At 70.3% G+C, this 57671-nt stretch carries 49 protein-coding genes (1 of these 49 cut by a window edge); 36 read left to right on the top strand and 13 right to left on the bottom strand.

From position 1 onward, the window contains the following. Positions 1-33: 33 nt before the first annotated feature. Entirely contained in the window at positions 34-663 is a 630-nt protein-coding gene (locus tag ACWCP8_RS19540; protein ID WP_451117117.1) for a TetR family transcriptional regulator, read from the bottom strand. Between the two features lie 144 nt (positions 664-807). Between ACWCP8_RS19540 and ACWCP8_RS19535 the strand changes: the two genes are divergently transcribed. The 3 genes from ACWCP8_RS19535 (at position 808) to ACWCP8_RS19525 (ending at position 2683) form a co-directional block, all read left to right on the top strand. Further along, complete coding sequence (locus ACWCP8_RS19535; RefSeq protein ID WP_352262982.1) at positions 808-969, top strand: hypothetical protein; 162 nt, start codon at positions 808-810, stop codon at positions 967-969. A 57-nt stretch (positions 970-1026) separates the two neighbouring features. Continuing rightward, the gene (locus ACWCP8_RS19530; protein WP_451117115.1) at positions 1027-1359 is read left to right on the top strand and encodes a DUF4190 domain-containing protein; all 333 of its coding nucleotides are present in this window, start codon (positions 1027-1029) and stop codon (positions 1357-1359) included. A 154-nt stretch (positions 1360-1513) separates the two neighbouring features. Continuing rightward, entirely contained in the window at positions 1514-2683 is a 1170-nt protein-coding gene (locus ACWCP8_RS19525) for a cysteine desulfurase family protein (protein WP_451117113.1), read from the top strand. Positions 2684-2704: 21 nt separating this feature from the next. On the opposite strand, the gene ACWCP8_RS19520 is transcribed toward ACWCP8_RS19525, so the two are convergent. Further along, positions 2705-3385: an N-acetylmuramoyl-L-alanine amidase gene (locus ACWCP8_RS19520; protein ID WP_352262988.1), complete on the bottom strand. Its 681-nt coding sequence runs from the start codon at positions 3383-3385 to the stop codon at positions 2705-2707. A gap of 61 nt (positions 3386-3446) precedes the next feature. On the opposite strand from ACWCP8_RS19520, the gene mnmA reads away from it, so the two are divergent. Continuing rightward, positions 3447-4583 carry a tRNA 2-thiouridine(34) synthase MnmA gene (gene mnmA / locus ACWCP8_RS19515; RefSeq protein ID WP_352262990.1) on the top strand — a complete coding sequence of 379 codons (1137 nt, stop codon included), beginning with the start codon at positions 3447-3449 and terminating at the stop codon, positions 4581-4583. A gap of 60 nt (positions 4584-4643) precedes the next feature. Here mnmA and ACWCP8_RS19510 read toward each other — a convergent pair whose 3' ends face one another. Together ACWCP8_RS19510 and ACWCP8_RS19505 are read right to left on the bottom strand one after the other, a co-directional pair. Next, positions 4644-5444, bottom strand: a complete 801-nt coding sequence (locus tag ACWCP8_RS19510) for an alpha/beta fold hydrolase (protein ID WP_352262992.1) — start codon at positions 5442-5444, stop codon at positions 4644-4646. A 96-nt stretch (positions 5445-5540) separates the two neighbouring features. Next, complete coding sequence (locus ACWCP8_RS19505; RefSeq protein WP_352262994.1) at positions 5541-5876, bottom strand: DUF427 domain-containing protein; 336 nt, start codon at positions 5874-5876, stop codon at positions 5541-5543. A gap of 88 nt (positions 5877-5964) precedes the next feature. Here ACWCP8_RS19505 and ACWCP8_RS19500 point away from each other — a divergent pair, with 88 nt between their 5' ends. The 16 genes from ACWCP8_RS19500 to ACWCP8_RS19425 all read left to right on the top strand — a co-directional run bounded on the left by ACWCP8_RS19500 (position 5965) and on the right by ACWCP8_RS19425 (position 27855). Continuing rightward, positions 5965-6504 carry an LOG family protein gene (locus tag ACWCP8_RS19500; protein WP_352262996.1) on the top strand — a complete coding sequence of 180 codons (540 nt, stop codon included), beginning with the start codon at positions 5965-5967 and terminating at the stop codon, positions 6502-6504. Positions 6505-6532: 28 nt separating this feature from the next. Then, on the top strand, positions 6533-7222 hold the full coding sequence (locus tag ACWCP8_RS19495; RefSeq protein ID WP_352262998.1) for an SDR family oxidoreductase: 690 nt from the start codon (positions 6533-6535) through the stop codon (positions 7220-7222). A 127-nt stretch (positions 7223-7349) separates the two neighbouring features. Further along, on the top strand, positions 7350-8375 hold the full coding sequence (locus ACWCP8_RS19490) for a methionine synthase (RefSeq protein ID WP_451117109.1): 1026 nt from the start codon (positions 7350-7352) through the stop codon (positions 8373-8375). A gap of 30 nt (positions 8376-8405) precedes the next feature. Next, positions 8406-10601 carry an NAD-dependent DNA ligase LigA gene (ligA, locus tag ACWCP8_RS19485; protein WP_451117107.1) on the top strand — a complete coding sequence of 732 codons (2196 nt, stop codon included), beginning with the start codon at positions 8406-8408 and terminating at the stop codon, positions 10599-10601. A gap of 278 nt (positions 10602-10879) precedes the next feature. Continuing rightward, positions 10880-13069, top strand: a complete 2190-nt coding sequence (locus tag ACWCP8_RS19480) for a putative bifunctional diguanylate cyclase/phosphodiesterase (RefSeq protein WP_451117105.1) — start codon at positions 10880-10882, stop codon at positions 13067-13069. A 169-nt stretch (positions 13070-13238) separates the two neighbouring features. Next, on the top strand, positions 13239-13535 hold the full coding sequence (gene gatC / locus ACWCP8_RS19475; protein WP_352263004.1) for an Asp-tRNA(Asn)/Glu-tRNA(Gln) amidotransferase subunit GatC: 297 nt from the start codon (positions 13239-13241) through the stop codon (positions 13533-13535). A 5-nt stretch (positions 13536-13540) separates the two neighbouring features. Beyond that, positions 13541-15043 (top strand): Asp-tRNA(Asn)/Glu-tRNA(Gln) amidotransferase subunit GatA, encoded by a 1503-nt coding sequence (gene gatA, locus ACWCP8_RS19470; protein WP_352263006.1) that lies wholly within the window; start codon positions 13541-13543, stop codon positions 15041-15043. After that, positions 15040-15279: a hypothetical protein gene (locus ACWCP8_RS19465; protein ID WP_352263008.1), complete on the top strand. Its 240-nt coding sequence runs from the start codon at positions 15040-15042 to the stop codon at positions 15277-15279. The genes gatA and ACWCP8_RS19465 overlap by 4 nt, the downstream gene beginning before the upstream one ends. Before the next feature lie 16 nt (positions 15280-15295). After that, positions 15296-16804, top strand: coding sequence for an Asp-tRNA(Asn)/Glu-tRNA(Gln) amidotransferase subunit GatB (gene gatB / locus ACWCP8_RS19460; protein WP_451117102.1), 1509 nt, complete (start codon positions 15296-15298; stop codon positions 16802-16804). Positions 16805-16882: 78 nt separating this feature from the next. Continuing rightward, positions 16883-18172: an SLC13 family permease gene (locus ACWCP8_RS19455; protein ID WP_451117100.1), complete on the top strand. Its 1290-nt coding sequence runs from the start codon at positions 16883-16885 to the stop codon at positions 18170-18172. Between the two features lie 146 nt (positions 18173-18318). Continuing rightward, a complete protein-coding gene (locus tag ACWCP8_RS19450; protein ID WP_352263013.1) occupies positions 18319-20427 on the top strand; it encodes a phosphocholine-specific phospholipase C in 2109 nt (702 codons plus the stop codon). 230 nt (positions 20428-20657) lie between these two features. After that, on the top strand, positions 20658-22877 hold the full coding sequence (locus tag ACWCP8_RS19445; RefSeq protein WP_451117098.1) for an MMPL family transporter: 2220 nt from the start codon (positions 20658-20660) through the stop codon (positions 22875-22877). A gap of 80 nt (positions 22878-22957) precedes the next feature. Continuing rightward, complete coding sequence (locus ACWCP8_RS19440; protein ID WP_352263264.1) at positions 22958-23512, top strand: GNAT family N-acetyltransferase; 555 nt, start codon at positions 22958-22960, stop codon at positions 23510-23512. Positions 23513-23598: 86 nt separating this feature from the next. Then, entirely contained in the window at positions 23599-24231 is a 633-nt protein-coding gene (locus ACWCP8_RS19435) for a hypothetical protein (protein ID WP_352263016.1), read from the top strand. A 257-nt stretch (positions 24232-24488) separates the two neighbouring features. After that, the gene (locus ACWCP8_RS19430) at positions 24489-24662 is read left to right on the top strand and encodes a hypothetical protein (RefSeq protein ID WP_352263017.1); all 174 of its coding nucleotides are present in this window, start codon (positions 24489-24491) and stop codon (positions 24660-24662) included. Positions 24663-24720: 58 nt separating this feature from the next. Next, complete coding sequence (locus ACWCP8_RS19425) at positions 24721-27855, top strand: helix-turn-helix transcriptional regulator (RefSeq protein ID WP_451117169.1); 3135 nt, start codon at positions 24721-24723, stop codon at positions 27853-27855. A 64-nt stretch (positions 27856-27919) separates the two neighbouring features. On the opposite strand, the gene ACWCP8_RS19420 is transcribed toward ACWCP8_RS19425, so the two are convergent. From ACWCP8_RS19420 to ACWCP8_RS19410, 3 genes are all read right to left on the bottom strand, one after another. After that, a complete protein-coding gene (locus ACWCP8_RS19420; RefSeq protein ID WP_451117095.1) occupies positions 27920-28174 on the bottom strand; it encodes a DUF6191 domain-containing protein in 255 nt (84 codons plus the stop codon). A 12-nt stretch (positions 28175-28186) separates the two neighbouring features. After that, on the bottom strand, positions 28187-29362 hold the full coding sequence (locus tag ACWCP8_RS19415; RefSeq protein ID WP_352263020.1) for a PQQ-dependent sugar dehydrogenase: 1176 nt from the start codon (positions 29360-29362) through the stop codon (positions 28187-28189). A 159-nt stretch (positions 29363-29521) separates the two neighbouring features. Further along, positions 29522-30514 carry an aldo/keto reductase gene (locus ACWCP8_RS19410; protein ID WP_451117093.1) on the bottom strand — a complete coding sequence of 331 codons (993 nt, stop codon included), beginning with the start codon at positions 30512-30514 and terminating at the stop codon, positions 29522-29524. 97 nt (positions 30515-30611) lie between these two features. Between ACWCP8_RS19410 and ACWCP8_RS19405 the strand changes: the two genes are divergently transcribed. From ACWCP8_RS19405 to ACWCP8_RS19375, 7 genes are all read left to right on the top strand, one after another. Beyond that, positions 30612-31562 (top strand): 2-hydroxyacid dehydrogenase, encoded by a 951-nt coding sequence (locus ACWCP8_RS19405; protein WP_352263024.1) that lies wholly within the window; start codon positions 30612-30614, stop codon positions 31560-31562. A 184-nt stretch (positions 31563-31746) separates the two neighbouring features. Continuing rightward, positions 31747-34683, top strand: coding sequence for a putative bifunctional diguanylate cyclase/phosphodiesterase (locus ACWCP8_RS19400; RefSeq protein ID WP_451117091.1), 2937 nt, complete (start codon positions 31747-31749; stop codon positions 34681-34683). 207 nt (positions 34684-34890) lie between these two features. Next, a complete protein-coding gene (locus ACWCP8_RS19395; RefSeq protein ID WP_352263025.1) occupies positions 34891-36747 on the top strand; it encodes an acetolactate synthase large subunit in 1857 nt (618 codons plus the stop codon). Positions 36748-36769: 22 nt separating this feature from the next. Beyond that, on the top strand, positions 36770-37297 hold the full coding sequence (ilvN, locus tag ACWCP8_RS19390; RefSeq protein WP_030928848.1) for an acetolactate synthase small subunit: 528 nt from the start codon (positions 36770-36772) through the stop codon (positions 37295-37297). A gap of 102 nt (positions 37298-37399) precedes the next feature. Then, positions 37400-38401: a ketol-acid reductoisomerase gene (gene ilvC / locus ACWCP8_RS19385; protein ID WP_352263028.1), complete on the top strand. Its 1002-nt coding sequence runs from the start codon at positions 37400-37402 to the stop codon at positions 38399-38401. 273 nt (positions 38402-38674) lie between these two features. Next, complete coding sequence (serA, locus tag ACWCP8_RS19380) at positions 38675-40267, top strand: phosphoglycerate dehydrogenase (protein WP_267001538.1); 1593 nt, start codon at positions 38675-38677, stop codon at positions 40265-40267. Between the two features lie 83 nt (positions 40268-40350). Beyond that, on the top strand, positions 40351-40938 hold the full coding sequence (locus tag ACWCP8_RS19375; RefSeq protein ID WP_352263030.1) for a TetR/AcrR family transcriptional regulator: 588 nt from the start codon (positions 40351-40353) through the stop codon (positions 40936-40938). A 73-nt stretch (positions 40939-41011) separates the two neighbouring features. Here ACWCP8_RS19375 and pdxR read toward each other — a convergent pair whose 3' ends face one another. After that, entirely contained in the window at positions 41012-42436 is a 1425-nt protein-coding gene (pdxR, locus tag ACWCP8_RS19370) for a MocR-like pyridoxine biosynthesis transcription factor PdxR (RefSeq protein WP_352263032.1), read from the bottom strand. A gap of 47 nt (positions 42437-42483) precedes the next feature. Here pdxR and ACWCP8_RS19365 point away from each other — a divergent pair, with 47 nt between their 5' ends. Beyond that, entirely contained in the window at positions 42484-42966 is a 483-nt protein-coding gene (locus ACWCP8_RS19365) for a carboxymuconolactone decarboxylase family protein (protein ID WP_382835925.1), read from the top strand. A gap of 56 nt (positions 42967-43022) precedes the next feature. On the opposite strand, the gene ACWCP8_RS19360 is transcribed toward ACWCP8_RS19365, so the two are convergent. Beyond that, positions 43023-44171: a PucR family transcriptional regulator gene (locus ACWCP8_RS19360; protein ID WP_352263034.1), complete on the bottom strand. Its 1149-nt coding sequence runs from the start codon at positions 44169-44171 to the stop codon at positions 43023-43025. Positions 44172-44353: 182 nt separating this feature from the next. On the opposite strand from ACWCP8_RS19360, the gene ACWCP8_RS19355 reads away from it, so the two are divergent. Together ACWCP8_RS19355 and pruA are read left to right on the top strand one after the other, a co-directional pair. Beyond that, entirely contained in the window at positions 44354-45280 is a 927-nt protein-coding gene (locus ACWCP8_RS19355) for a proline dehydrogenase family protein (RefSeq protein ID WP_352263036.1), read from the top strand. A gap of 52 nt (positions 45281-45332) precedes the next feature. Then, complete coding sequence (gene pruA / locus ACWCP8_RS19350) at positions 45333-46964, top strand: L-glutamate gamma-semialdehyde dehydrogenase (RefSeq protein ID WP_352263038.1); 1632 nt, start codon at positions 45333-45335, stop codon at positions 46962-46964. Between the two features lie 109 nt (positions 46965-47073). On the opposite strand, the gene ACWCP8_RS19345 is transcribed toward pruA, so the two are convergent. Then, positions 47074-47544, bottom strand: coding sequence for a DUF1877 family protein (locus ACWCP8_RS19345; protein WP_451117087.1), 471 nt, complete (start codon positions 47542-47544; stop codon positions 47074-47076). Positions 47545-47800: 256 nt separating this feature from the next. Between ACWCP8_RS19345 and ACWCP8_RS19340 the strand changes: the two genes are divergently transcribed. Next, the gene (locus ACWCP8_RS19340; RefSeq protein ID WP_352263041.1) at positions 47801-48346 is read left to right on the top strand and encodes a GNAT family N-acetyltransferase; all 546 of its coding nucleotides are present in this window, start codon (positions 47801-47803) and stop codon (positions 48344-48346) included. Between the two features lie 133 nt (positions 48347-48479). On the opposite strand, the gene ACWCP8_RS19335 is transcribed toward ACWCP8_RS19340, so the two are convergent. Both ACWCP8_RS19335 and ACWCP8_RS19330 read right to left on the bottom strand, forming a co-directional pair. Further along, the gene (locus ACWCP8_RS19335; RefSeq protein ID WP_451117084.1) at positions 48480-50513 is read right to left on the bottom strand and encodes a phosphocholine-specific phospholipase C; all 2034 of its coding nucleotides are present in this window, start codon (positions 50511-50513) and stop codon (positions 48480-48482) included. 142 nt (positions 50514-50655) lie between these two features. Beyond that, the gene (locus ACWCP8_RS19330; protein ID WP_451117082.1) at positions 50656-51660 is read right to left on the bottom strand and encodes an NADP-dependent oxidoreductase; all 1005 of its coding nucleotides are present in this window, start codon (positions 51658-51660) and stop codon (positions 50656-50658) included. A gap of 113 nt (positions 51661-51773) precedes the next feature. On the opposite strand from ACWCP8_RS19330, the gene ACWCP8_RS19325 reads away from it, so the two are divergent. Together ACWCP8_RS19325 and ACWCP8_RS19320 are read left to right on the top strand one after the other, a co-directional pair. Continuing rightward, entirely contained in the window at positions 51774-52721 is a 948-nt protein-coding gene (locus ACWCP8_RS19325) for a LysR family transcriptional regulator (RefSeq protein WP_451117167.1), read from the top strand. 183 nt (positions 52722-52904) lie between these two features. Further along, positions 52905-53033: a hypothetical protein gene (locus tag ACWCP8_RS19320; protein WP_093772350.1), complete on the top strand. Its 129-nt coding sequence runs from the start codon at positions 52905-52907 to the stop codon at positions 53031-53033. A gap of 17 nt (positions 53034-53050) precedes the next feature. On the opposite strand, the gene ACWCP8_RS19315 is transcribed toward ACWCP8_RS19320, so the two are convergent. Next, positions 53051-54625, bottom strand: a complete 1575-nt coding sequence (locus tag ACWCP8_RS19315) for a purple acid phosphatase family protein (protein ID WP_356003809.1) — start codon at positions 54623-54625, stop codon at positions 53051-53053. A 128-nt stretch (positions 54626-54753) separates the two neighbouring features. Here ACWCP8_RS19315 and ACWCP8_RS19310 point away from each other — a divergent pair, with 128 nt between their 5' ends. From ACWCP8_RS19310 to ureA, 3 genes are all read left to right on the top strand, one after another. Further along, entirely contained in the window at positions 54754-55794 is a 1041-nt protein-coding gene (locus ACWCP8_RS19310) for a 3-isopropylmalate dehydrogenase (protein ID WP_352263046.1), read from the top strand. Positions 55795-56035: 241 nt separating this feature from the next. Next, positions 56036-57124, top strand: coding sequence for a branched-chain amino acid aminotransferase (locus ACWCP8_RS19305; RefSeq protein ID WP_356003805.1), 1089 nt, complete (start codon positions 56036-56038; stop codon positions 57122-57124). A 295-nt stretch (positions 57125-57419) separates the two neighbouring features. Further along, positions 57420-57671, top strand: the 5' portion of a protein-coding gene (ureA, locus tag ACWCP8_RS19300; protein WP_356003802.1) for an urease subunit gamma. It continues 444 nt past the right edge of the window; the window shows 252 of its 696 coding nt (coding positions 1-252); its start codon is at positions 57420-57422; the stop codon falls past the right edge of the window.

Here is a 57671-nt window from a genome sequence, read left to right as displayed (position 1 = left end):
CGCCCGGCCCCCGCGATCACCTGCAGCTCGGCGCTAGGTGCCGGTGCTGTCCAGCCAGTGGTGTCTGCCGAGGGTGACGAGCCGCAGCCGCCGGCGGGTGACCTCGGCCACCTGGGCCTCGCCGGCCGGGCCGACGTCCAGCATCGCGGAGGCCGTGATCACCATGTGGTCGACGTAGAGACCGCCCAGCATCAGCAGGTCCTCGTCGGTCCAGCCCCGCGACTCCGGCTCCGCGGCGAGCGCTTCGGCCACCTCCTCGGCGAATCGCCGCAGTTGGGCCGCTATGGCCTCGCGGACCGGGCCGACGCCGCCGTGCTGTTCACGGGCGATGAAGCGGAAGTGGGCGGGCTGCTCACGTACATGACGGGTGATCAGCTCGACGCTGCGGTCCAGCCGGGCCTCGCTGTCGCCCGTCTCGGCGAGGATCGCACCGATCACCCCGTGCAGGCTGCCGAGCGCTTCCTCGACGAGTGCCACGCCGAGCGCGGCGGTGTCGTCGAAGTGCCGGTAGAAGGCGGTCGGCGCGACGCCCACCGCCCGCGTCACCTCGCGCAGTCCCAGGCTGCTCAGGCTCTGGTGCTCCAACAGCTGGAGCGCGGCGTCCAGCAGTGCCTGACGGGTTTTCAGCTTCTGGGTCTGGCGGATGCCGACGGTGTGACTCATGCCATTCAGTAAACAACTGTTCTCCAGACCGCGGAAGGGGTGGGCGGGTCTAGACTGGTAAGTCAGTGAACACTCGTACTCTCAAATAGATGCACAGAGCGCAGAGTGTCCGAGTGCCCCCGAGAACTCACGGAAAGGCCGAACATGATCATCCTCGTCGCCGCCCTACTCCTGCTGGGGGTCGTCCTCGGGGCGGTGGTCCAGATTCCGCTCCCGCTGACCCTCGCCCTCGCCGCTGCGATCGGCTGCTGGCTGCTGATCTTCGCGGTCCGTGAGCGGTTGAGCACGCACCGCCGGTCCCACTGATCCGGCCTGCTCCGATCCGACGTTCGAGCCAATGACAGAGACGAAGGAGCCCGCACCATGACACTCACCGCATTCGCCCGCCGAGCCGGCATCGGCACGGAAGCCGCCACCGCCGGGGATGACGACCCGCGGTCCGTCGGCCGCAGGAAGAGCGCCCGGGACGCCGACGGTCTGGCCGTCGCCTCCTTCGTGCTCGGGCTGATCGGCCTCCTTGTGATGAACATCGTGCTCGGCCCGATCGCCATCGTGATGGCGGTCATCGCCCTCGCCCGCTCCACCGCCCGCCGCGGCCGCGCCCTCCTCGGACTCGCCCTCGGCATCGCCGACCTCGTCGTCCTGGCCTTCCTGGTCACCGGAAACGGCACCGTCTCCTGGAGCTTCGGCAGCTGACCGACGGCGTCCTGCGGCGCCGCCCCCGGCCGGATCGGGCTCCGGTTCGGGCTCCGGATCGGGCAGGTGACACGCACCTGTCCGCCGTGCGCGGGTACGGACCGCGATGCGCCCGGCATACGCCCCGCCCCGGGCTCGTAGAATCGAGCCCACCATGGCTTACCTCGACCACGCCGCGACCACGCCGATGCTTCCGGAGGCGATGGCGGCGATGACCGCCCAGCTCGCCGTCACCGGTAACGCGTCCTCACTGCACGCCGCCGGGCGCCGGGCCCGCCGTACCGTCGAGGAGTCGAGAGAGACCCTCGCCGACGCCCTCGGCGCACGCCCCAGCGAGGTGGTCTTCACCTCCGGCGGTACCGAGGCCGACAACCTCGCCGTGAAGGGCCTCTACTGGGCCCGCCGCGACGCCGACCCCCAGCGCACCCGCGTACTCGCCGGTCCCGTCGAGCACCATGCCGTGCTGGACGCCGTCGACTGGCTCGCCGAACACGAGGGTGCGACCGTCGAATACCTCCCTGTCGACGCCTACGGTCGCGTCCACCCGGACGCGCTGCGCGAGGCGATCGCGCGCAACCCCGACGATGTCGCGATGGTCACCGTGATGTGGGCCAACAACGAGATCGGCACCATCATGCCGGTACGTGAACTGGCTGCCGTGGCAGGTGAGTTCGATGTGCCGATGCACTCTGACGCGGTGCAGGCCTTCGGTCAGGTGGAAGTCGACTTCGCCCGGTCGGGACTGGCGGCCATGACCGTCAGCGCGCACAAGATCGGAGGCCCGTTCGGCATCGGCGCGCTGCTGCTCGGCCGCGCCTACACCCCCGTACCCGTGCTGCACGGCGGCGGCCAGGAGCGGCATGTGCGCTCCGGGACGCTCGATGTGCCCGCCATCGCAGCCTTCGCGGTGGCCGGCCGGCTGGCCGCCGACGGCCGCGAGGAGTTCTCGCGGGAGATCGGCGGGCTCCGCGACCAGCTGGTCGCGGCCGTGCTCGCGGCCGTTCCCGACGCCATCCTCGGCGGCGACCCGGCCCCCGGCGGCCGGCTCCCGGCCAACGCCCACTTCACGTTCCCCGGCTGCGAGGGAGACTCCCTGCTCCTGCTGCTGGACGCCCAGGGGATCGAATGCTCCACCGGCTCCGCCTGCACGGCGGGAATCGCCCAGCCCAGCCATGTACTGCTGGCCACCGGCACCGACCCGGACCTGGCCCGCGGCACGCTGCGGTTCTCGCTCGGACACACATCGACCAAGCAGGACGTCGAGGATGTCGCCCGGGCGATCGGCCCGGCGGTCGAGCGCGCGCGGACGGCGGGGCTCAGCTGAACCGGGCGGCGGGCCCCGCGATCACCGGGCGCCCGCTGCCCGCACCAGCTCGATGTACCGGTCCCAGTCCCAGTGCGGACCCGGATCGGTGTGGTCCGTGCCCGGCACCTCCACATGCCCGATGATGTGCGTCCGGTCCACCGGTATCCCGTACCGCCCGCATATCGCGGCCGACAGCCGCGCCGACGCCTCGTACATCGCGGCCGTGAAGTCCTGCGGCCGGTCCACGAACCCCTCGTGCTCGATGCCGACGCTGCGCTCGTTGTACGACTTGTTCCCTGCGTGGAACGCCACATCCAGCTCACGGATCATCTGCGTCACATGACCGTCCTTGCGCACCACGTAGTGCGCCGCCGCACCGTGGGCGGGGTTCTGGAAGACCTTGACCGCGCCGCGGAAGCTGCCCTGGGTCACATGGATGACGACCCGGTCTATGACGTAGTCGGCGGGGCGGTCCGCCCGCCGCCAGTTCGCCGGGGACGCGGCCGTCCACTGCGCCCGCGCGTAATCCAGCTCGCCGGGCTTGCGGGGCTTCTCCACACCGGGCAGCCGCCACCAGGCATGCTCCAGCTTGTCCCGGGCCAGCGCCGCCGTGCCCACCGCCGTGACAGCAGCGCCGATCAGCAACCCGCGCCGACTGATGCCGTCCTCCGCCTTGGCCCCCGCCGACTGCTTGGCGCCTGCCGTCTCCTTGGTCCCCATGAGATCGACAACGCATATCCGCGAGCTTTCGGTTCCCGGCGCCCCGTACCCTGGTGGAGCTATGACTCAGACTTCCCAGCGCCCCCTCCGTGTGCTCGCCGCCATGTCGGGCGGTGTCGACTCCGCCGTCGCCGCGGCCCGCGCCGCCGAGGCGGGCCACGACGTGACCGGTGTGCACCTCGCCCTCTCCGCGAATCCGCAGTCGTTCCGTACCGGAGCGCGCGGCTGTTGCACCATCGAGGACTCCCGCGACGCCCGCCGCGCCGCGGACGTCATCGGCATCCCCTTCTACGTCTGGGACCTGGCGGAACGCTTCCGCGAGGACGTCGTGGAGGATTTCATCGCCGAGTACGAGGCGGGCCGCACGCCCAATCCGTGTCTGCGCTGCAACGAGAAGATCAAGTTCGCGGCGCTGCTCGACAAGGCGCTCGCGCTCGGCTTCGACGCTGTCTGCACCGGCCACTACGCCACCGTCGTGCTGAACGAGGACGGCAGCCGCGAGCTGCACCGCGCCTCCGACATGGCCAAGGACCAGTCGTACGTCCTCGGTGTCCTGGACGAGAGGCAGCTCGCCCACGCGATGTTCCCGCTCGGCGACACCCTCACCACCAAGGACGAGATCCGCGCCGAGGCGGAGGCCCGTGGCCTGGCCGTGGCGAAGAAGCCCGACAGTCACGACATCTGCTTCATCGCCGACGGCGACACCCAGGGCTTCCTGGCCGACCGCCTCGGTGGCAAGGCCGAGGGCGACATCCTCGACGAGTCCGGCAACAGGCTCGGTACCCACGAGGGCGCCTTCGGGTTCACCATCGGTCAGCGCAAGGGTCTGCGCATCGGCCACCCCGCCGCCGACGGCAAGCCGCGCTACGTCCTCGACATCTCCCCGGTGAACAACACGGTGACGGTCGGCCCGGTGGAGGCCCTCGACGTCACGGCGCTGACGGCGATCAAGCCCCGCTGGTGCGGCACGGCCCCGGCCGGCCCCGGCACGTACACCGCGCAGCTCCGCGCCCACGGCGGCGAGACCGAGGTGACCGCCGAGCTCGTGGACGGCACGCTCGACGTCACCTTCACCGAGCCGGTACGGGGCGTGGCCCCCGGCCAGGCGGTCGTGCTGTACGACGGGACGCGAGTGGTCGGCTCGGCGACGATCGCGACGACGGTGCGGCGCACCGAGGCTGCGGTCGGCCTGAGCTAGGGCTGTTCCTTCGAAGCGGGCCGGGCTCGGGCTGCAACGAGGCGTCGTGGGCCGCGGGGCTTACGACGCCCGGCTGACGTGCACGTCCTCGGAGAAGAACTCCGCCAGCACCGGCGCGACCACCTGCGGCGCCAGGTCATGTGTCTGGCCCGTCAGCGTGCGGTGCCGGGCGCATGGGATCGCGTCCGCGAGGATGCGGGTCAGGGTGCGCATCGGGGTGGGACTGAATCCGCCCGTGATCACCATGGTGCGCGCGGTGACGGACCCGAGACGCTCGGTGGGCACCGTGCCGTTGCCGAGGATCGCGTCGTCGTACGCCAGGGTGTGCGCCAGTGATTCGAGGCCGCGCCACAGAGGGGCGTGCCGCATCCGGGCGACCATCTCGGCCGGGATCCCCGCCAGCGACAGGAACAGCTCGAGTGCCCCCGCCCGGTCCCCGGCGGACAGCAGGCGGTGCAGCCGGGTCGCGTAGCGCGCCTTGGCCCGGCGGCCCGGTGCGTCCGGGGCGAACGGCGGTTCGTACACCGCGAGCAGGTCGACGGGCAGCCCCGCGGCCTGCGCCTCCAGCGCCAGGGCGCCGCCGGACGACATCCCGAACACCGAGGCCCGGCCACCGACCCGATCGATCAACGCGGCCAGATCCTCGACCTCGCGCTCGACCACGTACGGCACACCGTCGCCGCTGGAACCGCGGCCGCGCCGGTCGTAGGTCACGACGCTGAACCGCGACGCCAGAAGTTTCGCCAGGGGTGCCTCGGTCGCCGCAGTGCTCAGCGCCCCGCCCACCAGAATCACGGGCGGTCCGTCACCTCTGCGCCGGTGGGCGATCAAAGTGCCGTCACGGGAAGGAGACTTGTCCATGTGCAGATGGACTGCGGCGGACCGCGGAACTCATCGCTGCGGCGACGAAGTTCTTCGAGATTCCTCAACTCCGTAGCTCAGCACGGTGTCCGGCGATCAGTCGGAGACCGTCTCGGTGTCGTAGAAGCAGAAGTGGTCCTTGATCGCGGCGACTTCGGGCTTGGGGTCCGGATAGGCCCAGACGAGATCGGCCGCGTCCGGCAGCGACCAGTAGGAGGCATCCCCCTTGAACGGGCAGTGGGTGTGGGTGTCCGACGCCGTGAGCAGTTCCGTGCGGACGTCCTCGGGCGGCAGGTAGTAGCGGACCGGACAGCCCGTCTCGCGCAGTACGAGCGGACGGCGGCTCTCGGCGAGCAGCTGACCGTCACGCACCACGCGCACATGCTCGGTGCCGGGCTCGACGGTGATCACGTGTCCTGAGGTGGAAGTCATGTCTTGTTCAGCCGTGCCGTGCGCCGGATTCTTCCCCGGATCACCCCCCGTCCCGCGGAGTGTCAGTGGGGGCACTTACCGTTGCTGCATGAACATCTGCGTCTTTCTCTCCGCCGCCGACCTCGACGACCGCTACACGCGGCCCGCGCGCGAGTTCGCCGAGCTGCTGGGCCGCGGCGGACACACGCTGGTCTGGGGCGGGTCGGAGAGCGGGCTGATGAAGGTCGTCGCCGACGGGGTGCAGGAGTCGGGCGGGCGGCTCGTCGGGGTGTCGGTGGACTTCATGGCCGCCCAGGCCCGGACCGATGCCGACGAGATGCTGATCGCACGCGATCTCGCCGAGCGCAAGGCGCTGCTCCTGGAAAAGGCCGACGCCGTCGTGATCATGGTGGGCGGTATGGGGACGCTCGACGAGGCCACCGAGATCCTGGAGCTGAAGAAGCACGGCAAGCACGACAAGCCGGTCGTCCTGCTGAACACGGCGGGTTTCTACGACGGGCTGCGTCTGCAGTTCCAGCGCATGGAGGACGAGGGCTTCCTGCCCCTGCCCCTCACCGACCTGGTGTTCTTCGCAAAGGACGGGGTCGGCGCGCTGGCCTACCTGGAGGAGTGGTCCGGCATCCGGTAGCGATGCGGCCGGATGCGACCATGGGCGCATGTCCACTCACCTCATCACCGGCGCCGGCTCCGGCATCGGAGCAGCTGTCGCCCGCCGTCTCCTGGAGCGCGGTGACGAACTCGTGCTGCTGGCCCGTGACGCGGGCCGCGCCAAGGAGCTGGCCGCGCTCCACCCCGGAGCCCGCACGCTCGTCGGCGACCTCGGCAACCCGGACCGGCTCTCCTGGGCGTTCGCGCAGCAGTCGCTCCCGGAACGGATCGACTCGCTGCTGCACATCGCGGGCGTCGTGGAGCTGGGCCAGGTCGGGGAGCTCACGCCCAAGGCATGGCACTTCCAGCTCAACACCAACCTGGTCGCCCCTGCCGAGCTGACCCGGCTCTTCCTGCCGCAACTGCGCGTGGCCCACGGCCATGTCGTCTTCGTGAACTCGGGCGCCGGGCTCAGCGCACACGCCGAGTGGGGCGCGTACGCCGCGAGCAAGCACGGCCTGAAGGCGCTCGCCGACTCGCTGCGCGAGGAGGAGCACGGAAACGGTGTCCGGGTGAGCTCCGTCTACCCCGGACGCACTGCCAGCCCCATGCAGGCCAAGGTGCACCAGCAGGAGGGCAAGGAGTACGACGCCTCCCGGTTCATCGACCCGGAGTCCGTGGCGACCACGATCCTGATGGCGATCGACCTGCCGCGCGATGCCGAGGTCAACGACCTCACGGTCCGCCCCGGGCACTGAGGCCCCGGACGCCGAGTCCGCAGAGGCCGAGTCCCCGACGCCGGGTGGAGCCCGGCCCGGCGCGGCCCGCGGTCGTCGGCCGCCGGGCCCGCGACGGGCCCGGCGGCCCGGACCGTAGGCTTCCTGCGTGACCGAGAAAAGCAAGTTCAGCGGGTGCCGCGCGACCGGGATCGGATCCATGCCCGGGGGAGACGCGCGGGAGGCGGCGAAGACCGTCACCGGGTCCTTCGCGGACGGTGAAGGCCTGCCGCATCTGCCGGAGCTGCCCGCACGCGGGCCCGGCGCCGACATGATCGGGCGGACCATCGGACTGCTCGTCGACATGTACGGCCATGTCGAGCCCAGCGGCTGGCGCATCAGTGACCGGCCGGGCCGCGACACCCGGCGGGCCCGTTCCTGGCTGGGTGAGGACCTCGACGCCCTGGAGGAGTTCACCCAGGGGTACGAGGGACCGCTCAAGGTCCAGGCCGTCGGTCCCTGGACGCTCGCCGCCGCACTGGAGCGGCGGGGCGGCGAGGCCGTGCTCGGCGACCCGGGTGCCTGCCGCGATCTGGCGGCCTCCCTGGTCGAGGGGCTGCTGGGTCATCTCGCGGAGGTACGGCGCAGGATGCCCGGCGCCCGGGTGATCCTCCAGCTCGACGAACCGTCCCTGACCGGCGTACTGCGCGGGCACATCAGGACGGCGAGCGGCTACCGCACCTACCGGGCCGTGGACCGGCAGGTGGTGGAGGGCACGCTCCGCGATGTCCTGGCGGCGAACGGAGAAGAGGCGGCGCTCGTGCACACCTGCGCGCCCGACGTGCCGTTCGCGCTGCTGCGCCGGGCCGGTGCCGACGGCATCTCGTTCGACTTCTCACTGCTCACCGAGCGTGAGGAGGAGGCGATCGGGGAAGCGGTCGAAGGCGGTACGCAGCTCTTCCTCGGGGTGGTCCCCGGCACCGACCCGGCTTCGGGCGCATTGTCGGACCCGGGCGGTAGCGTCATGGGTGTCAGGACGCTGTGGCGCAGGCTGGGGCTGAATCCGGGGACTCTCGCCGAGTCGCTGGTGATCACCCCGTCGTGCGGGCTCGCAGGTGCGTCGCCCGCGTACGCGCGCGCCGCGCTCGCCCACTGCGCCCGGGCCGCGAGATCGCTCGCAGACAACCCTGAGTAAGCGGGTATCGGGTAACGGGAGGACGAGACGATGGCCGGCGGACAGAAATCGGAAGTGCCCGCGGAGGCGCAGCAGCGGCATGCGCTCCTTGCGGAGCAGATCGAGGAGCACCGCTTCCGGTACTACGTGAACGACCAGCCGGTCGTCAGCGACGCCGAGTTCGACCGGCTGATGCGCTCGCTGCAGGACCTGGAGGACGAGTACCCGCAGCTGCGTACGCCCGAGTCGCCGACCCAGAAGGTCGCGGGGCCGTACCGGACGGAGTTCACCTCGATCGAGCACCGCGAGCGGATGCTCTCCCTGGACAACGCCTTCGACGACGAGGGGCTGGCGGTCTGGGCCGAGCGCGTCGCCAAGGACGTCGGCACCAGCGCCTACCACTTCCTGTGCGAGCTCAAGGTGGACGGCCTCGCGGTCAACCTCACGTACGAGCAGGGGCTGCTGACCCGCGCCGCGACCCGCGGCGACGGCCGCACCGGCGAGGACATCACCCCCAACGTCCGCACGATCGCCGAGATCCCGCACCGGCTGAAGGGCGACCGGATCCCGGCGCTCGTCGAGATCCGCGGCGAGGTCTTCTTCCCGATGGAGGCGTTCGAGGAGCTCAACGCCCGGCTGGTGGCGGCCGACGACAAACCGTTCGCCAACCCGCGTAACGCGGCGGCCGGTTCACTGCGCCAGAAGGACCCGAAGGTCACCGCAGGCCGCCCGCTGCACATGGTGGTGCACGGCATCGGCGCCCGCGAGGGCCTCGAGATCGACCGGCTCTCGCATGCCTACGAGCTGCTGCACGAATGGGGCCTGCCCACCGCGAAGTACAACAAGGTCGTCGACTCCCTCGACGGCGTCAGGGAGTTCATCGCGTACTTCGGCGAGAACCGGCACTCCGTGGAGCACGAGATCGACGGCGTCGTCGTCAAGCTCGACGAGATCGCGCTCCAGGGCCGGCTGGGCTCCACCTCGCGCGCCCCGCGCTGGGCGATCGCCTGGAAGTACCCGCCGGAGGAGGTGAACACCAAGCTGGTGAACATCCGGGTCGGTGTCGGACGCACCGGCCGGGTCACTCCGTACGCACAGGTCGAACCCGTCGAGGTGGCGGGCTCCGAGGTCGAGTTCGCCACCCTGCACAACCAGAACGTGGTGAAGGAGAAGGGCGTCCTCATCGGGGACACGGTGGTGATCCGCAAGGCGGGCGACGTGATCCCGGAGATCCTCGGCCCGGTCGTCGATCTGCGGGACGGCACCGAGCGGGCGTTCGTGATGCCGATCCACTGCCCCGAGTGCGGGACGGAGCTGCGGCCCATGAAAGAGGCCGACATCGACGTCCGCTGTCCCAACGCGCGCTTCTGCCCCGCGCAGTTGCGCGAACGCGTCGCCTATCTCGCGGGCCGCAAATGCCTGGACATCGACCACTTCGGCTATGTCGCGGCGGCCGCCCTGACCAAGCCGCTGGAGCCCACCGAGCCGCCCCTGCGCGATGAGAGCGACCTCTTCGGGCTGACGATCGAGCAGCTGCTGCCGATCCGGGCCTACGTCCTGGACATGGACAGCGGACTGCCCAAGCACGATCCGAAGACCGGCGAGGCGAAGACCGCCCTGGTCTTCGCCAACCAGCACGGCGAGCCGAAGAAGAACGCCGTGGCGATGCTCGAATCGGTCACCGCCGCCAAACTGGCGCCGCTGGCCCGGATCCTCACCGGGCTCTCGATCCGTCATGTCGGTCCGGTCGCGGCCGAGGAGCTGGCCCGTCAGTTCCGTTCGATGGACCGCATCGAGGCGGCGACCGAGGAGGAGCTGGCCGCAGCGGACGGTGTCGGACCCATCATCGCCGCCTCGGTCACCCAGTGGTTCGCGGAGGACTGGCACCGGGAGATCGTGCGCAAGTGGCGGGAGGCCGGGGTCCGGATGGCCGACGAGAGCGCGGGTGAGGACGAGGCGCCGCGTCCGCTCGAAGGGCTCACCGTCGTCGTCACGGGCACGCTGGCCGATCACACCAGGGATGGCGCGAAAGAGGCCCTGCAGAGCCGTGGGGCAAAGGTGACCGGATCCGTTTCGAAGAAGACCTCCTTCGTGGTGGTCGGCGACAATCCGGGCTCGAAGTACGACAAGGCGATGCAACTGAAGGTTCCGGTTCTGGACGGGGCGGGCTTCGCCGTACTGCTCGAACAGGGGCCTGACGCGGCACGCGAGGCGGCTGTACCGGTCGCCGTACCGGTCGAGGAGTAGCCGAGCCGCGGCGGGCCCGGACGGGCGAAGGGCATGACCGGGAAGCCCGGTTCACCCGTTCGGCGCATACCAGATGCTGAGCGATGGCCAGTTCGCATTCAGGCAAGAGCTGTAGAGCGCTGCCCGTAGGGGCGTTCCGCGGCCTACTGTTGAGACGTGCGCCTGCCGTGCCCGGACGCGTGACGGTAATCCCGGCTGCGTGACGGTCATGGGTTCGTGGTGGCATGGGAGCGGGACGAGCAGGTGACATCGGCACCGCCGGCTGTGAGAGGGACGGAATGAAACCGACCGAGAGCGCCGCACCGGTGTCGCGGCTGCAAGGTTTCCTCGGCCTCATGCCCAAAGTGGGTGCCGCCGTTGTACTGATCGCCGCTGCTCAGTTGGCGACCGGCTTCTACCGGACCGTGAGCGCCGGACACGCACTCTTCCCGAACGGTGCGGCCGGCTGGTCGCTCGCCGTCCTCACCGGGATCATCGTCGGCCATCTCGTAGCGCTCGGGCGGGACCGCTGGTGGGGCGGCACCGGAGCAGGCGCCGCCCTCACCCTCGCCGTGCTGCTGCTCTACGGCTGGGTGCCCGCCGGCCTGGTCAGCCTGGTCGTCGTCGTGCTCGTCGGGGTGGCCCGCAGACACCGCTGGTGGCAGGGGCTGCTGCATGGTGCGGTGGACATCCTGGGGATAGGTGCGGCGGCCCTGGTCCTCGCCGCGTTCGGCGACCTGCAGACCGTCGAGTCGCCCTGGCAGCCACTCGACTGGGGAATCGACGCCGTCCCGGAAGTCATTCTGGCCGCCTCCGCCTATCTCGTCGTCACCAGGGTCCTCCTCTGGTACGCACGGGCACCCCAGGGCGGCGGGCTGCCGACCATCGCCCGCACCGCCCTGCTGCGCCAGGGGCTCGTCGCGGTCGCGCTCCTCGGGCTCGCCCCGCTGATCTGCGTCGTCGCGATCGCCACTCCCGTACTGCTGCCGCTGTTCGCCGTTCCGCTGATCGCCCTGGACTCCACCCTCTGGATCGCCCGGGCCCGGGCCGAGGAGCAGCTGCGGGACCCGCTGACCGGACTGCCCAACCGGCAGTGGCTGCTGGAGCGCACATGGACAGCGCTGGAGGACGCCGAGAACATCGGCGCCAGGTCCGCGCTCGTCCTGATCGACCTCGACCGGTTCCGTGCGGTCAACGACACCCTCGGCCATCTCGCGGGGGACCGGCTGCTGCTGCAGATCGCGGAGCGGCTCCGACTGGCCCTGCCGCGCGGAGCGGAGGCCGCCCGGCTCGGCGGCGACGAGTTCGCCGTACTGCTGCCGACCGCGGACTCCACCACCAGTGCCCAGCGCGTCGCCCGCCATCTGGTCGCCGAGCTCTCCTCACCACTGGACCTCGACGGCCTCACCCTGGTGCTGGAGGCCAGCGCCGGAGTCGCCGTCTACCCCGACCACGCGCTGGACGCCGAAGGGCTGCTCAGACGGGCGGACGTGGCGATGTACCAGGCCAAGCGGGACCGTACGGGTGTCGAGGTGTACGAGTCGAAGCGGGACAGCAACACCCCGGACCGGCTCGGACTCCTCGGGGACCTCCGGCGCGCGCTGGACGCCGGCGAGGTGGAGCTCCACTACCAGCCGAAGGTCCGGTTCGACGGCCAGGTGGCCGGGCTCGAGGCGCTGGTGCGCTGGGTGCACCCGGAGCGCGGCCGGGTCCCTCCGGACGAGTTCATCGCCATCGCCGAGTCCTCGGGTCTGATGCCGCACCTCACCGAGTACGTGCTGGAGACTGCGCTTGCCCAGGTCGCCCGGTGGCGGGCGCAGGGGCTGTTCGTCCCGGTCGCGGTCAACGTCTCCCCGCGCGACGTCCACACCCCGGGCTTCGCGGGCGGCGTCGCGGCCCGGCTCGCCCGGCACGGCGTCCCGGCCGGCTCCCTTCAGTTGGAGATAACGGAACACGTGCTGCTGGAGGATCCGCAGCGCGCCGCGGACACGCTGGCCGGCCTGACCGGGCACGGCGTGAAGATGTCCCTCGACGACTTCGGTACGGGGTACTCCTCGCTGGTCCACCTGCGCCGGCTGCCGGTCAGCGAGCTGAAGATCGACCGGTCCTTCGTCGCCCGGCTGGCCGTCGACAACGAGGACGCGGAGATCGTCCGCTGCACCATCGACCTGGCCCACTCGCTCGGCCTGCTGGTCGTCGCCGAGGGCGTCGAGGACGACGAGACGTGGGAGCGGCTGCGGGACCTGCGCTGCGATGCGGTGCAGGGGTGGCTGGTCGCGGCCGCGATGCCGCCGCAGGAGACGACGGCGTGGCTGCGGGCGCGCGGCGAGCACGGCTGGCGGCGGCCGGCGGAGCTGGAGGCGGCGGCCGCCGCGGCCGCTGCCGCCGCATCGGGCGTGACGGGGGTGACGGGCGTGACGGCAGCGGTGGCCGAGTTGGAACAGCGGAAGCCGGGGCGGGCCGCGCAGTCGCGTCCGGCGACGACATGAGCGGGCCCGGCGGCCCGGATCCCGGCGGCGGAATCGAGCCGATCGCCCCCGATACGGGCACGGCCGGAGGCTGACCGGAGGCGAGTGTTCCGTGGGTGGCGGCTCCGTCAGCGCCGGACCCCATAGGATTGGGGCCAAAACCACAACACTCACCCCTGAGGATCGCTGCATGCCTGGCATCACGCGCGAGGAGGTCGCCCACCTCGCCCGACTGGCGCGTCTGGAGCTGAAGGGCGAAGAGCTCGATCACTTCGCCGGTCAGCTCGACGACATCATCGGCGCGGTCGCCCGCGTCTCCGAGGTCGCCGACCAAGACGTACCGCCGACCTCCCACCCGCTGCCGCTGACCAATGTCATGCGCGCGGACGAGGTCCGTCCGTCGCTCACATCCGAGCAGGCGCTCTCCGGCGCCCCGGCCCAGGAGCAGCAGCGTTTCAAGGTGCCGCAGATCCTGGGGGAGGACTAACAGCCATGACGGACAACAGCTCCATCATCAAGCTCACCGCCGCCGAGATCGCCGCGAAGATCGCTTCCGGCGAGCTCACGGCCGTCGAGGTCACCGAGGCGCACCTGGCCCGGATCGACGCGGTCGACGAGAAGGTCCACGCCTTCCTGCACATCGACCGTGAGGGCGCGCTCGCGCAGGCCCGTGCCGTCGACGCGAAGAAGGCCGCGGGCGAGAAGCTCGGCCCGCTGGCCGGTGTCCCGCTCGCGCTGAAGGACATCTTCACCACGAAGACCATGCCGACCACCGTCGGCTCGAAGATCCTCGAGGGCTGGGTCCCGCCGTACGACGCGACCCTGACCAAGAAGCTGAAGGCCGCCGACGTCGTCATCCTCGGCAAGACCAACATGGACGAGTTCGCCATGGGGTCCTCCACCGAGAACAGTGCCTACGGCCCGACCGGTAACCCGTGGGACCTCACCCGGATCCCGGGCGGCTCCGGAGGTGGCTCCTCGGCCGCCCTCGCGTCGTTCGAGGCCCCGCTCGCCATCGGCACGGACACCGGCGGTTCCATCCGGCAGCCCGCCGCCGTCACCGGCACCGTCGGCGTCAAGCCCACCTACGGTGCGGTCTCCCGCTACGGGATGGTCGCCTTCTCGTCCTCCCTCGACCAGGGCGGCCCGTGCGCCCGTACGGTCCTGGACGCGGCGCTGCTGCACGAGGCGATCGCCGGACACGACCCGCTGGACTCGACGTCCATCGACGCCCCGGTCCCGCCGGTCGTCGAGGCCGCCCGCAACGGCAGCGTCGACGGCATGCGCATCGGCGTCGTCAAGCAGTTCTCCGGCGAGGGCTACCAGGCCGGTGTCGTCCAGCGTTTCAACGAGTCGGTCGAGCTTCTGAAGTCGCTCGGTGCCACCGTCGTCGAGCTGGACTGCCCGTCCTTCGACCTGGGTCTGTCGGCGTACTACCTGATCGCGCCGTCCGAGTGCTCCTCGAACCTGGCCCGCTTCGACGCCATGCGGTACGGCCTCCGGGTCGGCGACGACGGCACGAAGTCCGCCGAGGAGGTCACCGCGCTCACCCGCGAGGCCGGCTTCGGCGACGAGGTCAAGCGCCGCATCATCCTCGGTACGTACGCACTCAGCTCCGGCTACTACGACGCGTACTACGGCTCGGCGCAGAAGGTCCGCACCCTCATCACCCGGGACTTCGAGAAGGCCTTCGAGCAGGTCGACGTGATCGTCTCCCCGACGACGCCGACCACCGCCTTCCCGATCGGCGAGCGCGCCGACGACCCGATGGCGATGTACCTGGCCGACCTGTGCACCATTCCGACCAACCTGGCAGGCAACTCCGCGATGTCGCTGCCCTGCGGTCTGGCACCGGAGGACGGTCTGCCGGTCGGTCTGCAGATCATCGCCCCCGCCATGAAGGACGACCGGCTGTACAAGGTCGGGGCCGCCGTCGAGGCCGCCTTCGTGGAAAAGTGGGGGCACCCGCTGCTGGAGGAGGCTCCGTCACTGTGAGCGCACTGACCAAGGCCAAGGGCTTCAAGAAGTCCAAGACCGGTACGTACCTGTCCATCGGCACCACCGCGTTCGGTGCGGTCGGCGTGCTCAAGCAGGCCAAGAAGGCACGCTCCGAGCACGACACGCTCCGGCTGGTCGACGCCGTCGTCTCCGCTGCCGCCATCGCCACCGGCATCGCTCTGCTCTACCGAGAGCTGAAGCGCCTGGGCGACGACGACGTACTGCTGGGTTGAGAGGGAAAGTTTCACCGTGACTGTCACTGACCTGGTGCCGTACGAGGACGCCCTCGCGACGTACGACCCCGTCATGGGCCTCGAGGTCCATGTCGAGCTCGGCACCAAGACCAAGATGTTCTGCGGCTGCTCCACCGAGCTGGGCGCGGAGCCGAACTCGCAGACGTGCCCGACCTGCCTCGGCATGCCCGGCTCGCTGCCGGTCGTCAACGCCATCGGCGTCGAGTCCGCCATCAAGATCGGTCTCGCGCTGAACTGCGAGATCGCCGAGTGGTGCCGCTTCGCCCGGAAGAACTACTTCTATCCGGACATGCCGAAGAACTTCCAGACCTCGCAGTACGACGAGCCGATCGCCTTCGACGGCTATCTGGACGTCCAGCTGGAGGACGGGGAGACCTTCCGGGTGCAGATCGAGCGCGCCCACATGGAGGAGGACACCGGTAAGTCGCTGCACGTCGGCGGCGCCACCGGCCGTATCCACGGCGCGTCCCACTCCCTGCTGGACTACAACCGTGCGGGCATCCCGCTCATCGAGATCGTCACCAAGCCGATCGAGGGAGCGGGCGCGCGCGCCCCCGAGGTCGCGAAGGCGTACGTCGCCGAGCTGCGCGAGCTCATCAAGGCGCTCGGCGTCTCCGAGGCTCGCATGGAGCAGGGCCAGATGCGCTGCGACGTGAACCTGTCGCTGCGCCCCAACGGCACCGAGACGTTCGGTACCCGCTCCGAGACGAAGAACGTGAACTCGCTGCGTTCCGTCGAGCGTGCGGCCCGTTACGAGATCCAGCGCCACGCCGCGGTGCTGAACTCCGGCGCCAAGGTGGTGCAGGAGACCCGGCACTTCCACGAGGAGGACGGCTCCACCACGGCCGGCCGCATCAAGGACAACGCCGAGGACTACCGCTACTTCCCGGAGCCGGACCTGGTGCCTGTCGCCCCGGCCCGCGACTGGGTCGAGGAGCTGGGCAAGGGGCTTCCCGAGCTGCCGCGCGTACGCCGCAACCGGCTGCGCGAGGAGTGGGGCGTCTCGGAGTTCGACATGCAGTCGATCCTCAACGCGGGCGCGGTCGACCTGATCGTCGCCACGACCGAGGCGGGTGCCCCGTCCGACCAGGCCCGCAAGTGGTGGATGGGCGAGCTGGCCCGGAACTCCAACGAGACCGGTGTCGCCCTGGACGAGCTGGCGATCACCCCGGCGCAGGTCGCCAGGGTGACCGAGCTCGTCGCCTCCGGCGACCTCAACGACAAGCTGGCGCGCCAGGTCATCGAGGGTGTCCTCGCGGGCGAGGGCGACCCGGACGCCGTCGTCGAGAAGCGCGGCCTGAAGGTCGTCTCGGACGAGGGCGCGCTGGGCGCGGCCGTGGACCAGGCCATCGCCGCCAACGCGGCCGTCGCGGACAAGATCCGCGGTGGCAAGGTTGCGGCGGCGGGTGCACTCGTCGGCGCGGTCATGAAGGCCACCCGCGGCCAGGCGGACGCGGCCCGGGTGCGCGAGCTGATCCTGGAGAAGCTCGGCGTCGAGGGCTGAGTCCTTCGCGCAGCTGTCGCTGCGTCTGTACGTAGGTGAAGGGGCGGTGCACCCGGCCAACGGGTGCACCGCCCCTTCATGATTCCTTGCGCGTCCGGAGAGAGTCCGCTGAACACCGTCACCGCCGAGATCGTCTCCGTCGCGCTGCTCCTCGCGGTGCTGGCGTTCGCCGTCGTACGCCCCCGGGGGCTGCCCGAGGCGACGATCGCCGTACCCGCCGCCGTGCTGGTGGTGGTCCTCGGCGCGGTGCCGTTCGCGGACGCACGGTCCCAGGTCGGCAGCCTGCTGCCGGTCGTCGGCTTCCTCGCCGCCATTCTCGTGCTGGCCCAGCTCTGCGCCGACGAAGGGCTGTTCACGGCTGCCGGCGATCTGGTCGCCCGGGCCTGCCGGGGGCGGACCGGGCCACTGCTCGGTGGGGTCTTCGTCGTCGCCGCGGTGATCACGGCCGTGCTCAGCCTGGACGCGACGGTGGTGCTGCTGACGCCCGTGGTCCTCGCGACGGCCGTCCGCGTCGGCGCCCGCCCCCGACCGTACGTCTATGCCTGCGCGCATCTCGCCAACTCGGCGTCCCTGCTGCTTCCCGTCTCCAACCTCACCAACCTTCTGGCGTTCACCGCGAGCGGACTCTCCTTCACGCGGTTCGCCGCGCTGATGACCCTGCCGTGGCTGGCGGCTGTCGCCGTCGAGTACGTCGTCTTCCGCCGGGTCTTCGCCGCCGACCTGGCCGCGGGCGCGCACCCGCCGGAGCCGGACAAGGACAGTCCCGGCGTCCCCGTCTTCACGCTCGTCGTCCTCGCCCTGACACTGGCGGGCTTCGTCATCACCTCGTTCGCGGGCGCGGAACCGCTGTGGGCAGCGCTGGCCGGGGCGGCGGTGCTCGCGGTCCGGGCGCTGGGACAGCGCAGGACGACGGTCAAGGGCCTGGTGCACGCCGCCCACCCGCTGTTCTGCCTCTTCGTCCTCGCCCTCGGCGTGGTGGTCAAGGCGGTCGTCGACCACGGTCTCGGCGCAGGGATCGGCACGCTCCTGCCCGATGATTCCTCACTGCCCGCGCTTCTGACGGTGGCAGCGGTGGCGGCCGTGCTCGCCAACCTGATCAACAACCTGCCCGCGATCCTGGCACTGCTCCCGGTCGTCGCGGCGGCCGGGCCCGGGCCGCTGCTCGCCGCCCTGATCGGGGTGAACCTCGGCCCGAACCTCACGTACGTCGGCTCGCTCGCCACCCTCCTTTGGCGCCGCATCCTGCACACCCATGGCGTCGTGCCCGAACTGGGCCACTTCACCCGGCTCGGGCTGCTGACCGTACCGGCGACACTGGTCGTGTCGACGGTCGCGCTGTGGGGAGCGCTGCACACGATCGGGGTGTGACCGGTGCCGGGGCAGGGCAGGGCAGGCGGTCCGGGCTTTCCGGGGTGACCCGCTGTACGTTCACCGCCGGGCCGCGCGGTGGTCTTTCTGCCGCCACCTGGCTTGATTAGCTTCCCGGCTGTACGACCGGACTCGGGAGGCTCAACTTGACCACGGACATCTCACGGCGACGACTCTTCGCGCTCGGCGGCGGCGCCCTCGGTGCCGCGGCGGCCGGGTCGCTGCTGCCGCCGTCGCTGCAGGCCGCGCTCGCCGCGCAGCCGGTGCGCCCGGCGGGGTCCGGCGGACTCGGGGACATCAGGCACGTGGTGATCCTGATGCAGGAGAACCGTTCCTTCGATCACTACTTCGGGTCTCTGCGCGGCGTACGCGGCTTCGGTGACCGCAACGCGATCGAACTGCCCTCCGGCAAGCCCGTCTTCGAGCAGCCAGGAGCATCGGGCACCTCCGTGCTGCCGTTCCCGGTCCGGGACGCCGCCGCGATACAGAAGAAGGATCTCCAGTACATAGGCGCCCTCGACCACTCCTGGAGCGGCGGCGGCAAGGCGTGGGCCGGCGGCTGGATGAACGGCTGGGTGACCGCGAAGACGGCCGCCACCATGGCGTACTACGACCGCCGCGACATCCCGCTGCACTACGAACTGGCCGACACCTTCACGGTCTGCGACGCCTACCACTCGTCCATCCACACCTCCACCAGCCCCAACCGGAACCACCTGTGGAGCGGGAAGACGGGCTTCGAGGCGAACGGCAAGCGGGCGGTCGGCAACGACGCGTACAGCGAGGGCACCCATCCGGGATACGGCTGGAGCACGTACGCGGAACGGCTGGAGAAGGCCGGGCACAGCTGGAAGACGTACACCGAGTGGGAGAACTTCACCGACAACCAGATCGAGTTCTTCGCCACGTTCAAGGCGATCGCCCGCAAGGCGCTGGCGAAGACCGGCGGCCACACCTATATGGAGTCCTTCTACGCGGCCGTCCGTGACACGGACGACGCGGCGGAGCGCGAGCGGCTGCTCGGACTGCTGGAGGACGGGGTCGTCACGCTCACCGAGGCCGAACGCAGCCTCTTCGAGCGAGCGCTGCGCCGGGTCGAGACCGGCACGCTGGCCGACGCGTTCGCCGCGGACGTCGCGGCGGGCACCCTGCCCGAAGTCTCCTACCTGGTGCCGTCGGCGGTCGACTCCGAGCACCCGAGCGTCTCCTCCCCGATCCACAGCGCGACGGTCGTCTACAAGGTTCTGGACGCCCTCGGCAGGCACCCCGATGTGTGGCGGCACACCGCCGTCATCATCAACTACGACGAGAACGACGGCTTCTTCGACCATGTCCCGCCGCCGGTCGCGCCGCCCGAGGTGACCGACGAGCAGTGGGAGTCCAAGCCCACCGGCCTCGGGGTGCGCGTGCCGCTGCTCGTCGTGTCGCCGTGGACCGTCGGCGGCTATGTCTGCTCCGAGGTCTTCGACCACACATCCGTGATCCGCTTCCTGGAGCGGTGGACGGGCGTGCAGGAACCGAACATCAGCGACTGGCGGCGCACGGTCACCGGTGATCTGACGTCGGCCTTCGACTTCACGCGCGGACGGCGCCGGCCCGAGGTGGAGCAACCGGGCGTCATCCCGCCGTTCAGCGGACGCTGGGCGCCGAAGCCGCCCGCCGTCCAGCAGATGCCCGTACAGGAGCCCGGTGTCCGGCCCGCCCGTCCGCTGCCCTACCAGCCGGACGCGCAGGCGAAGATCGTGGACGGGGCGGTGCGGGTCGCCCTCAGCAACACGGGCCGTTCGTCGGCGCACTTCGCGCTCTACCCGTACGCGGGCGAGTTCCCCGTCCCGCAGCACCGGGACGTAAGGGGCACGGCGATCTGGACGGTGCCCCTTGCCGGTGAGGCGTACCGGTTCACGGTGACCGGGCCGAACGGCTTCCGCCGCGAGTTCGCCGGATCCGCCGAAGAAGGACCCGAGGTCGCCACCTGGGTCGACGTCCACGAGCGCGATCTGCACCTCACCTTGCGCAACACGGGGCGGCGCACGCTCACCTACACCGTCCGGCCGCTGGGCTACGTCGACGAGGCGGACCTGCGGGACTGGACGAGGACGATCAAGGTCAAGCCGGGGCGGAGCCGTACGGTCGTCCACTCGGCGGCCGACGCGCACGGATGGTACGACCTGGCCGTCACGGTCGACGGGGACGATGTCTTCCGCCGTCGGCTGATGGGACACATCGAGAACGGCCGGGCGAGCGTCTCCGGCTGACCGGAACAGGCGTCGTGGGCGGGCCCACCCGGACGGGGACGCGCGGGAGGGCGGGAGATGGACGGGGCGCGGGCATGTAAGGGAATAATCAGACACTGTGAGCATCGCCACGAAAAGGGCAAATGATCAATAGTGGCTGCCAGAGTGACGGTTCTCAGGTCATGTGTTCTTTGCGGGCTGTTCCACAGATCTCCCGATAAAGATCCACGAACCACCAGGGAGCGCGTCCGTTGGCTGCCATCGCCCGCTGGTGCATCACGCACCGTCTCCTCGCTGTCCTCATCTGGCTGCTCGCCCTCGGCGGCGCGGCCACCGCGGCGGGCACGGCGGGTTCCGCTTACTCCAACGACTACGAGGTGCCCGGCACGGAGTCGGGCAGGGCGACCCAGCTGCTCAAGAGCGGCTTCACGGACCTGGGCGGCGACACCGACACCGTCGTCTGGCACACCACCGGATCCACCGTCCGGGCCACCGACGTCGTACAGACGATGACGCGGACTCTGCACGCGATCGAGGAGCTGCCGGGCGTCGGAGACGTCACCGGACCCTACGGGGCCTCCGGCGTCGGGCAGATCAGCGCGGACGGACACACCGCCTACGCCACGATCACCTTCGACCAGCAGGCCGACGACATCCCGGTGCAGCAGGCCCGGACCGTCGTCGACACCGCGAAGGCAGCCGCCGGTGACGGGCTCCAGGTGGAGGTGGGTGGCTCCGTGGCCGCCCTCACCGAAGCGTCGTCCGCCCACCTCAGCGAGGTCATAGGGGTGGTCGTCGCCGCGGTCGTCCTCTTCCTCGCTTTCGGCTCGCTCGCCGCAAGCCTGCTGCCCATCGCCACCGCCCTCGTCTCGGTCGGAACGGCGTCCGCGGGCATCGTGCTGCTCGGGCACTTGATGACCGTCGCCGACTTCGCCCCCATGCTGGGCATGCTGATCGGGCTCGGCGTCGGCATCGACTACGCCCTGTTCATCGTCACCCGGCACCGCAGAGGGCTGCGGCGTGGCCTGCCGGTCGCCGAGGCGGCGCAGAACGCCGTCACGACGACGGGGCGTGCCGTCGTCTTCGCCGGGGCAACCGTCTGTATCGCACTGCTCGGCATGCTGATCCTGCAGCTCGGGTTCCTCAACGGCGTCGCCATCGCCGCGTCGCTCACCGTCGTGCTGACCGTCGCCGCCTCGGTGACACTGCTGCCCGCACTGCTGTCGTTCATCGGGATGCGGGCACTGAGCCGGCGCGAGCGCAGACAGCTCGCCGAGCAGGGACCGCAGCCCGAACTGCCCACCGGCTTCGCTGCGTGCTGGTCCGCCTTCGTCGAACGTCACCCCAAGCTGCTCGGCATGGCCGCCGCCGCGGTGATGCTGGTGCTCGCACTGCCGACGTTCTCACTGCATCTGGGCACCTCCGACCAGGGCAACAACGCCTCGTCGTCGACCACCCGGCAGGCGTACGACCTGCTGGCCGACGGTTTCGGGCCCGGCGTCAACGGTCCGCTGACGATCGCCGCACAGCTCGACGGCGCCGACGACCGGCTCGCGATGGACGCACTGCCCGCCACACTGCGGGACACCGACGGCGTGGCATCGGTCAGCCCCGTCACGTACAACAACAGCGGCGACACGGCGTTCGTCACCGTCGTCCCGACATCGTCGCCGCAGTCCCAGCGGACGAGCGCCCTCGTCGACCGGCTGCGCACGGACGTCCTGCCGCACGCCGAGGAGAACACCTCGCTCCGGGCCCATGTCGGAGGGGTGACAGCCGGCTACGACGACTTCGCGCAGGTCATCATCGGTAAACTTCCGCTCTTCATCGGGGTCGTCATAGGTCTCGGTTGTCTGCTTCTCCTGCTGGCCTTCCGGTCGATCGGCATTCCGCTGAAGGCGGCCGCGATGAACGTGGCCGCCGTCGCCTCCTCGTTCGGGGTCGTCATCGCGATCTTCCAGTGGGGGTGGGGGAGCGAGCTGCTCGGGCTCGGCAGCGCCGGCCCCATCGAACCCTTCCTACCGGTGATCATGGTGTCCGTGCTCTTCGGACTCTCCATGGACTATCAGGTGTTCCTGGTCGGCCGGATGTACGAGGAGTGGCTGGAGAGCGGCGACAACCGGCGGGCGGTCCGGGTCGGCCTCGCCGAGACCAGCCGGGTGATCAACTCCGCCGCGGTGATCATGATCTCGGTCTTCCTCGCCTTCGTGCTCAGCGGGGACCGGGTCATCGCGATGTTCGGCATCGCGCTCGCGGCGGCGGTGGCGCTCGACGCCTTCGTCCTGCGGACGCTGCTGGTACCCGCCCTGATGCACATGCTGGGTGGTGCGAACTGGTGGCTGCCGCGCTGGCTGGAACGGCGGCTGCCGCACATCAGCATCGAGCCGCCCGAGTGCTGGGAGACGCATGCGAGGATTTCCGGGGCGCGCAGCAGCGAGGACGACGGATCGGTCGCACAGCGTGTCCACTGAGATCTCATTCCGGTCTCTTGAGACGGACCTGTCGAGACCGAATCCTCGAGACCGACATCGACCGACATCGAAGGAGCATGATGTTCGCGGTATCCCTGGGTGACGACGGTGCGGAACTGCGCCCGCTGGAGATCTGGCAGGCGGAGGAGTTCCTCGCCCACATCGACCGGGCACGCGATCTCGTCGACCCGTGGATCCCCTTCGCCACCTTCGCCACCGACCTCGAATCGGCGCGCGCCCTGCTGCAGCGGTACGCCGACAAGCAGGCGGCCGACACGGGCCGGCTGTACGGCATCTGGCTGCACGGCACCCTCGTCGGCGGCGTCCTGTTCCGGATCTTCGACACCGAGTCCGGGAACTGCGAGGTCGGCTGCTGGCTGGAGTCGGCGGGGGAGGGGCGTGGCCTGGTGACCCGGGCGGTGCGGAAGCTGATCGACTGGGCGGTCGAGGAGCGCGGCATGCACCGTGTGGAGTGGGTGGCGTCCTCCGCCAACACCCGCAGTGTGGCGGTCGCGAAGCGGCTCGGGATGACGCGCGACGGGGTGCTGCGCGAGAACTACCCGTACCGCGGAGTGAGGCACGACTCGGAGATATGGTCCGTCCTGGCGCCCGAGTGGCGCGCACAGCGGGGCTGAGGCGGGGCCGGAGAGCCGGGGCGGGCCTGCCGGACCGGCCGTGGCCGTTAAGGACATTCTCATCCGGGCCACCTAGCGTGCGGCACATGAACCCCACGACTTCCAAGACTCCCATAGCTCCCACCGCCGAAGGCGACGGGGAGAAGGCGGCGGACCGCCTCGACAAGGAGGCGATCGAAGCCGAGGGCGAGCGCACGGTGAGCGACGGCAGCGGCCTCGACGCCGACGCGGACCGGGGCTCCGGCCTGGACCACGACCTCGAAGACGACCTAGAAGGCGACCTGGAGGACGACGACTCCGACCGGGCCCCGGCGGGGCTCGCCGCGGCCGCCGCGGCCGTTGTCGCCACCGGCCTCGGCGTCGTCGGTCTCACCGGGGCCTGGACCGGCCGGGTCGTCGCCGAGCGCGAGACCCTGCTGGGACAGATGAAGACCGCCTCCGGCGGCTCGGTGACCCGGCAGATCTCCGAGATCTACGGTGACGCCTGGCACTCCACTGCCCTCGTCAACGGCATCTTCGCCCTGCTGGCCCTGCTCGTCGGCGTCTTCGCCCTGGTCCGCCCGGCCTTCGGCGCACCCGCCAAGGACCCGCAGCCCGGCTGGGTCCGCGCCGTCGCGACCGCCGGCATCGCGCTCGGCGTCCTCGGCGTACTGATCTCCGTCGGCATGTACTTCGACCTCATCGTCGCCCTGCCGGCGGCGAGCGCAGCCGCCGGCTGAGAGCCACGACTGAGCAGTACGCAACTACCAGCGGTGCCCTAAGGCATCCACCCGGGGGGCCTAGGTCCGCATGCGGCAACCGTCGCGTGCGCCTAAGGCCCCCACTCCGTAGAGATGCGGAACTCGCCCGATGCGGCGACACCCCCTGGGAGACGACAGTAGAGGCACGGCAGAAACCGGGCCCGGCCGATCCGGGCCGGCCCACCGACTGCCCCTCCACCAGGCCTCAACAGGCCGTCGTCATCAGGGAGAAGCACATGTACACGTACGAGCTCCACAAGATCCACGAAGCCGAACTCCTCCGCAGGGCCGAGCTGGAGCGCGTCGTCCGGCAGGCCCGCCGGGCCCGCCGCGCCGCGCGCCGGTCCGGACGCCAGGAGGACGAAGGGGCGGTGAGTACGTTCCGGAATCGATTCGTCCGCGCCGCGTGACGAGCGTGCGATGAGCGCCGATTCCCTTCCCACCGTCACCGTGTCGGACCCATGTGCGATGCTCGGCGGCGTGGAGACCAGGTCCGTCAGTCCCGTGTTCGTCGGCCGCGCAGGCGAACTCACCTCGCTCACCGATGCGCTCGCCCGCGCCACCGCCGGGCCCCCCGGCCGTCCGGGAGCCCCGGGCGGAGAACCGCAGGCGCTGCTCATCGGTGGCGAGGCGGGCGTCGGCAAGACGCGGCTGGTCGAGGAATTCCTGACGGCGGCCGGCCGACGCGAGGCCGTCGTCGCCGTCGGCGGCTGCGTCGAGATCGGCGCCGACGGGCTGCCGTATGCCCCGTTCTCCACGGCGCTGCGCGCCCTGCGCCGCACCCTGCCCGACGAAATGGCCGCAGCCTGCGCCGGGCAGGAGGGCGAACTGGCGAGGCTCCTCCCCGAACTCGGCGAAGCCGACCGGGACGCCACCGACGAGCACGGAACCGCCCGCCTCTTCGAGCTCACCGCACGGCTGTTGGAACGCATCTCCGCCGACCGGCCCGTCGTTCTCGTCCTGGAGGACCTGCACTGGGCCGACGCCTCCACCCGGCACCTCCTGGCCTATCTCTTCCGCACGCTGCGCAGCGGCCGCCTCGTCGTGGTCGGCACCTACCGGGCCGACGACATCCACCGCCGTCACCCCCTGCGCCCGCTCCTCGCCGAACTGGACCGGCTCCGCACCGTCCGCCGGATCGAACTCGCCCGCTTCAACCGCGCCGAGGTCGGTCGCCAGCTCACCGGCATCCTGGCGGCCACCCCCGAACCCGCCCTCGTCGACGAGATATTCGAACGGTCCGACGGCAACGCCTTCTTCGTCGAAGAGCTCGCCTGCAGCCTGGAGTGCGGCGACAGCTCCGGACTCTCCGACTCACTGCGCGACCTCCTCCTCGTCCGCGTCGAAGCGCTCTCGGAAGACGCCCAGAAGATCGCCCGGATCATCGCCGAGGGCGGCTCCACCGTCGAGTACGAACTACTGGCCGCGGTCTCCGGCCTCGCCGAGGACGACCTCATCGAGGCGCTGCGGGGAGCCGTCGGCGCCAACCTGCTGCTCACTACGCCGGAGGGTAACGGCTACCGCTTCCGGCACTCGCTGGTCCGCGAGGCCGTCAGCGACGATCTGCTGCCCGGCGAACGCTCCCGGCTCAACCGCCGCTACGCCGAGGCGCTGGAAGCCGACCCCACCCTCGTCCGCGCCGGTGAGCGCGCCACCCGCCTCGCCAGCTACTGGTACGGCGCACACGATGCGGCCAAGGCCCTCCCCGCCGTGCTGAAGGCCTCCGTCGAGGCCCGCCGCCGCTACGCCTTCTCCGAGCAACTGCGGCTGCTGGAAAGAGCCATGGAGCTGTGGGACGACGTCCCCGACGAGATACGCCGCACCCTGCGCCCCATCGACTACGCCGAGGTCTACCCGGCGTGCGGCGGCGAACCGGACACCACCCCGCTGCGCTACCTCGACCTGATGGCCGAAGCCACCGTCGCCGCCCGCTTCGGCGACGACCGCGAACGAGCCCTCGCCATCTCCAAGAAGGCCATACGGGTCCTGGACGGCGAGGCGGACCCGCTGCGCGCCGCCTGGTTCTGGGTCCAGCGCTCCCACTTGGTGCAGGCCCTCACCCGCGGTGACGGCTGGCAGGAACTGGCCACCGCTCAGGACCTGGTCCGCGGTCTGCCGCCGTCCGCCGTGCACGCCGACGTCCTCATGAGCGTGGCCGGCTGGGGCGCGCTGCACCGCCCCGGCGCCGAGACACTCGCCGCCGCCGACCGGGCCGTGGAGTACGCCCAACTCGTCGGCGACGAGTACATCGAGCTGCACGCCCGGCTCACCCGAGGCTGGCTCACCGCCGACGCCGGCGCCGTCGACGAGGGCATCGCCGAGATGTACGCCGTCCGCGACAGAGCCGATGAACTCCACCTTGTCGGCATCATGGGCCGCGCCAGCATCAACCTCCCCTCCACACTCGAAGCGATGGGCCGTTCCCTGGAAGCCGTGGCCGCCTCGGACCACGGGATCGAGGTCTGCCACCGCCACGGCATCCCCGACACGGAGGCCTGGGTCCGCTCCAACCAGGCGATGTCGTACTTCTCCCTCGGCCACTGGGACGAGAGCCAGGCCACCATCGACGTGGCCGCCCGGGCCGCCCAGTCCCGCAAGGCGCACGGCCTCGTCGCCTCGCGCCGCACCGAGCTGGCCCTCGCTCGCGGTGACCTCGCCGAGGCCGAGGTGCAACTAGCGCTGAGCCAACGCTACTTCGGCTCCCGAGACCCGCAGCCCCAGCACCTCATCAGCCCGGTCCGTCACGCCATGACCCTTGCCGTGCAACAGGGCCGCCTCGCCGAGGCGCGGGCCGCATTCGAGGCCCAGGCGGAACTGGGTTTCCCGCCCGGCACCCAGCGGTACGCGCTGTCCCTGCTCCAGATCGCCGCCACGGCCGAGGCGGACGCCCGTGGCCTGCCCGCCACGGAGCCCGGACGTCCGGCGATCCTTGCCCTGATCCGTAAGCAGCTGAAGCAGTTGCCGATGCTCGTCCCGGTCTGGGCCGCTTACGGTCTGCTGATCAACGCCGAGCTGGCCCGCGCCGAGGGCACCGACACCCCCGACCACTGGTCCCGTGCGGCCGCCGCCTTCGCCCCCCTGCACCGCCCCTACGAACTGGCGCAGGTCCACCACCGCTGGGCAGAAGCCCTCCTCATCGCCTCCGGCGACCGGGCCAGGGCCACCAGCCTCCTGCGCGACGCGCACAGCACCGCCGAACGGCTCGGTGCGCGTCCGCTGACCGAGACCATCGAGCTGCTGGCCGGCCGCGCCCGCATCACGCTCGCCACCTCCGTCGACGAGATCCCGACCGCCGTCACCGTCCCGGCCGACGACGCCACCATGGACAAGGCGGCGGAGCGCGAACACGCCGAGGAGCAGCGCCAGGACGCGGCGGCCGCGGCAGTGGAGTCGTTCGGGCTGACGCGGCGCGAGCAGGACGTGCACCGGCTCGTCGCCGCCGGGCACACGAACCGGAGGATTGCCGAGGAGCTCTACATCTCGCCCAAAACCGCGAGCGTGCACGTCTCCAACATTCTTGCCAAGCTCGGCGTCTCCAGCCGCGGCGAGGCCGCGGCGCTCGCCCACCGCCTCCGTCTGTACCGTGCCCGCGAGGTGTCATAGCCGGGTGCGGGTGCGGGTGCGGGTGCGGGTGCGGGTGCGGTCCGGGCCGCCGCCCCGTCTGTCGTCAATCGCCGGACGGGCTTGACGGACCGTCCTCGTCGTCGTCCTCGTCCTTGTCCTCGTCCCCGTCCTGGCCCTCCGGCTCAGGAAGGCGAACCGTCACCTTTCCCGACGCGAGGTCTATCGGGCCGCGGCCGGGATCGCCCACGCCCAGGTCCACCCGAGACAGCTCCAGGCGTTTCTGCTCCTCCGCGGCGTGCTTGCGTCCCGGGGCGAAGAGTTCCTCGAAGAAGTTGAACACCGGCTCGCGCCCTTTCACCTGCTGTAGCCGCTACCGCACCTCCAGCACCAGAGCTCTGTCGTCTCCCGGTTCCGGTGTGCCGCGGGTGTCCGTGTTGCTCGTGACCAGCCAGAGTCTGTTGCCGCCCGCCGCGAGCACGGTGCGCAGCCGGCCGTACTGTCCTTTCAGGAACGATTGCGGGGCCGCCAGAGGTTCCTCGTCCGGGTTCTCCGACAGCGGGATCCTCCAGAGTCGCTCACCGCGCAGGCCCGCCATCCAGATCGAGCCCTGGGCGAAGGCGATCCCGCTCGGGGACGCCTCGGACGTCTTCCACTGTGCCACGGGGTCGACGAAACCCTTCTTTCCGGCCTTCCCCTCGTACTTCGGCCAGCCATAATTCCCACCGGGCACGATCTGATTCAGCTCGTCCCACGTGTCCTGCCCGAATTCGGACGCCCACAGCTGTTTCCGGCTGTCCCAGGCCAGCCCCTGCACATTGCGGTGCCCGTACGAATACATCAACAAGCCGGGTTCGGGGTTGCCCGGTGCCGGTTTGCCGTCCGGCGTCATCCGCAGGATCTTGCCCGCCAGGGACGCCTTGTCCTGCGCCAGGCCGGTGTTCCCCGTCTCGCCCGTCCCCGCATACAGCATGTGGTCCGGGCCGAAGGCGATCCGGCCACCGTTGTGGATGTTGCCCTTCGGGATGCCCCGCAGGATGGTGTGCGGCGTGCCCAGCTGCCGGCCGGTGTCACCGTGCTCGTCGTACCGCATGCGGGCGATGCGGTTGTCGGACCCGGTCGTGAAGTACGCGTACACCAGATGGTCCGAGGCGTACGTCGGCGAGATCGCGATGCCCAGCAGCCCGCCCTCCCCGGCGGGCGACACCCCGGGCACCGTGCCCAGCAGCGTCTTGCTCCCCGTTCTCCCGTCGACCCGCGTGATCGTTCTCTCGTCGCGCGAGGACACCAGAAGATCCCCGCCGGGAAGCTCCGTCAGACCCCACGGTGAGGCGAGTCCCTCGGTCAGCGTCGACACCACCTTCACCGAGCCCTTCGCGGGCGGCAGCGAGGACGGTGATTGCAGGGCGGAGGACGAGGAGGACACAGCGGGCGAGGAGGGCTGTGGGTGTGTCGTGCTCGCCGCGTCGCCTCCCGTGCTCCCTTCACCGTCGCTCGACGAGCACCCCGCCGACACCATCAGTGAGCCCACCGCGACTGCGGTCACCATCGCGCGGCGCGCAACGGGAAACCCTCGCGGCTCGACCCGGGCTCTTACGGATCCGAATACAGAAGCGCGCACAGCACCGATCCCTTCAACGGCTGCCTGACTACTGTTCTTACACCGCAGCCCCGCCCCGGGTTCCGCATGACCGCCGAGTTTCTGCGCTCAGTCCCACGACCCCAGCGCCTGCGGCAGCCGCGCAATCTCCGCCAGATCCTGCGCCGTCAGCTCCAGCCCGGCCGCCCCCGCGTTCTCCACCGCCCACCGCTCCCGCTTCGTGCCCGGCACCGGCACCACATGCGGGCCCTGGCGCAGCACCCACGCCAGCGCCACCTGTGCCGGAGTCGCCCCGTGCCGTTCGGCGATCCGCCGCAGCCCCACCACCACGGGCTGGTTCGCCGCCATCATCTCGGCCGTGAACCGCGGATGCCTGGCCCGCAGATCCTCCGGCTCGAAGCCCTGGCCCGGCGTCAGCGTGCCCGTCAGATAGCCGTTGCCCAGCGGCATCGCCGCCAGCAGCCCCACACCCCGCGCCTCGCACCAGGGCAGCAGCGTGTCGAGGGCCTCCGGCGACCACACCGAAAGCTCCGCCTGGACCGCGCTCACCGGAAACACCTGCTGCACCCGCTCCAGCTGGCGGATCGTTCCGTCGTGCATCCGCGCACCCGGCCGGCGCGAGGCCCGCGCCCCGACCGCGCTCAGCCCCAGCGCCCGCACCTTCCCTGCGGTGACCAGCTCCGCCATCGCGCCCCAGGTCTCCTCCACCGGCACCTCGGGATCGGCCCGGTGCAGCTGGTACAGATCGATCGCATCGGTCTGCAGCCGCCGCAGCGACGCGTCACAGGCCCGGCGCACATAACTGGGACGGCCGTTGGCCACGATGTGCTGATCGCCCACCAGTAGCCCGCACTTGGTGGAGACCAAGGCATCGGCCCGGCGCCCCTTGAGGGCCCTCCCGATCAGGAGCTCGTTGGTGAAGGGGCCGTACATGTCCGCGGTGTCGAGCAGTTGGACGCCCGCGTCGAGCGCGGCGTGCACCGTCCGCAACGCACGGTCACCGCGCTGCTGCGACGCGCTGTACGCCCAGCTCATCGGCATGCAGCCGAGCCCGACCGCACCAACGGCGAGCGCCGCCGCACCGAGACTCCTGCGCTCCAACTCCCCGAACCCTCCCTCGGCCCCGCCGTCACGGGACCCCGCACCGCACCCAAAAGTAACCTCTGCCGTCTCCCGTACTTCGCATAGCCTCCTGACCATGACTTCTATGACGACTCCCGATGTATGGCTGCCGATTCCGGCCGACGAGATCGAAGGGCTCCCCGAGGGGCTCAACTACCGTTTCTGGGACGGCGAGCAGGACTTCCCCGCCGACCCCGCGGACTGTGCGTTCTATGTCGTTCCCTACATGAAGGTCCCGGAGATCGCGGTCCGCCCGCTCGCCGGGATGGGGGCGGTCCAGGTCGTCCAGACGCTCTCGGCGGGCATCGACCATGTCCAGCCGGGGCTCGGCCGGTTGTCCGCCGGGGTGCGGCTGTGCAACGCCAAGGGGGTTCACGAGGCCTCGACGGCGGAGCTCGCCCTCGCCCTGATCCTCGCCTCGCTGCGCGGCTTCCCCGGGTTCGTCCACGGTCAGGACAAGGAGGAGTGGCGGGCAGGTTTCTACCCGGCGCTCGCCGACAAATCCGTTCTGATCGTGGGGTACGGATCGATCGGCGCCGCCATCGAGGACCGGCTCGCGCCCTTCGAGTGTGCGCGGGTGGCGCGCGTCGCGCGCTCCGCGCGGACAACAGCACGCGGCCCCGTACACACGCTCGACGACCTGCCCGCACTGCTGCGCGAAGCCGACATCGTCATTCTGTCCACCCCGCTGAACCCTTCCACGCAAGGGCTGGTGAGCGCCGACTTCCTCGCCGCGATGCCGGACGGCGCGCTGCTCGTGAACGTCGCCCGGGGCGGGGTCGTGGACACCAAGGCCCTGCTGTCCGAACTCGAGTCCGGGCGGCTGCGCGCGGCACTCGATGTCACCGACCCGGAACCGCTGCCCGCCGGCCACCCCCTCTGGCATGCTCCGAACGTCCTGATCACTCCGCATGTGGGCGGCAGCACCTCGGCGTTCCTGCCGCGCGCCAAGCGGCTGCTGGCCGGACAGCTCACCCGGTTCGCCGCGGGGGAGCCGGTGCAGAACGTCGTACTCACCACCGGCTGACCACGCTGCGAAGCCGTTCTGCTGCGCAGAGTGCCGACAACTGCCCAATTCGTCACGGAGAGTAGAGGAGCTATGTCCCTGTGTGACGAGTCTGGTGTATCGTCCCGAATGGGGGCTGCGCCATGGAAGGGACGGCGCGGGGTGGCAGCGGAACGCGAGGGGGGCGACGGGCGATGCAGGGCCGATGGGCGAACGATCCGACGCGGCAGGGCGGTCGATGGAGACCACCTGGGCGCCCATCGTGCCGCGCCCTCACCCGTCCGGCAGCATCGGGGACACCTCGGTGAGCGCCCCGGCGAGCGCCTTCGGGGCGTTCTTCTCCCGGCAGTCGACCGCCGGAGGGGTGTCCGGGGCAGTCTCGCAGATCCTTCTCGGCCTGGTCTGCGGCGGTTACGCCGTGGGGGCGGCCTTCGGCTGGGGCTCGTCCGAGCTGGCCCTCGTCATGGGCGACTTCGGCCTCAGTGTCGCCGCCCTGATCGCGGCCGTCTCCTGTTTCCTCTACGCGCGCTTCGCGTGCGACCGGTTCCGGCCCGCCTGGCTGCTGTTCTCGCTCTCCTCGCTGATGGCCGCCGGGGGGAACGCCGTCTGGGGCTGGTACGAGGTCGTGCTCCGGCTCGATGTGCCCAGCCCGTCGCTGGCTGACGTCTTCTTCCTCTGCTTCGCGCCGCCCGCCATCGTCGGGCTGCTCGTCCTCGCCAAGCGCCCCGTCACCAGGGCCGGTTGGGTCTGTCTGGTGCTGGACTCCTGGCTGATCGGCGGATCGCTCCTCACGCTCTCCTGGAGCCTGGCGCTCGCCCACACCGCGCATCTCGCGGACGCCGAGGGGGCCAGCGTGGCCCGCGCGGCGCTTTCGCTGGCCTATCCGCTGCTCGACATCGTGCTGGTCTCCATGGTGCTGGCCCTGCACTTCCGGCGGGCCAACGTCAACCGCTCCGCGGTGAACACCGCCATCGCCGCCCTCGCGCTGACGGTCCTCTGCGACGCGCTGTTCACCTCGCCGCTGCTCCGCCAGACCTACCACTCCGGTCAGTTGCTGGACGCCGGCTGGTTCGCCGGTTCGCTGCTCCTGGCGTACGCCCCCTGGGGTGCGAACCGGATGGGAGACAACGCTGTCGAGCCACGCCCGGCCCCGCGCACCACCAGCCGTCCGATCGCCGGTTCACTGGCCGCGCTGACGCCGTATCTCGCCGCAGCCGTCTGCACCCTCGGCATTCTCTACAACGTCATCGAGGGCCGCCGGGTCGACCGCGTCGTGGTCTTCACCGGCTGCATGGTGGTGCTCGCCCTGGTCGTACGACAGGGCATCATGCTCGTCGACAACATCGCGCTCACCCAGGAGCTGGCGCAGAAGGAGAATCACTTCCGCTCCCTGGTCCAGGGCTCCAGCGACGTCATCATGATCGCCGCCCCCACCGGCATCCTCCGGTACGTCAGCCCCGCCGCCTCCGGTGTTTACGGGCGGGAGGCCGACGATCTCGTCGGCGCCGAGCTCGCCTCGATCATCCATCCCGAGGATCTGGGGCGCGTGGTCCACGAGGTGCGGCGGTTTCTGGCCGCGCCGCCCAGCGAGGAACCCACCACCCGGATCGAGTGCCGGTTCAGATCCGGCACCGGTGACTGGCTCAACGTCGAGTCCACCGTCAACCGCCACCAGGGTGGGCTGATCCTCAACAGCCGGGACGTGACCGAACGGGTCAGGCTGCAGGCCCAGTTGCAGCACAACGCCGAGCACGACCCGCTGACCGACCTGCCCAACCGCGCCCTGTTCACCGACCGGGTCCGGCAGGCTCTCGGCGGCCGCCGCTCCGGTGACCCCGGCACCGCAGTGCTGTTCATCGATCTCGACGGCTTCAAGGCGGTCAACGACCGTCTCGGCCACCAGGCGGGCGACGAGCTGCTCGTCCAGGCCGCCCGCCGTCTCCAGGAGTCCGTGCGGGCCGGGGACACCGCGGCCCGCCTCGGCGGCGACGAGTTCGCGGCGCTCATCCTCGGAGACGGCACGCGCGACCAGGGTGCCCGGGAGTACCAGGTCCACGAGATCGCCGACCGGCTGCGCCTCACGCTCTCCCAGCCGTACCGGATCGGCGGCGGCGAGGTCCGCGTCGCCGCCTCCATCGGGGTCGCCTTCGCCGAGCCCGCCATCACCCCCACCGACCTCATGCGCAACGCCGACCTCGCCATGTACCGCGCCAAGGCGGCCGGCAAGGACCGTGTCGAGCTGTACGCTCCGCAGATGCAGGCCGAGGTGGTACGCCGATCCGAACTGGCGACCCGGCTGCGCACCGCCCTGCGGGACGGCGAGTTCGCCCTGCTCCATCAGCCCGTGGTCCATCTCGCCACCGGCACCGTCGCCGCCGTCGCCGCACAGGCCCGCTGGCGCTCCGCCCAAGGCATCCTGTTCACCCCCGCCGAGTTCCTCCGCGTCACCGAGGACGGCGACCGCACCGCAGAGCTCGGTCGCTGGCTCCTGGAAGAGGCCGTCGAGCAGGCCGCCGACCGGGCCAGGGCCGGGCACCATGTCGCCGTGGCCGTCCGGCTGTCCGCCCGCAGACTGCTGGACAGGGCGATGCCGTTCGGCTCCGTCGAGGCGCTTCTCACCCGGCACGGCCTGCCCTCGGGGGCGCTGATGATCGAGGTCTCCGACAACGACCCCCGGGTCTCCTTCGACGAGCTCGAACAGCGCCTCGTCGCGCTGCGCCGGCTCGGCGTACGGATCGCGCTCGACGGCTTCGGCAGCGGCTACGCCGCGATCAACGCGCTGCGCCGGCTCCCCATCGACGTACTGAAACTGGACCGCGGTCTCGTCGAGGGTGTCGTGGAATCGGCCCGACTGAACAAGATCACCAGTGGGCTGCTGAGGATCGCCTGCGACCTGGGCCTGCAGTCGGTGGCCGACGGGGTCGACGTGCCGGAACAGGTCCTCGCGCTGCGCGCCATGGGCTGTACGCACGGCCAGGGGATGGCCTTCTCCGGGCCGCTGGACGAGTACCGTCTGCGCCGCACGCTGGTGCGCGGAGAGTTCCCGGTGCCGGGTGGACCCACTGCTCAGCCCGTCCTGACGGGCGGCTCGATTCCGCTGCTCAGCGGACCACATTCTGAGATGCCCATCCCACCTACTTGACACGCTGTGCGCGTCGGAGAGAGGGTCAATGTCATGCGCACCCGAATTCTCGTACTTGGAAAGCGCGTCGGCTGAAGCAGAGTCCCTCGTTGACACTCTGCAGACCACACCCGGCGCGCTCCCCTCGCTTGCCTCACGGCACGAGGGGTTTTTTGTTGCACTGGCACACCTCAAAACCCCGCAAAAACCCTCAGCTTCGAGAAGAGAATGCCGATGACCGAGCAGGCCACCGGGGCCCATCATCCCCAGCCGCGGGCCCGTAACGGCGGATCGTCCTCCGCCACCGTTGAGCACGTCACGGGTGCGCAGTCCCTCATCCGGTCTCTTGAGGAGGTGGGGGCCGACACGGTATTCGGCATTCCCGGCGGCGCCATCCTTCCGGCGTACGACCCGATGATGGACTCCACCCGGGTCCGTCATGTGCTGGTCCGTCACGAGCAGGGCGCCGGACACGCCGCCACCGGCTACGCGCAGGCCACCGGCAAGGTCGGTGTCTGCATGGCCACCTCCGGTCCGGGCGCCACCAACCTGGTCACCCCGATCGCGGACGCGCACATGGACTCCGTCCCGCTGGTCGCGATCACCGGCCAGGTCGCCTCCAAGGCGATCGGCACGGACGCCTTCCAGGAAGCCGACATCTGCGGCATCACGATGCCGGTCACCAAGCACAACTTCCTGGTCACCCGGGCCGAGGACATCCCGCACACGATCGCCGAGGCCTTCCACATCGCCTCCACCGGCCGTCCGGGCCCCGTCCTCGTCGACATCGCCAAGGACGCCCTGCAGGCGCAGACCACGTTCAGCTGGCCGCCGACCCAGGACCTGCCCGGCTACCGTCCGGTCACCAAGCCGCACGCCAAGCAGATCCGTGAGGCCGCCAAGCTCATCACCCAGGCCAAGCGGCCGGTCCTGTACGTCGGCGGCGGCGTCATGAAGGCCGGGGCGACTGCCGAGCTGAAGGTCCTCGCCGAGCTCACCGGAGCGCCCGTCACCACCACTCTGATGGCGCTCGGTTCGTTCCCCGACAGCCACCCGCTGCACGTGGGAATGCCGGGCATGCACGGTTCGGTCACCGCCGTCACCGCGCTGCAGAAGGCCGACCTGATCGTCGCCCTCGGAGCCCGCTTCGACGACCGCGTCACCGGCAAGCTGGACAGCTTCGCCCCGTACGCCAAGATCGTCCACGCCGACATCGACCCGGCGGAGATCGGCAAGAACCGCACCGCCGACGTGCCGATCGTCGGTGACGCCCGCGAGGTCATCGCCGACCTCGTCCAGGCCGTCCAGGCCGAGCACACCGAGGGACACACCGGCGACTACTCCGCCTGGTGGAAGGACCTCAACCGCTGGCGCGACACCTACCCGGTCGGCTACGACCTCCCCGAGGACGGCAGCCTCTCCCCGCAGCAGGTCATCCAGCGCATCGGCGAGCTCGCCCCCGAAGGCACGATCTTCGCGGCGGGCGTCGGCCAGCACCAGATGTGGGCCTCGCACTTCATCCAGTACGAGCAGCCCGCCACCTGGCTGAACTCCGGCGGCGCCGGAACGATGGGTTACGCGGTCCCGGCCGCGATGGGCGCCAAGGCCGGCATGCCGGACCGTACGGTCTGGGCGATCGACGGCGACGGCTGCTTCCAGATGACCAATCAGGAACTCACCACCTGCGCGCTCAACAACATCCCGATCAAGGTCGCGATCATCAACAACGGCGCGCTCGGGATGGTCCGCCAGTGGCAGACCCTGTTCTACAACCAGCGGTACTCCCACACCGTGCTGCACTCCGGCGCCGACACCGAGGGCGCCCCGGCGAAGGGCACCCGCGTGCCGGACTTCGTCAAGCTGTCCGAGGCCATGGGCTGCTACGCGATCCGCTGTGAGGACCCGGCCGATCTGGACAAGGTCATCGCGGAGGCCAACGCGATCAACGACCGCCCGGTCGTCATCGACTTCATCGTCCACGAGGACGCCATGGTGTGGCCGATGGTCGCCGCCGGCACCTCCAACGACGAGGTCATGGCCGCCCGTGGCGTCCGCCCCGACTTCGGCGACAACGAAGACGACTGAGAGACAGAGAGAGACCGACTCCATGTCCACCAAGCACACGCTCTCCGTCCTGGTCGAGAACAAGCCCGGTGTCCTCGCCCGGATCACGGCCCTGTTCTCCCGACGCGGCTTCAACATCGACTCGCTCGCGGTCGGTACCACCGAGCACCCCGACATCTCGCGCATCACCATCGTCGTGGGTGTCGAGGACCTGCCCCTCGAGCAGGTGACCAAGCAGCTCAACAAGCTGATCAACGTACTGAAGATCGTCGAACTCGAGCCGTCCGCTGCGATCCAGCGTGAGCTCGTCCTGGTGAAGGTCCGCGCCGACAACGAGACCCGCTCCCAGATCGTCGAGATCGTCAAGCTGTTCCGCGCCAAGACCGTGGACGTCTCCCCGGACGCCGTCACGATCGAAGCGACCGGCGGCGCCGACAAGCTGGAGGCCATGCTCAAGATGCTGGAGCAGTACGGCATCAAGGAGCTCGTCCAGTCCGGCACCATCGCCATAGGGCGCGGCGCGCGCTCGATCACCGACCGTTCGCTGCGCGCCCTCGACCGTACGGCCTAGCCGCCACCCCTCTCGCCGCTCGTATGGCGAGACCAGAAAACGTAATTGACGCACCCCGCCGTACGGTGGGACGCAACACCTGCACACCAAGGAGAAGACCCAGTGGCCGAGCTGTTCTACGACGACGATGCCGACCTGTCCATCATCCAGGGCCGCAAGGTCGCGGTCATCGGCTACGGCAGCCAGGGCCACGCCCACGCGCTGTCGCTGCGTGACTCGGGTGTCGACGTCCGTGTCGGTCTGCACGAGGGCTCCAAGTCCAAGGCCAAGGCCGAGGAGCAGGGCCTGCGCGTGGTGACCCCGGCGGAGGCCGCCGCCGAGGCCGACGTCATCATGATCCTCGTCCCGGACCCGATCCAGGCCCAGGTCTACGAGGAGTCCATCAAGGGCAACCTCAAGGACGGCGACGCGCTGTTCTTCGGTCACGGCCTGAACATCCGGTTCGACTTCATCAAGCCGCCGGCCAACGTCGACGTCTGCATGGTTGCCCCGAAGGGCCCGGGCCACCTGGTCCGCCGCCAGTACGAGGAGGGCCGCGGCGTTCCGTGCATCGTGGCCGTCGAGCAGGACGCCTCGGGCAACGGCCTGGCGCTCGCCCTGTCGTACGCGAAGGGCATCGGTGGCACCCGCGCCGGAGTCATCAAGACGACCTTCACCGAGGAGACCGAGACCGACCTGTTCGGCGAGCAGGCCGTCCTCTGCGGTGGCACCGCCGCTCTGGTCAAGGCCGGTTTCGAGACCCTGACCGAGGCCGGATACCAGCCGGAGATCGCCTACTTCGAGTGCCTCCACGAGCTGAAGCTCATCGTCGACCTGATGTACGAGGGCGGCCTGGAGAAGATGCGCTGGTCGATCTCGGAGACCGCCGAGTGGGGCGACTACGTCACCGGCCCGCGGATCATCACGGACGCCACCAAGGCCGAGATGAAGAAGGTTCTCGCCGAGATCCAGGACGGCACCTTCGCCAAGAACTGGATGGCCGAGTACCACAACGGTCTGCCCAAGTACAACGAGTACAAGAAGGCCGACAGCGACCACCTGCTGGAGACCACCGGCCGTGAGCTGCGCAAGCTCATGAGCTGGGTGAACGACGAGGACGCGTAAGTCCTCCGCCGCGGGGCGGGTCTTCGGACCCGCCCCGCGGCGCATCCCCCGCATCACCGCTGGAAGAAAGCGGCGCCGTACGTGTGTACAAGTCGTCCAGCCCCATGTGGGTGATCCTTCCATCGGGGCGCAGAATGCGCACTCGCGCATGACTACACTTCTCCACACATACACGCGTCAGGCCCACAGTGTCGTGCGTCTTCCACGCGGCAAGCCCCTCCACCGCCTGCGGCCGTCGGGACGGCCGTCCGCACTGGACCTGTGAGGACTCACGTGAGCTCGAAACCTGTCGTACTCATCGCTGAAGAGCTGTCGCCTGCCACGGTTGACGCCCTGGGGCCGGATTTTGACATCCGGCACTGCAACGGCGCGGACCGCGCCGAACTCCTCCCCGCGATCGCAGATGTCGACGCCATCCTGGTGCGCTCCGCCACCAAGGTCGATGCCGAGGCCGTCGCCGCCGCGAAGAAGCTGAAGGTCGTCGCCCGCGCGGGCGTCGGTCTGGACAACGTCGACGTCTCCGCGGCCACCAAGGCCGGCGTGATGGTCGTCAACGCCCCGACGTCCAACATCGTCACCGCCGCCGAGCTGGCCTGCGGTCTCCTCGTCGCCACCGCGCGCAATATTCCGCAGGCCAACACCGCCCTCAAGAACGGCGAGTGGAAGCGCTCCAAGTACACCGGCGTCGAGCTGAGCGAGAAGACCCTCGGTGTCGTCGGCCTCGGCCGCATCGGCGTGCTGGTCGCGCAGCGCATGTCGGCCTTCGGCATGAAGATCGTCGCGTACGACCCCTATGTGCAGCCGGCCCGCGCCGCGCAGATGGGCGTCAAGCTCCTCACCCTGGACGAGCTGCTGGAAGTCTCCGACTTCATCACCGTGCACCTGCCGAAGACCCCCGAGACGCTCGGCCTGATCGGCGACGAGGCGCTGCACAAGGTGAAGCCCTCGGTGCGGATCGTCAACGCCGCGCGCGGCGGCATCGTCGACGAAGAGGCGCTCGCCTCCGCCCTCAAGGAGGGCCGCGTCGCCGGCGCCGGTCTCGACGTGTACGCGAAGGAGCCCTGCACGGACTCCCCGCTGTTCCAGTTCGACCAGGTCGTCTGCACCCCGCACCTCGGCGCCTCCACCGACGAGGCGCAGGAGAAGGCGGGCATCGCGGTCGCCAAGTCCGTCCGCCTCGCGCTCGCCGGTGAACTCGTGCCGGACGCGGTCAACGTGCAGGGCGGCGTCATCGCCGAGGACGTACGTCCCGGCCTGCCGCTCGCCGAGAAGCTCGGCCGGATCTTCACCGCGCTCGCGGGTGAGGTCGCGGCCCGCCTCGATGTCGAGGTGTACGGCGAGATCACCCAGCACGACGTCAAGGTGCTCGAACTCTCCGCGCTCAAGGGCGTCTTCGAGGACGTCGTCGACGAGACGGTGTCCTATGTCAACGCCCCGCTCTTCGCGCAGGAGCGCGGTGTCGAGGTCCGCCTCACCACCAGCTCCGAGTCGCCGGACCACCGCAATGTGGTGACCGTCCGCGGCACGCTGGCGAGCGGCGAGGAGGTGGCGGTCTCCGGCACGCTGGCCGGGCCCAAGCACCTCCAGAAGATCGTCGCGATCGGCGAGCACGATGTGGACCTGGCGCTCGCCGACCACATGGTCGTCCTGCGGTACGAGGACCGTCCCGGTGTCGTCGGCGCGGTCGGCAAGATTCTCGGCGAGGCCGGTCTCAACATCGCCGGCATGCAGGTCTCGCGGGCGGCCGCGGGCGGCGAGGCACTGGTCGTCCTCACCGTCGACGACGACGTCCCGGCAGCGGTACTGAGCGAGATCGCCGAGGAGATCGGCGCGACCTCGGCCCGCTCGGTGAACCTCAGCGACTGATCGCAAACCTTGTGCGGGCCGGCGTACCCGGCATGTAGACGTGCGTCTTACACAAACGTCTGCATGCCGGGTACGCTGCTTTCATGGGACACCGTGAGGATCTGCTCGAAGGCGCCAAGCGCTGCCTGCTGGAGAAGGGGTACGCCCGGACGACGGCACGCGACATCGTCGCGGCCTCCGGCACCAACCTCGCCTCCATCGGTTACCACTACGGCTCCAAGGAGGCCCTGCTGAACCTTGCCTTCCTCAAGGTGACGGAGGAGTGGGGCGAGTTGCTCACCAAGCAGCCGGATGAGGCCGGGAACGGCGACGGTTTCCCCCAGGCGCCTCTCGACCAGTTCCGCGACGTCTGGGAGCGGGTGATCGGCAGCTACGAACGGACACGTGCCGTCTGGCAACTCCAGATGGAGGTCGTGTCCCGGGTCGACTCCGACCCCGAGCTGCAGAAGGCCCTGGCGGCCCCGCAGCGCGAAGGCCGGGACGGGCTCGCCGAGAACATGCTGGGCATCGACCCGGAGACCGACCCGGAGCGGGCGCGGGTCGCCGGGTTGTTCTGCCAGGCGCTGCTGGCAGGCGTGATGGTGCAGTGGATGATCGACCGCGACTCGGCGCCGTCGGCGCAGGACCTGACGGACGGTCTGAAGGCGGTGCTCGAGGGGCGGGTGTCGTAGGCGATTGCGTGGTCGCGGCCACGCTGCGTCCTCCGTCGCCGGGGGCTGAGATGTGACAGACCCCGCCCGGTGGTCAGGCGCCGGGCGGTGGCAAGGCCCGGCACAGCGCCTCCAGGGCCGCGCCGTACGCATGGTCCGGCGGCGTCGCATAGCCCACGACCAGGCCGTCCTCGGCGGGCATGGTGGCGGCCGGATGACGGAAGTCGGCGAGCGGGTCGAGGCCGAGGCCCTGCCAGGCGGCGGCCTTGACGGTGGAGCGTTCGGTGCCGGGCGGCAGCCGCAGGACGGCGTGCAGTCCGGCGGCGATACCGGTGGGCGTGATGTGCGGGGCGTGTGCGGCCAGGGCGGCGACCAGCTGGTCACGGCGGTGCCGGTAGCGCTGCCGCATCCGGCGGATGTGCCGGTCGTAGTGGCCGGATTCGATGAAGTCGGCGAGCGCGAGCTGGTCCAGGACGCTCGCCCAGCCCTCGCGTTCCCCCTTGGCGGCCAGCACGGCTCCGACGAGGTGCTCGGGCAGCACCATCCAGCCCAGGCGAATGGCGGGGGAGAGGCTCTTGCTGACGGAGCCGAGGTGGACGACCCGGTCCGGATCGAGGCCCTGGACGGCGCCCACCGGCTCGCGGTCGTAACGGAACTCCCCGTCGTAGTCGTCCTCCAGGACCAGCCCGCCGCGGGTACGGGCCCAGTCGACCACGGCCGTACGCCGCTCCGGGTGCAGCGGACCGCCCGTCGGGAACTGGTGGGCCGGGGTGAGCAGCACACTCCGTACACCCGGCAGTCCGGTCAACTCGCCGGTGCGGGCCCCGTGTTCGTCGAGCGCCAGCGGGACCGTACGGACCCCGGCGGCGACCAGCAGCGAACGGTGGAAAGCGAGCCCGTACGACTCCACCGCCAGCGGGCCGCGCAGCGCACCGCCGCCGAACAGCAGCCGAAGGGAGTGCGCGAAGCCGGAGCAGATCACGATCCGTTCGGGGGAGCAGCGCACCCCGCGGACGCGCGCCAGATAGCCGGACAGCGCGCGGCGCAGCTCGATGCGACCCTGTGGATCACCGGGGCCGAAGGCGTCGTTCGGCGCGGCGTTCACGGCGCGGCGGGAGGCCGCGAGCCATGCGGTACGGGGGAAGGACGCGGCGTCCGGCTGCCCTTGACGAAGGTTGTGCACGGGCGGGGCCGGGCGGGACGGCGCCTTCTTCGGGATCCGGGCAGGGGCGGCGGCAGCGGCGCGGTGCGCGACCCGGGTGCCGGCCCCCTGACGGGCGGTCAGCCAGCCCTCGGCGACCAGTTCGGCATAGGCGTCGGCGACGGTGTTACGGGCCAGGCCGAGGTCGGCGGCGAGCGAGCGGTAGGGCGGCAGCCGGGTGCCGGGTGGCAGCCGTCCCGCCCGGACCGCGTCGCGCAGCGCGCGGATGAGAACGGACCGGCGGCTGCCGGGTCCTGCCAGCTCCAGCAGCAGGTCACTGCCGATCCGCTCCGCCGAATTGACCCATGATTCCGACATCGGAATGCACCCTACGCGAGGTCGCCCGGCTCCGTAGCGTAGTGATCATGACGAACAGCGAAGCAGTCACCCGAACCGCCCGAGTCAACTTCGCCAAGGCCGCCCCGAAGGCGTTCAAGGCCCTCATCGGCTTCGACGCCGCCGCGCGGCAGGGCCTGGACCCTGCGCTCGTCGAACTGGTCCAGATCCGGTCCTCGCAGCTCAACGGGTGCGCGTACTGCCTGCACATGCACACCACGGACGCCCGCAAGGCGGGTGAGAGCGAGGAGCGGCTGCACATGGTCGCCGTCTGGCCGGAGGCCGCCCACTTCTTCACGGAGAAGGAACAGGCGGCACTCGCGCTCACCGAGGCCGTCACCCTGGTCTCCCGCGGCGGCGTCCCGGACGACGTCTACGCCCGAGCGGCGGCCCACTTCGATGAGCCCGAGCTGGCCGGGCTGCTGGCCCTGATCTTCACGATCAACACCTGGAACCGCATCGCTCTGAGCACCGCGAAGGTGGCGGGCACGGACGAGCGGGTGGCCCACTGACGGCGGCGCTCTCCGGCCTTGCCCCAGAGGGCGTCCGCCGAGGACGTCCTGCCCCCCTAGAGCCGCGCCCTCTTCAGCGCCAAGTGCAACAGCAGCCGGTCCTCGCCGTCGTTCAGATCCAGACCGGTGAGCTGCTCGACCCGGGACAGCCGGTAGTACAGCGTCTGGCGGTGGATGCCGAGTTCGGCCGCGGTGCGGCTCGCCTGGCCCGCGCAGTCGAGGAACACCTCGGCGGTGCGGGCCAGGTCCGTGTGCGGCGGGGTGAGCAGGGGGCGCACCGCGGGGTCCGGGGTGGTGTCCACCGTCGGGGGGAGCGCGGTCAGCAGGCGGTACGGGCCGATGGCCGACCAGTCGGCGACCGGGCCGAAGCGCGACTCCGCAGCCGCCGCGCGGGCCGCCGCCGAGGCCTCGTGCCAGGCCGCGGCCAGCTCCGGCAGGCCCCGGCGCGGGACCGCGACCCCGGCCGTGGCGGTCCGTCCCGCGGTGGTGCGCAGCCGGTCCGCCGCCGCCGTCGCCGGGTCCAGTACGTCGGGGGAGCGCAGCCGGATCAGTGCGGCCAGCGACAGGGTGCCCGCCCCCGCCGGTGACGGGACCGTGGTCAACGCCGCCGCGGACGGCACCGTACGGGCCGACGGGGTCTCGTCCGGCCACGGGGTCACACAGACCACCGTGTGCAGCCCGTCCGAGTCCGGGCCCAGCGCCTCCCGCAGCGCGGCCACCGCCATGTCCCGCTGCCAGCCGCGGTCGGCCGTCAGCACCGCGCCGAACTCCCGGGACAGATCCGCGCCGGCCCGCGCCTCGTCGGAGAGCAGCGCCCCGATCCTGGCCGCCACGTCCATCGCCGCGGTCAGCTGTCCGTCGGTCGGCCCGGGGTCCGCGTCGAGCAGCCATACGTAGCCGAGCACGACGCCCCGATGGCGTACCGGCAGGCAGATCCGGCCGCGGAACACCCCGGCCTCCGGGGCGGCGGGGATGCGGACCGGGCCGGTGGCGCGGGCGATGCCGAAGCCCTCGAACCAGGCGCGGACCGCGGGTGTGGAGCGACGGGTGAGGATCGACCGGGTGCGGACCGGGTCCATCGCCATGTCGTCGTCGCTGTCGTGCGCCCCGAAGGCGACCAGACCGAAGTCCCGGTTCTCCAGCGTCGCGGGGGCGCCGAGCAGCGCGGAGATCTCGTCGACCAGCTCCTGGTAATCGCCCTTCACCCGGCCATTCTCCCACCTCTTCAGACATATGTCTGAGATCCAGGGCATGGATGCGTGACAGCTGTCGATGGCACAGGATCGGAGGGATCCTTAGATTTCACGGTGGTTCTCCGTGCTGTACCGGTCTGATTCAGTTCCTGCCGGTACGGCCCTCGTTCATATCTTTCCGTTGGAGGTGCCCCGTGCTGGCTCCCGTGATCCTCGCTGCGTCGCGCAGTGACAAGATGCGCCGTTTCATTTCGGCTGCTCCGGGGACCAAGCAGGTCGTCGACCGGTTCATCGCCGGCGAGACGGTCGAGCAGGTCGTCCCGATCATCAAGGACGCCACCGGGAAGGGCCTCGAGGTCACCCTCGACGTCGTCGGCGAGGACATCACGACGCCCGAGCAGGCCACCGCCGCGCGCGACGCGTACCTGGAGCTGATCGACCGCCTGAAGGACCTCGGCCTGGGCACCAGGGCCGAGATGTCCATCAAGCTTTCGATGTTCGGCCAGGCCCTGGAGGGCGGCCACGAGATGGCACTCGCCAACGTCCGCCCGGTCGTCGAGGCCGCCGCCGCGATCGGCACCACGGTCACCCTGGACGCCGAGGACCACACCACCCTCGACTCGATGTTCGCCATCCACGAGGAGCTGCGGAAGGACTTCCCGCAGACCGGCTGTGTCATCCAGGCCTACCTGTTCCGCACCGAGGACGACGCCCGCCGCCTCGCCGCCGCCGGCAGCCGCGTGCGCATCGTGAAGGGCGCCTACAAGGAGCCCGCCTCCGTGGCGTACCAGGACAAGGCCGAGATCGACAGGGCGTACGTCCGCATCCTGAAGACGCTCATGGAGGGCGAGGGCTACCCGATGATCGGGTCCCACGACCCGCGGCTCATCGCCATCGCGCAGGAGCTCGCCCGCAAGGCCGGGCGCAAACTGGACGAGTACGAGTTCCAGATGCTCTACGGGATCCGCAGCGACGAGCACATCCGGCTCGCGGCCGAGGGCCACCGGATGCGTGTCTACACCGCGTACGGCACCGACTGGTACGGCTACTTCATGCGCCGTCTTGCGGAGAAGCCGGCCAACCTGCTGTTCTTCGCCCGCTCCATCCTCACCAAGGGCTGACCCGCCCGCCCCGCTGCCCCCCACCCCGCTGAAGCAAGGAGACAAGGCACTCATGGACGCTGTGACCCAGGTCCCCGCGCCGGTCAACGAGCCGGTCCACTCCTACGCCCCGGGTTCCCCGGAGCGCGCCCGTCTGGAGGCGAAGCTCAAGGAGCTCGCCGAGAACCCGATCGACCTGCCGATGACCATCGGCGGCGAGAAGCGGATGGGTGGCGGCGAGCGTTTCGACGTCGTACAGCCGCACAACCACAAGGCCGTCATCGGCACGTTCGCCGGCGCCACCGAGCAGGACGCGCGGGACGCGATCGACGCCGCCCTCGCCGCCGCCCCGGCGTGGCGTGCGATGTCGTTCGACGACCGCGCCGCGATCATCCTGCGCGCCGCCGAGCTGCTGTCCGGCCCCTGGCGCGAGACGCTGGCCGCCTCGACCATGCTCGGCCAGTCGAAGACCGCCCAGCAGGCCGAGATCGACACCCCGTGCGAGCTCGTCGACTTCTGGCGCTTCAACGTGCACTACGCGCGCCAGATCCTGGCCGAGCAGCCCCCGGCCAACTCCCCGGGTGTGTGGAACCGCATGGACCACCGCCCGCTGGAGGGCTTCGTCTACGCGATCACGCCGTTCAACTTCACGGCCATCGCGGGCAACCTGCCCACCGCCCCCGCTCTCATGGGCAACGTCGTGGTGTGGAAGCCGTCCCCCACGCAGACCCACTCCGCCGTGCTGCTGATGCAGCTCCTGGAGGAGGCCGGTCTGCCCAAGGGCGTCATCAACCTGGTGACCGGCGACGGCATCGCCGTCTCCGAGGTCGCCCTGAACCACCGCGACCTGGCCGGTATCCACTTCACCGGCTCGACCCCGACCTTCCAGCACCTGTGGAAGACGGTCGGCAACAACATCGCCAACTACCGCACCTACCCGCGTCTGGTCGGCGAGACCGGCGGCAAGGACTTCGTCGTTGCGCACCCCAGCGCCGACCGCGCCGTCCTGAAGACCGCGCTGACCCGTGGCTCCTTTGAGTTCCAGGGCCAGAAGTGCTCGGCCTCCTCCCGGGCGTACGTCCCGGCCTCCATCTGGAACTCCGGTTTCAAGGAGGAGTTCGCGGCCGAGGTCGACTCCATCACCATGGGTGACGTCACCGATCTGTCGAACTTCATCGGCGCCGTCATCGACGAGCGTGCGTTCGCCAAGAACAAGGCCGCGATCGACCGGGCCGAGGCCGACGCGTCCTGCACCGTCGTCGCGGGTGGCACGTACGACGACTCGGTCGGCTACTTCGTCCGCCCGACGGTCATCGAGTGCGCCGACCCGGCCAACGAGGTCTTCACGACCGAGTACTTCGGCCCGATCCTCGCGGTCCACGTGTACGAGGACGACAAGTACGACGAGATGCTGGAGCAGATGGAGTCGGTCTCCGACTACGCGCTGACCGGCTCGGTCATCTCGGGCGACCGCGCCGCGGCCGCGTACACGATGGAGAAGCTCCGCTACGCGGCGGGCAACTTCTACATCAACGACAAGTCGACCGGTGCCGTCGTCGGCCAGCAGCCCTTCGGCGGCGGCCGCGCCTCGGGCACGAACGACAAGGCGGGCGCCCCGCAGAACCTGCAGCGCTGGACGCTGACCCGCGCCATCAAGGAGACGCTGGTCCCGCCGACCGACTACACCTACCCCCACCAGGGCTGACGCCCTCCGGGGTGCGGCGCACCCGCACCCCGCCACAGATCCCGCCCCCGTCCGGCTCCCCCAGCCGGTCGGGGGCGGATTCCATTTCCGCCCTTCGGGACGGGAAGCATCAGTACAGGAACCGCTTCACCACCGCGTCGCCCGCCTCGGCCGCCCGGCCGTAGAAGTCCAGCACCCGCCGGTAGTGCGCGGCGAAGACGGCGCGGACCTCGGCCTCCGGCCATCCCCAGTACGCACCGACGCCCTCGTCGGCCGCACGCCACAGCTCGTCGAACGGATGAGTGCGGAGGAACTCCGCCGCCTCCCCTACCTCCGAGGCCTCCAGAGTGACCGACGGCGCCTCGATCCCGGCCGGGTCCTCGTGGACGTCTCCGCCGAAGACCGGGAGCTCGCACCTGCCGTGGCCGGGCGGTGCGCCGAGGCACAGCTCGTGCACCTCGGAGAAATCCTTGGAGATGCTCAGATCCGTCTCCAGGCGGTCGAGCTCGTCGTCGGTGTCGGCGAAGACCGCCGCCACCCCCGCGAAGTCCTGCGGCAGCCCGGCGGCCGGCACGGCCCGTGCCTGCATGCTGAAGCTCATCGTCGTCCCCTCCCGCCGGGCCGCTGTGCGCAGGCCCCCTGCTCATGAACAGTAGGGGCGCCCACCGACAACGGCCCGCGCCGGATGAGCCCGGTGGGTGATCCGCCCCCACTACCGGTCCGCGTACCACGGCTTCAGAGCGTAAAGGCCGTTCATGGGCCCAACTCTTGTCCGGAGCGCCACTCTTCGACACGTGGCAGCTACTCGAATGCGCGCTGAGTCCCTGATGGCACAGGTGCCTGAGAGGCTGGGGGACATGACTGAGCCGTTGTGGCACACCGTGCACACCTACGAGCTGACCCCGACCGCCCGCGACGGGATCCGCGCCTTCCTCGACACCGCCTTCGAGGGTGGCTTCAGCGACGACGACTGGGACCACACCCTGGGCGGCATCCACGCCTACGCACGCGACGGCAGCGGGCTCCTCGCGCACGGCAGCGTCGTCCAGCGCCGGGTGATCCACGCCCACCGCTCGTACCGCATCGGATATGTCGAGGGCGTGGCGGTCCGCGCCGACCGGCGGCGTGAGGGGCTCGGCGACCGGGTGATGACGGCGCTGGAGCGGGTCATCGACGGGGCGTACGCCTTCGGGGCACTGTCCGCCACCGACACCGGGGCAGCGCTGTACGCGGCGCGCGGCTGGCAGGTTTGGCAGGGGCAGATCGGCGTGCAGGGGCTGAGCGGCGTGGTGCCGCTGCCGGACGAGGAGGGCAGCACGTACGTCCGTGGCGCGGCCGGACGCCCGCTGCCCTCCTCGTCCCGGAAGCTGATCTTCGACTGGCGTGACGGCGATGTGCTGTGACGGAACCCACCGCACCGCCCCCGCATCCCGGGCCGCGGGGGCACTGCAAGCAGGAGAGACGCGGCTGCAGCTGCTGAGGGCGATGGGCCTGCAGGACCTGACCGCGGGGGCGTGACCGTCAGGTCCTGACCGGTCAGCCGCTGATGCTCGCCGCCCCCGTCTCGATGTGGCCCGTGTACCGGCGCGACCATGTGCTGTCCGCGTCGGCCGTGACTGTGAAGTCGTACCAGCCGTTCTGCCCGGCGACGGCGTTGAAGTAGTCCTCCGTGGAACCGCCCGCGGGCACGGTGTACGTCCACGGTCTGTCGGCACGGTAGTTGTTCGATCCGAGGGTGAACTTCACCGCTGCGGTGGACGCGTTGGACAGCCGGAACCAGATGGCGGTCTTGCCGGTGTCCGGTGCGGCGGCGTACCGGGCGGCGACCTCCAGGCTCTTGCCGGCCTTCGTGGCGTCCCCGGTGAAGCGGCGAAGGAACCGGTTGGGGCCGGTCATGGTGATGTCGTACTTTCCGTCCCCGTACCCCGTACCGATGTTGAAGTAGTCGGACGCGGTCCCGCCCGCGTCGACCGTGTACTGCCAGGGTTCGGTCGAGCGGTACGCGGTCGGCTGGATCGAGAAGTGCGCGGCGCTCCTTGCGGGGGCGCCCTGGTTGGCCATGGAGAACCAGGCCAGGATCTTCCCGGCGGCACCGAACTCCAGCCGGTCCAGGTTCCCGTTCGTCTGGTACGGCAGTGCGCGGGCCGGGCGGGTGCCGGGCTCCTGTGCGGGCAGCGCGTTGGTCTGTGGGGCCGGGTTGGGCAGTGGGGCGCAGGTGCCGATGCCGATCACCTTGGCGGTGGAGGGCAGCGACGGCACTCCGTACACCGGATGCGCGAAGTCGAAGACACCGGTCAGGTCACCGGTGACCTTGCGGCGCCAGGCGCTGATGTTCGGGCAGGCGGCCGGCTTGCCGATGGCCGAGGTCCAGGTCTCCAGGAAGCGCAGCACCGAGGTGTGGTCGAAGACCTCGGAGCTGACCCAGCCGCCGCGGGTCCACGGCGACATCACCAGCATGGGGACGCGGAAGCCGAGGCCGTACGGGACGCCGTTCAGGAATTCACCGGCTGTGTTCGCGGGCGGTGCCGGGGGCGGTACATGGTCGAAGAAGCCGTCGTTCTCGTCGTAGTTGAGGAACATGACGGTCGAGTCGAAGACCTCGGGACTGGCGGCGAGCGCCCGGTACACCAGGTCGACGAAGTGCGCGCCGTCACCGGGCGGCGCGTAGGGGTGCTCGGAGAAGGCCTGGTTCGCCACCACCCAGGACACCTGGGGCAGCGTGCCGTTCAGGGTGTCGGCCCTGATGGCGGCGGCGATGTCGTCCGGTGTCGAGCCGGTGGTCGCGGGCACGGATGCCATGCCCCGGTCGTGCAGCGGGCTGCCGGGGGTGGCGTCGGTGAACTTCTTGAAGTAGGCGAGACCGTTGTCGCCATAGTTGTCCTGCGCGTTCTGGTAGACCTTCCAGCTGACCCCGGCGCGCTCCAGGGCCTCGGCGTACGTCTCCCAGGTCAGGCCCGACTCGTCGCCGCCGTCGTGGCTGGACGAGTCGACCTTGCCGCTCCACAGATAGGTCCGGTTGGGGCCGGTGGCGCTCAGGGTGGACGAGAAATAGCCGTCGCAGATCGTGTAGTTGTCGGCCAGCGCGTAGTGGTACGGGATGTCGCCGCGGTCGAGGTAGCCGAGTGTACGGACGTTGCCCACCCCCGACACCCAGCTGTCGAGCCGGCCCTTGTTCCACGCGGCGTGCTGGGAGGACCAGCTGTGCGGCAGATCGCCGTTGCACTGGGCGAGTGTCTCGCCGTCGGCGCCGCCCGCGGCGGGCGTGGCGCTCAGCTTCCACGGGTACTGGCGGCCGAGCCCGTTCGGCTGGTTGAAGACCGGCTGCCCGCCGGGGAGGGTGATCGCGGCCCGGTCGGAGAAGCCGCGCACCCCCTTGAGCCTGCCGAAGTAATGGTCGAAGCTGCGGTTCTCCTGCATCAGGATCACCACATGCTTCACATCGGTGATGGTCCCGGACGCTGAGGTGGCCGCAGCAGCGGCCGAAGCCGGTCCGGCCGCCCCGGGTATCGCGGCGCCCGCCGCCACACCCGCGCCCAGTGCCACAAAGCTTCTCCGACTGACCGGTCGCATCCGTCCGCCTTCGCCACGTGTGTGCCCCGGTGGCACACCGAGCGCAAGGGTCCCGGCGATGGCCGGCCGGGTCCAGAGATGTGCGGAGCGGAAATGGTGAACAGTCGGTCAACTTCTTGTCCGGGCCTGGGTGTCCGACGGTTCAGGCTCCGGTACGGATCAGCATCTTGCCGGTGTTCTCGCCCCGCAGCATCCCGAGGAACCCGTCCACCGTCCGCTCGATTCCGTCCACGATCGTGACGTCCGGTGTGATCAGCCCGCTCTGCAGGTGCGGGACGAGGAACTCCTCCAACTTGTCCTGCACATGCGGGTAGTTGCGGACGAGCACCCCTTCGAGCCGCAGGCTCCTGCCCACCACGTCGTACAGGTTGCGCGGGGCGGCCGGCGGCCGGTCGGCGGAGTGGTACTGGGTGATCGCACCCACCCAGGCGATACGTCCGTGGTCGCGCAGCGCGGAGATCCCGCCCTCCAGATGGTCCCCGCCCACGTTGTCCACGAACGCGTCGATCCCGTCGGGCGCCGCCTTCGCCAGCAGCTCGCCGACGGGTCCGTCGTGGTAGTCGAAGGCCGCGTCGAAGCCGACGTTCTCGGTGAGGTGGGCGGCCTTGGCCGCCGAGCCCGTGCTGCCGATGATCCGGTCGGCGCCGAGCAGCCGGGCGATCCGCCCCACCGCTGTGCCGACCCCGCCCGCCGCTGCCGAGACGAACAGATCCTGTCCCGCCCGGAACTCCAGCGTCCGCGTGACGGCGACATAGGCGGTCAGCCCGGTGCCGCCGAGGATCGACAGATGCGCGGCGAGCGGCACACCTGCGTACCGCGGAAGCTTTCGCGCATCCGGGGTGCCGAGCGTGACCAGTGCGTGGCTGCGCCAGCCGTGCCGGTGGTAGACCAGATCGCCCTCGGCCAGCGCCGGGTCGCGGGAGGCAATCACCCGCCCGACGGTCCGGCCCTCCAGCGGGGTGCCGAGCTCCCAGCCGCCGTCCATCTCCTCGCGGTGGTACGGATCGACGGACAGGTACAGATTCTCCACCAGGGCCTCGCCCGGGCCGGGGGAGGGCAACGGGGACTCGATGAAGGAGAAGAGGTCGGCCGTCGGGAAACCCTGGGGTCGTGCGGTCTGCTGGATGATCGTCTGCGTGGTCGTCATGGCAGTGACGCTAGGAAGGAATCGATGAGCCCGGCAGTGGGTTGCGTCGATGGAAAGACCTTTTCCATGAGCAGCTTTCACGGAACGTCATGAGCGACCGGGGGACCGACCGGATGACCGACCTCGCCCCGCACGAGCTGCGGGTACTCGTCGCTGTGGAGAACGCCGGCAGTTTCTCCGCCGCCGCCCAGGTGCTCGGCATGACCCAGTCCGCCGTCTCCCATTCCGTACGTACCAGTGAGCGCCGGATCGGGGCTGTGCTCTTCGACCGGGGCCGCCTGGGCGCCAGACCCACGCCGGCGGGCGTCGGCGCGGTCGCCCATGCGCGGCGCATCCTGCGGCTGCTGGAGGTGATGGGCGCCGAGGCGCGCGGGGCGGCGGCCGGTCCGGCGGGGACGGACACGGTGGCCGGACCGCTGCGGATCGCAGCCTTCCGCAGTGCGGCGCTCTTCCTGCTGCCGCCCGCGCTGGAGCGGCTCAGGGCCCGCCACCCCGGGATCGAACCGGTGGTGCGGGTGGTGCGCGAGATGGGGCGCGGGACGGCGGGCGAGGTGCTCGACGGGCGCGCCGATCTGGGGATTGCGACGATCGGGACGAGTTCCCCCGTACCGAAGGAGCTGGTCGGCGGGGTGCTGCTGGAGGAGGAGTACGCGCTGGTGCACCCGGTCGGCCATCCGGCACCGCGCTCGCTTCCGCTGGTCGACTGGGCGGAGAACTGCACCTCGTACACCCGGGACTGGTGGGCCGCGCAGGAATGGATCCCTGCGGCGACGGTGGAGGCCGAGGACGACGGAGCGGTGCTCTCGATGGTGTCCCGTGGTCTCGGAATGGCGATCATGCCGCAGCTGTCCCTGGAGGGAGTACCCGACAACGTCGAGATCACCGCTCTCGGACCGGAACGGCCGACTCGGTCCGTCGGCTATGTCACCACCCCTGAGCAGGCACGATCCCTGGCCGTGCGGGCCCTGATCCGGGAACTGCGGGCGGGCGGGGCCAAACCCCCGTCTCAGATAGTAGGAAGTCCGAGTAATTGTGGAGACAGACCGGCCGGGCTGCCCTAGCTTTGTAGAAGCCGAACGTCTCGCTAGATCCAGCGACTGGCGGTCGTGAGCACGTGCCCCGATGCAGGCAACCCCTGCGGCATCGCTCCCCGCCCCTTCCGGCGCCTCGAAATCCCGATCTCGAAATCACGTTCACGATTTTTCGATCTCGAAATCCTCGCGATCTCAAGGAGTCGATCCACCATGGCCGAGACGACTGTCCGCCGCGTCCGTCACACCCACCGCCCGACCGAGTCGGAGCGCCAGAATGCCGCCGCCGCCCTGCAGCGAGCCCTCGACCGCAGGGACAACGGCGGCTCCACCGGTCACTGAGACCGGCGGGGTTCAGCTCATCCGCGGCTGATCTCGAAGTGGTCGATGCGCTCGCCCGACTCGGCGAGCGCAGTGACCTTCATCCGGGCGTGCCGTCCGGGCTCGACCTCGACCGCGAGGAACGAGAAGCCGGTGTAGCGCACCCGCGACCACTCCACGGTCTCGGTGGCCCTGCCGCCGCCCTTGACCACGTGGTACGTGTTCACGCTCTCCTGGTCCGCGACGTGCCCCTCGTACGTGTCCGGCGCCGGGAAGTTGTACAGCGCCTTGCCCGCGCCGCCCGCCGTGACGTACACGATGCCGTCCCGCGTCGGGTCGGTGCGCTCGCCGATCGGCACCTTCCGCGCGACCGCGTTCTTCAGGATCGCGTCGGTGCGCTCGTAGACGTGGTTGTGGCCATTGATGACCAGGTCCACCTGGTGCTTCTCGAAGAGCGGCACCCAGGCGTCCCGCACCCCGCCGTCCGAGGCGTGCGCGTTGGTCGTCGAGAAGGCGCAGTGGTGGAAGAACACGACGATGAAGTCGACGTCGTGACGGGCCCGCAGCTCACCGAGGCGCCGGTCGAGCCAGCGGGTCTGCCCGCCGTCGCTGATCCCGAAGTTGGCGGGGATCTCGTACGAGACGTCGTTGGCGTCGAGCGCGACCACGCCGACATTGCCGTGCACGAACGAGTAGGCGCCGGGCTGGCCCACCGGGTCGGGGCCGTTGTCCGGCAGCGACCAGCGGGCGTTCTGGCCGCCGTAGCCGTCCGGCGAGTACCAGGCCTCCATGTCGTGGTTGCCGGTGGTCACCATCCACGGCACGGTCTTCGACACGGTTTCCGTCTGCGCCAGGAACTGGTCCCAGGTGCGGGCGTCGTACGTGTCGCTCGACTGGCCGGAACCGGACGGGTCGGCGTAGCAGATGTCGCCCGCGTGCAGGTGGAAGGCCGGGTTCTGGCCCAGGATCAGCTGGTCGTTGCCGAGGGCGTGGTAGCTGACGCCCTGGTCGCCGAAGGCCGTGAAGGTGAAGGGCTCGGCGTGCGAGGGCGCGGTGGTGAAGGTGCCGAGAGTGCCCAGGTTGCGGGTGTCGGCCGGGTCGAAGCCGTCGTGGCCGACGCCGTAGTAGTACGTCGTGCCGGGCTGCAGCCGGTCCAGTCCCGCGTGTATGTAGAACTGCTCGGCGGCCGCGATCTTGCCGTCGTTCAGCAGCGGGGTCGTCAGATGCCGCACCTCGGCGTCGATCTTCCGGCTCAGCGCCCACGGCTTGAGCCCGATCCGGATGTACGGGCGCCCGACGGCGAACGGAACCTGCCAGGAGATCCGCATCTGGGTCTTCGGGTCGGCGCCGTACGCGAGATGCCGGCCGAACGGGGCGACCAGCGAACCGTCCACCTGAGTGGAGGAGTTGCGCGAGGAGAGCACGGTGGGCGCGGCGTAGGCGGGCGAGGCGGCGAGCCCGGTGGAGAGGCCGGCGCCGACGACGGCGGCGGTCGCCGCACCGGCGCGGAGCGCGCCACGCCGGGTGAGCCGGGTACGCAGATAGTCGTGTTGCTCAGCCATGCTCATTCGGTCGGCGAGCTTCTCGGGAATGCCGAAGCGAGGGATGTCCATGGCCAGAACATCCACCCGTCGGCTGACGCCTTCTCGTCGAGTGGGTGAACGGTACACGTACAGCTCCCCATGTGTCCGTATGGTGGACGTGAAATGTCATGGGGTGGGACGAGCAGTAAGGTGCCGACATGTCTCGCAGCATCAATCTCGCAGTGATCCCTGGTGACGGTATCGGCCAGGAGGTCGTGGCTCAGGGCCTCAAGGTCCTCAATGCTGTTCTCCCGCAGGATGTGAAGCTGGAGACCAAGGAGTTCGACTTCGGCGCCAAGCGGTACCACGCGACCGGTGAGACCCTCACCGACGCGGACGTCCAGGCGCTCAAGCAGCACGACGCAATCCTGCTCGGCGCGATCGGTGACCCCTCGGTCCCGTCCGGTGTCCTGGAGCGCGGCTTCCTGCTGAAGCTCCGTTTCCTCTTCGACCACCATGTGAACCTGCGGCCGTCGAAGCTCCTTCCGGGTGTCGCGACCCCGCTCAAGGGTCAGCCGGAGATCGACTTCGTCGTGGTCCGTGAGGGCACCGAGGGCCCGTACACCGGCAACGGCGGCTCGATCCGTACCGGCACCCCGCACGAGGTCGCCACCGAGGTCTCGGTCAACACCGCGTTCGGCGTCGAGCGTGTGGTCCGTGACGCGTTCGCCCGCGCCCAGGCCCGCCCGCGCAAGAAGCTGACGCTGGTCCACAAGAACAACGTGCTGGCCTATGCCGGGCATCTGTGGACCAACATCTTCAACAAGGTCGCGGCCGAGTTCCCGGACGTCACCACCGACTACCTGCACGTGGACGCGGCGACGATCTTCCTCGTCACGCAGCCCGAGCGGTTCGACGTGATCGTCACCGACAACCTCTTCGGCGACATCATCACCGACCTCGCCGCGGCCGTCTCCGGCGGCATCGGCGTCGCGGCCTCGGGCAACATCAACCCGAGCGGCGAGTTCCCCTCGATGTTCGAGCCGGTCCACGGCTCCGCCCCGGACATCGCGGGCCAGGGCAAGGCCGACCCCACCGCCACGATCCTCTCCGTCGCCCTCCTGCTGCGCCACCTCGGCTACGAGGCCGAGGCCGTGCGCATCGAGGGCGCCGTCTCCGCCGACCTCGCGGAGCGTGGCGACACCACTCGTACGACCTCGGAAATCGGCGACGCGCTCGCGGTACGCGTAGCGAGCTGACCCGACGACTCCATTTCGAAGCCGCCGGGTCGCAACCGCACCCGGCGGCTTCTCCTGCGTGGTCCCGGGTGCCACCATCGATCCCTGGACCGCAATCACGTCATTTCGTGCACGGCCCCCCTCGGGCGATAATCGAACGGGGCCGTGGCTTGTGATAAAGCTCGGACGTCCTAGCACCTGTCTGACAGGAGCGGCGTGAACGCGGTCCCTCACACACAAAACCGGTGAAGGACACGCACTCATGACGACGCCCACGATCGAGCTCAAGCCTTCTTCCACCCCGCTGTCCGACGCGGAGCGCGAGGCGATCCTGGCCAACCCCGGATTCGGCCGCTACTTCACCGATCACATGGTGATCATCAAGTGGACCGAAGGCCGCGGCTGGCACGACGGCCAGCTCGTCCCCTACGGCCCGCTGTCGATCGACCCCGCCACCAACGTCCTGCACTACGCGCAGGAGATCTTCGAGGGGCTCAAGGCCTACCGTCAGCCCGACGGATCGGTGGCCACGTTCCGCCCCGAGGCCAACGCCAAGCGGTTCCAGCGCTCCGCGCACCGTCTGGCCATGCCCGAGCTGCCGGTGGAGACGTTCATCGAGGCGTGCGACGTGCTGGTCCAGCAGGACAAGGCATGGGTTCCGGCGCACGGCGGCGAGGAGTCGCTCTACCTGCGCCCGTTCATGATCGCGTCCGAGGTCGGCCTCGGTGTCAAGCCCGCCAACGAGTACCTCTTCATCGTCATCGCCTCGCCCGCCGGCGCCTACTTCCCCGGCGGTGTGAAGCCGGTCTCCATCTGGCTCTCCGAGAACCGGGTCCGCGCCGTCCCCGGCGGCATGGGCGACGCCAAGACCGGCGGCAACTACGCCGCGTCCCTCCTCGCCCAGGCCGAGGCCGCCGAGCAGGGCTGCGAGCAGGTTGCCTACCTCGACGCGGTCGAGCACAAGTGGGTCGAGGAACTCGGTGGCATGAACCTGTACTTCGTGTACGGGAACAAGATCGTCACCCCGGCGCTGACCGGCTCGCTGCTCGCCGGTGTCACCCGTGACTCGCTGCTCCGGGTCGCCCGTGACCTCGGCTACGAGTCCGAGGAGAGCCGCGTCTCCATCGACCAGTGGCGCGCCGACACCGAGAACGGCACCCTCACCGAGGTCTTCGCCTGCGGCACCGCCGCTGTCATCACCCCCGTCGGCATCGTCAAGTCCGCGGGCGGCGAGTGGACCCAGAGCGACGGCAAGCCCGGCGAGGTCACGATGAAGTTGCGCGACCGGCTCCTCGACGTCCAGCGCGGTATCGCGGAGGACACCCACGGCTGGATGCACCCGCTCGGGTGATTCACGGTCCCGTACGACTTCGCCCGCCCCGGCAGCCGCCGGGGCGGGCGAAGTCGTTTTTGGGCGCGGCCGCCCCGCGTGCCGGCCGCCCGCGCTGACGGTTTTCGGTACGAGGTCGCGCGGAGCGCTGCACCGGTTCCCGGACGGTGCCGACTCGGCGCTGTTCCATCGGCTGGGCCACCCCTGTCCGACAGTTTGAGTGTCGCTCTAAGTGATGCCGAGTTGCTGCCACATCCATGGTTTTCATACGGGGGATTCATGATTAGAGTGATGCTCAAACAGGAGGTGTGGTGACGTGCGACTGACCCCGACCGAGCGTGACCGGCTGCTGCTCTTCGGCGCCGCCGAACTGGCACGGGCGCGCCGCGCGCGTGGCCTGAGGCTCAATATCCCCGAGGCGACCGCGCTCATCGCGGACACCGTCTGCGAGGCGGCCCGGGACGGGCGGCGGCTCGCGGAGGCGATCGAGGCCGCGCGCAGCGTGCTGGGCCCCGACGACGTCCTGCCCGGCGTCGCGGACGTGGTCACCGAGGTGCATGTGGAGGCC

This window comes from Streptomyces sp. NPDC002206 (assembly GCF_053593595.1).
Note: the sequence above shows the minus strand (reverse complement) of the source record. Positions and strands in the feature narration are given on the sequence as shown.

What these genes read in the sequence shown, in the direction of transcription:
- ACWCP8_RS19540 (WP_451117117.1), bottom strand. Translation starts at nt 663, where the DNA reads ATGAGTCACACCGTCGGCATCCGCCAGACCCAGAAGCTGAAAACCCGT.
- ACWCP8_RS19535 (WP_352262982.1), top strand. Translation starts at nt 808, where the DNA reads ATGATCATCCTCGTCGCCGCCCTACTCCTGCTGGGGGTCGTCCTCGGG.
- ACWCP8_RS19530 (WP_451117115.1), top strand. Translation starts at nt 1,027, where the DNA reads ATGACACTCACCGCATTCGCCCGCCGAGCCGGCATCGGCACGGAAGCC.
- ACWCP8_RS19525 (WP_451117113.1), top strand. Translation starts at nt 1,514, where the DNA reads ATGGCTTACCTCGACCACGCCGCGACCACGCCGATGCTTCCGGAGGCG.
- ACWCP8_RS19520 (WP_352262988.1), bottom strand. Translation starts at nt 3,385, where the DNA reads ATGGGGACCAAGGAGACGGCAGGCGCCAAGCAGTCGGCGGGGGCCAAG.
- mnmA (WP_352262990.1), top strand. Translation starts at nt 3,447, where the DNA reads ATGACTCAGACTTCCCAGCGCCCCCTCCGTGTGCTCGCCGCCATGTCG.
- ACWCP8_RS19510 (WP_352262992.1), bottom strand. Translation starts at nt 5,444, where the DNA reads ATGGACAAGTCTCCTTCCCGTGACGGCACTTTGATCGCCCACCGGCGC.
- ACWCP8_RS19505 (WP_352262994.1), bottom strand. Translation starts at nt 5,876, where the DNA reads ATGACTTCCACCTCAGGACACGTGATCACCGTCGAGCCCGGCACCGAG.
- ACWCP8_RS19500 (WP_352262996.1), top strand. Translation starts at nt 5,965, where the DNA reads ATGAACATCTGCGTCTTTCTCTCCGCCGCCGACCTCGACGACCGCTAC.
- ACWCP8_RS19495 (WP_352262998.1), top strand. Translation starts at nt 6,533, where the DNA reads ATGTCCACTCACCTCATCACCGGCGCCGGCTCCGGCATCGGAGCAGCT.
- ligA (WP_451117107.1), top strand. Translation starts at nt 8,406, where the DNA reads ATGGCCGGCGGACAGAAATCGGAAGTGCCCGCGGAGGCGCAGCAGCGG.
- ACWCP8_RS19480 (WP_451117105.1), top strand. Translation starts at nt 10,880, where the DNA reads ATGAAACCGACCGAGAGCGCCGCACCGGTGTCGCGGCTGCAAGGTTTC.
- gatC (WP_352263004.1), top strand. Translation starts at nt 13,239, where the DNA reads ATGCCTGGCATCACGCGCGAGGAGGTCGCCCACCTCGCCCGACTGGCG.
- gatA (WP_352263006.1), top strand. Translation starts at nt 13,541, where the DNA reads ATGACGGACAACAGCTCCATCATCAAGCTCACCGCCGCCGAGATCGCC.
- ACWCP8_RS19455 (WP_451117100.1), top strand. Translation starts at nt 16,883, where the DNA reads ATGATTCCTTGCGCGTCCGGAGAGAGTCCGCTGAACACCGTCACCGCC.
- ACWCP8_RS19440 (WP_352263264.1), top strand. Translation starts at nt 22,958, where the DNA reads ATGTTCGCGGTATCCCTGGGTGACGACGGTGCGGAACTGCGCCCGCTG.
- ACWCP8_RS19435 (WP_352263016.1), top strand. Translation starts at nt 23,599, where the DNA reads ATGAACCCCACGACTTCCAAGACTCCCATAGCTCCCACCGCCGAAGGC.
- ACWCP8_RS19430 (WP_352263017.1), top strand. Translation starts at nt 24,489, where the DNA reads ATGTACACGTACGAGCTCCACAAGATCCACGAAGCCGAACTCCTCCGC.
- ACWCP8_RS19425 (WP_451117169.1), top strand. Translation starts at nt 24,721, where the DNA reads ATGCTCGGCGGCGTGGAGACCAGGTCCGTCAGTCCCGTGTTCGTCGGC.
- ACWCP8_RS19415 (WP_352263020.1), bottom strand. Translation starts at nt 29,362, where the DNA reads ATGGTGACCGCAGTCGCGGTGGGCTCACTGATGGTGTCGGCGGGGTGC.
- ACWCP8_RS19405 (WP_352263024.1), top strand. Translation starts at nt 30,612, where the DNA reads ATGACTTCTATGACGACTCCCGATGTATGGCTGCCGATTCCGGCCGAC.
- ACWCP8_RS19400 (WP_451117091.1), top strand. Translation starts at nt 31,747, where the DNA reads ATGGGCGAACGATCCGACGCGGCAGGGCGGTCGATGGAGACCACCTGG.
- ACWCP8_RS19395 (WP_352263025.1), top strand. Translation starts at nt 34,891, where the DNA reads ATGCCGATGACCGAGCAGGCCACCGGGGCCCATCATCCCCAGCCGCGG.
- ilvN (WP_030928848.1), top strand. Translation starts at nt 36,770, where the DNA reads ATGTCCACCAAGCACACGCTCTCCGTCCTGGTCGAGAACAAGCCCGGT.
- ACWCP8_RS19375 (WP_352263030.1), top strand. Translation starts at nt 40,351, where the DNA reads ATGGGACACCGTGAGGATCTGCTCGAAGGCGCCAAGCGCTGCCTGCTG.
- pdxR (WP_352263032.1), bottom strand. Translation starts at nt 42,436, where the DNA reads ATGTCGGAATCATGGGTCAATTCGGCGGAGCGGATCGGCAGTGACCTG.
- ACWCP8_RS19365 (WP_382835925.1), top strand. Translation starts at nt 42,484, where the DNA reads ATGACGAACAGCGAAGCAGTCACCCGAACCGCCCGAGTCAACTTCGCC.
- pruA (WP_352263038.1), top strand. Translation starts at nt 45,333, where the DNA reads ATGGACGCTGTGACCCAGGTCCCCGCGCCGGTCAACGAGCCGGTCCAC.
- ACWCP8_RS19345 (WP_451117087.1), bottom strand. Translation starts at nt 47,544, where the DNA reads ATGAGCTTCAGCATGCAGGCACGGGCCGTGCCGGCCGCCGGGCTGCCG.
- ACWCP8_RS19340 (WP_352263041.1), top strand. Translation starts at nt 47,801, where the DNA reads ATGACTGAGCCGTTGTGGCACACCGTGCACACCTACGAGCTGACCCCG.
- ACWCP8_RS19335 (WP_451117084.1), bottom strand. Translation starts at nt 50,513, where the DNA reads ATGCGACCGGTCAGTCGGAGAAGCTTTGTGGCACTGGGCGCGGGTGTG.
- ACWCP8_RS19330 (WP_451117082.1), bottom strand. Translation starts at nt 51,660, where the DNA reads ATGACGACCACGCAGACGATCATCCAGCAGACCGCACGACCCCAGGGT.
- ACWCP8_RS19325 (WP_451117167.1), top strand. Translation starts at nt 51,774, where the DNA reads ATGACCGACCTCGCCCCGCACGAGCTGCGGGTACTCGTCGCTGTGGAG.
- ACWCP8_RS19320 (WP_093772350.1), top strand. Translation starts at nt 52,905, where the DNA reads ATGGCCGAGACGACTGTCCGCCGCGTCCGTCACACCCACCGCCCGACC.
- ACWCP8_RS19315 (WP_356003809.1), bottom strand. Translation starts at nt 54,625, where the DNA reads ATGGACATCCCTCGCTTCGGCATTCCCGAGAAGCTCGCCGACCGAATG.
- ACWCP8_RS19310 (WP_352263046.1), top strand. Translation starts at nt 54,754, where the DNA reads ATGTCTCGCAGCATCAATCTCGCAGTGATCCCTGGTGACGGTATCGGC.
- ACWCP8_RS19305 (WP_356003805.1), top strand. Translation starts at nt 56,036, where the DNA reads ATGACGACGCCCACGATCGAGCTCAAGCCTTCTTCCACCCCGCTGTCC.